Annotated in this window: 47 protein-coding genes; 13 read left to right on the top strand and 34 right to left on the bottom strand. The window is 52.8% G+C overall.

Features of this window, described 5'->3' with window-relative positions:
- A partial coding sequence (locus PKO01S_RS20660) for a glycoside hydrolase family 9 protein (protein ID WP_127533337.1) occupies positions 1-2,419 on the bottom strand: 2,419 nt, incomplete at its 3' end.
- Positions 2,420-2,904: 485 nt separating this feature from the next.
- Here PKO01S_RS20660 and PKO01S_RS20655 point away from each other — a divergent pair.
- Both PKO01S_RS20655 and PKO01S_RS20650 read left to right on the top strand, forming a co-directional pair.
- Positions 2,905-3,129: a helix-turn-helix domain-containing protein gene (locus tag PKO01S_RS20655; protein WP_006040330.1), complete on the top strand. Its 225-nt coding sequence runs from the start codon at positions 2,905-2,907 to the stop codon at positions 3,127-3,129.
- A 275-nt stretch (positions 3,130-3,404) separates the two neighbouring features.
- A complete protein-coding gene (locus tag PKO01S_RS20650; RefSeq protein ID WP_127533336.1) occupies positions 3,405-4,430 on the top strand; it encodes a S1C family serine protease in 1,026 nt (341 codons plus the stop codon).
- A gap of 68 nt (positions 4,431-4,498) precedes the next feature.
- Here PKO01S_RS20650 and PKO01S_RS20645 read toward each other — a convergent pair whose 3' ends face one another.
- Positions 4,499-5,353, bottom strand: a complete 855-nt coding sequence (locus PKO01S_RS20645) for a YhcN/YlaJ family sporulation lipoprotein (RefSeq protein WP_127533335.1) — start codon at positions 5,351-5,353, stop codon at positions 4,499-4,501.
- Between the two features lie 306 nt (positions 5,354-5,659).
- Here PKO01S_RS20645 and PKO01S_RS20640 point away from each other — a divergent pair, with 306 nt between their 5' ends.
- The gene (locus PKO01S_RS20640) at positions 5,660-6,670 is read left to right on the top strand and encodes a hypothetical protein (protein ID WP_127533334.1); all 1,011 of its coding nucleotides are present in this window, start codon (positions 5,660-5,662) and stop codon (positions 6,668-6,670) included.
- A gap of 430 nt (positions 6,671-7,100) precedes the next feature.
- Here PKO01S_RS20640 and PKO01S_RS20635 read toward each other — a convergent pair whose 3' ends face one another.
- Positions 7,101-8,018, bottom strand: coding sequence for an AraC family transcriptional regulator (locus tag PKO01S_RS20635; RefSeq protein ID WP_127533333.1), 918 nt, complete (start codon positions 8,016-8,018; stop codon positions 7,101-7,103).
- A gap of 150 nt (positions 8,019-8,168) precedes the next feature.
- Between PKO01S_RS20635 and PKO01S_RS20630 the strand changes: the two genes are divergently transcribed.
- Positions 8,169-8,567, top strand: a complete 399-nt coding sequence (locus PKO01S_RS20630; protein WP_127533332.1) for an acyl-CoA thioesterase — start codon at positions 8,169-8,171, stop codon at positions 8,565-8,567.
- Positions 8,568-8,577: 10 nt separating this feature from the next.
- On the opposite strand, the gene PKO01S_RS20625 is transcribed toward PKO01S_RS20630, so the two are convergent.
- The 3 genes from PKO01S_RS20625 to PKO01S_RS20615 form a co-directional block, all read right to left on the bottom strand.
- A complete protein-coding gene (locus tag PKO01S_RS20625; RefSeq protein WP_127533331.1) occupies positions 8,578-10,875 on the bottom strand; it encodes a glycoside hydrolase family 95 protein in 2,298 nt (765 codons plus the stop codon).
- On the bottom strand, positions 10,872-12,290 hold the full coding sequence (locus PKO01S_RS20620; RefSeq protein WP_246070664.1) for an AraC family transcriptional regulator: 1,419 nt from the start codon (positions 12,288-12,290) through the stop codon (positions 10,872-10,874). The genes PKO01S_RS20625 and PKO01S_RS20620 overlap by 4 nt, the downstream gene beginning before the upstream one ends.
- 138 nt (positions 12,291-12,428) lie before the next feature.
- The gene (locus PKO01S_RS20615; RefSeq protein WP_127533329.1) at positions 12,429-13,844 is read right to left on the bottom strand and encodes a family 43 glycosylhydrolase; all 1,416 of its coding nucleotides are present in this window, start codon (positions 13,842-13,844) and stop codon (positions 12,429-12,431) included.
- A 189-nt stretch (positions 13,845-14,033) separates the two neighbouring features.
- On the opposite strand from PKO01S_RS20615, the gene PKO01S_RS20610 reads away from it, so the two are divergent.
- Positions 14,034-14,966, top strand: a complete 933-nt coding sequence (locus tag PKO01S_RS20610) for an alpha/beta hydrolase (protein WP_127533328.1) — start codon at positions 14,034-14,036, stop codon at positions 14,964-14,966.
- Positions 14,967-15,017: 51 nt separating this feature from the next.
- Positions 15,018-15,443, top strand: coding sequence for a DUF3237 family protein (locus PKO01S_RS20605; protein WP_127533327.1), 426 nt, complete (start codon positions 15,018-15,020; stop codon positions 15,441-15,443).
- Between the two features lie 63 nt (positions 15,444-15,506).
- On the opposite strand, the gene PKO01S_RS20600 is transcribed toward PKO01S_RS20605, so the two are convergent.
- A complete protein-coding gene (locus PKO01S_RS20600) occupies positions 15,507-17,525 on the bottom strand; it encodes a family 43 glycosylhydrolase (RefSeq protein WP_218031494.1) in 2,019 nt (672 codons plus the stop codon).
- 498 nt (positions 17,526-18,023) lie between these two features.
- Between PKO01S_RS20600 and PKO01S_RS29815 the strand changes: the two genes are divergently transcribed.
- Positions 18,024-19,748 carry an extracellular catalytic domain type 1 short-chain-length polyhydroxyalkanoate depolymerase gene (locus PKO01S_RS29815; RefSeq protein ID WP_407669681.1) on the top strand — a complete coding sequence of 575 codons (1,725 nt, stop codon included), beginning with the start codon at positions 18,024-18,026 and terminating at the stop codon, positions 19,746-19,748.
- An 88-nt stretch (positions 19,749-19,836) separates the two neighbouring features.
- Here PKO01S_RS29815 and PKO01S_RS20590 read toward each other — a convergent pair whose 3' ends face one another.
- A complete protein-coding gene (locus tag PKO01S_RS20590; RefSeq protein ID WP_127533326.1) occupies positions 19,837-20,295 on the bottom strand; it encodes a DinB family protein in 459 nt (152 codons plus the stop codon).
- A gap of 28 nt (positions 20,296-20,323) precedes the next feature.
- Positions 20,324-21,295: a YbhB/YbcL family Raf kinase inhibitor-like protein gene (locus PKO01S_RS20585; protein ID WP_127533325.1), complete on the bottom strand. Its 972-nt coding sequence runs from the start codon at positions 21,293-21,295 to the stop codon at positions 20,324-20,326.
- A gap of 141 nt (positions 21,296-21,436) precedes the next feature.
- Here PKO01S_RS20585 and PKO01S_RS20580 point away from each other — a divergent pair, with 141 nt between their 5' ends.
- Positions 21,437-22,237: a PaaX family transcriptional regulator C-terminal domain-containing protein gene (locus PKO01S_RS20580; protein ID WP_127533324.1), complete on the top strand. Its 801-nt coding sequence runs from the start codon at positions 21,437-21,439 to the stop codon at positions 22,235-22,237.
- A 173-nt stretch (positions 22,238-22,410) separates the two neighbouring features.
- Here the strand turns inward: PKO01S_RS20580 and PKO01S_RS20575 are convergent, their stop codons facing one another.
- From PKO01S_RS20575 to PKO01S_RS20560, 4 genes are all read right to left on the bottom strand, one after another.
- Entirely contained in the window at positions 22,411-24,093 is a 1,683-nt protein-coding gene (locus PKO01S_RS20575) for a carbohydrate-binding protein (RefSeq protein ID WP_127533323.1), read from the bottom strand.
- 297 nt (positions 24,094-24,390) lie between these two features.
- The gene (locus tag PKO01S_RS20570; protein ID WP_127533322.1) at positions 24,391-25,371 is read right to left on the bottom strand and encodes an aldo/keto reductase; all 981 of its coding nucleotides are present in this window, start codon (positions 25,369-25,371) and stop codon (positions 24,391-24,393) included.
- Positions 25,372-25,584: 213 nt separating this feature from the next.
- Positions 25,585-26,067 carry an NUDIX hydrolase gene (locus PKO01S_RS20565; protein WP_127533321.1) on the bottom strand — a complete coding sequence of 161 codons (483 nt, stop codon included), beginning with the start codon at positions 26,065-26,067 and terminating at the stop codon, positions 25,585-25,587.
- A 461-nt stretch (positions 26,068-26,528) separates the two neighbouring features.
- Entirely contained in the window at positions 26,529-26,906 is a 378-nt protein-coding gene (locus PKO01S_RS20560; RefSeq protein ID WP_127533320.1) for a hypothetical protein, read from the bottom strand.
- A 506-nt stretch (positions 26,907-27,412) separates the two neighbouring features.
- Here PKO01S_RS20560 and PKO01S_RS20555 point away from each other — a divergent pair.
- Positions 27,413-27,595, top strand: a complete 183-nt coding sequence (locus PKO01S_RS20555; protein ID WP_127533319.1) for a hypothetical protein — start codon at positions 27,413-27,415, stop codon at positions 27,593-27,595.
- A 117-nt stretch (positions 27,596-27,712) separates the two neighbouring features.
- On the opposite strand, the gene PKO01S_RS20550 is transcribed toward PKO01S_RS20555, so the two are convergent.
- Positions 27,713-29,866: a KAP family P-loop NTPase fold protein gene (locus tag PKO01S_RS20550; RefSeq protein ID WP_127533318.1), complete on the bottom strand. Its 2,154-nt coding sequence runs from the start codon at positions 29,864-29,866 to the stop codon at positions 27,713-27,715.
- Between the two features lie 401 nt (positions 29,867-30,267).
- Between PKO01S_RS20550 and PKO01S_RS20545 the strand changes: the two genes are divergently transcribed.
- Positions 30,268-31,290, top strand: coding sequence for a ketoacyl-ACP synthase III (locus PKO01S_RS20545; protein WP_127533317.1), 1,023 nt, complete (start codon positions 30,268-30,270; stop codon positions 31,288-31,290).
- 84 nt (positions 31,291-31,374) lie between these two features.
- Here the strand turns inward: PKO01S_RS20545 and PKO01S_RS20540 are convergent, their stop codons facing one another.
- Entirely contained in the window at positions 31,375-32,331 is a 957-nt protein-coding gene (locus tag PKO01S_RS20540) for an endo-1,4-beta-xylanase (RefSeq protein WP_127533316.1), read from the bottom strand.
- Positions 32,332-32,668: 337 nt separating this feature from the next.
- Between PKO01S_RS20540 and PKO01S_RS20535 the strand changes: the two genes are divergently transcribed.
- The 3 genes from PKO01S_RS20535 to PKO01S_RS20525 all read left to right on the top strand — a co-directional run bounded on the left by PKO01S_RS20535 (position 32,669) and on the right by PKO01S_RS20525 (position 35,780).
- Positions 32,669-33,763 (top strand): glycosyltransferase family 4 protein, encoded by a 1,095-nt coding sequence (locus PKO01S_RS20535; protein ID WP_127533315.1) that lies wholly within the window; start codon positions 32,669-32,671, stop codon positions 33,761-33,763.
- A 152-nt stretch (positions 33,764-33,915) separates the two neighbouring features.
- Positions 33,916-34,647: a glycosyltransferase gene (locus PKO01S_RS20530; protein WP_127533314.1), complete on the top strand. Its 732-nt coding sequence runs from the start codon at positions 33,916-33,918 to the stop codon at positions 34,645-34,647.
- 53 nt (positions 34,648-34,700) lie between these two features.
- Complete coding sequence (locus PKO01S_RS20525) at positions 34,701-35,780, top strand: glycosyltransferase family 4 protein (protein ID WP_127533313.1); 1,080 nt, start codon at positions 34,701-34,703, stop codon at positions 35,778-35,780.
- Between the two features lie 165 nt (positions 35,781-35,945).
- Here the strand turns inward: PKO01S_RS20525 and PKO01S_RS20520 are convergent, their stop codons facing one another.
- From PKO01S_RS20520 to PKO01S_RS20430, 19 genes are all read right to left on the bottom strand, one after another.
- Positions 35,946-36,671, bottom strand: coding sequence for a glycosyltransferase family 2 protein (locus PKO01S_RS20520; RefSeq protein WP_127533312.1), 726 nt, complete (start codon positions 36,669-36,671; stop codon positions 35,946-35,948).
- A 3-nt stretch (positions 36,672-36,674) separates the two neighbouring features.
- Positions 36,675-37,628, bottom strand: coding sequence for an NAD-dependent epimerase/dehydratase family protein (locus PKO01S_RS20515; protein WP_127533311.1), 954 nt, complete (start codon positions 37,626-37,628; stop codon positions 36,675-36,677).
- Positions 37,610-38,440, bottom strand: a complete 831-nt coding sequence (locus tag PKO01S_RS20510; RefSeq protein ID WP_127533310.1) for a dTDP-4-dehydrorhamnose reductase family protein — start codon at positions 38,438-38,440, stop codon at positions 37,610-37,612. The genes PKO01S_RS20515 and PKO01S_RS20510 overlap by 19 nt, the downstream gene beginning before the upstream one ends.
- Positions 38,437-39,420 (bottom strand): polysaccharide biosynthesis protein, encoded by a 984-nt coding sequence (locus tag PKO01S_RS20505; protein ID WP_127533309.1) that lies wholly within the window; start codon positions 39,418-39,420, stop codon positions 38,437-38,439. Before PKO01S_RS20505 ends, PKO01S_RS20510 begins: the two co-directional genes overlap by 4 nt.
- A complete protein-coding gene (gene wecB, locus PKO01S_RS20500; RefSeq protein WP_127533308.1) occupies positions 39,413-40,504 on the bottom strand; it encodes a non-hydrolyzing UDP-N-acetylglucosamine 2-epimerase in 1,092 nt (363 codons plus the stop codon). Before wecB ends, PKO01S_RS20505 begins: the two co-directional genes overlap by 8 nt.
- A gap of 46 nt (positions 40,505-40,550) precedes the next feature.
- A complete protein-coding gene (locus PKO01S_RS20495; protein ID WP_127533307.1) occupies positions 40,551-42,134 on the bottom strand; it encodes a glycosyltransferase family 4 protein in 1,584 nt (527 codons plus the stop codon).
- A gap of 177 nt (positions 42,135-42,311) precedes the next feature.
- A complete protein-coding gene (locus PKO01S_RS20490) occupies positions 42,312-43,397 on the bottom strand; it encodes a CgeB family protein (protein ID WP_246070661.1) in 1,086 nt (361 codons plus the stop codon).
- 49 nt (positions 43,398-43,446) lie between these two features.
- Positions 43,447-44,604, bottom strand: coding sequence for a CgeB family protein (locus tag PKO01S_RS20485; RefSeq protein ID WP_127533305.1), 1,158 nt, complete (start codon positions 44,602-44,604; stop codon positions 43,447-43,449).
- A gap of 191 nt (positions 44,605-44,795) precedes the next feature.
- Positions 44,796-45,083: a hypothetical protein gene (locus PKO01S_RS20480; protein WP_127533304.1), complete on the bottom strand. Its 288-nt coding sequence runs from the start codon at positions 45,081-45,083 to the stop codon at positions 44,796-44,798.
- Positions 45,058-45,378 (bottom strand): hypothetical protein, encoded by a 321-nt coding sequence (locus PKO01S_RS20475; RefSeq protein WP_174818599.1) that lies wholly within the window; start codon positions 45,376-45,378, stop codon positions 45,058-45,060. Before PKO01S_RS20475 ends, PKO01S_RS20480 begins: the two co-directional genes overlap by 26 nt.
- A complete protein-coding gene (locus tag PKO01S_RS20470; protein ID WP_246070660.1) occupies positions 45,375-45,740 on the bottom strand; it encodes a restriction endonuclease subunit S in 366 nt (121 codons plus the stop codon). Before PKO01S_RS20470 ends, PKO01S_RS20475 begins: the two co-directional genes overlap by 4 nt.
- Position 45,741: 1 nt before the next feature.
- Positions 45,742-46,026 (bottom strand): nucleoside-diphosphate sugar epimerase, encoded by a 285-nt coding sequence (locus tag PKO01S_RS20465; RefSeq protein WP_127533303.1) that lies wholly within the window; start codon positions 46,024-46,026, stop codon positions 45,742-45,744.
- Positions 46,027-46,105: 79 nt separating this feature from the next.
- Entirely contained in the window at positions 46,106-47,485 is a 1,380-nt protein-coding gene (locus PKO01S_RS20460) for a glycosyltransferase family 2 protein (protein WP_246070659.1), read from the bottom strand.
- A 29-nt stretch (positions 47,486-47,514) separates the two neighbouring features.
- Positions 47,515-48,717: a GT-D fold domain-containing protein gene (locus PKO01S_RS20455; protein WP_127533301.1), complete on the bottom strand. Its 1,203-nt coding sequence runs from the start codon at positions 48,715-48,717 to the stop codon at positions 47,515-47,517.
- A gap of 4 nt (positions 48,718-48,721) precedes the next feature.
- Positions 48,722-49,486 carry a sugar phosphate nucleotidyltransferase gene (locus PKO01S_RS20450; RefSeq protein WP_127533300.1) on the bottom strand — a complete coding sequence of 255 codons (765 nt, stop codon included), beginning with the start codon at positions 49,484-49,486 and terminating at the stop codon, positions 48,722-48,724.
- A gap of 44 nt (positions 49,487-49,530) precedes the next feature.
- The gene (locus tag PKO01S_RS20445) at positions 49,531-50,289 is read right to left on the bottom strand and encodes a glycosyltransferase family 2 protein (RefSeq protein WP_127533299.1); all 759 of its coding nucleotides are present in this window, start codon (positions 50,287-50,289) and stop codon (positions 49,531-49,533) included.
- Complete coding sequence (locus PKO01S_RS20440; RefSeq protein ID WP_246070658.1) at positions 50,286-51,098, bottom strand: glycosyltransferase family 2 protein; 813 nt, start codon at positions 51,096-51,098, stop codon at positions 50,286-50,288. The genes PKO01S_RS20445 and PKO01S_RS20440 overlap by 4 nt, the downstream gene beginning before the upstream one ends.
- Positions 51,099-51,105: 7 nt before the next feature.
- Positions 51,106-52,071 carry a glycosyltransferase family 2 protein gene (locus PKO01S_RS20435; RefSeq protein WP_307719844.1) on the bottom strand — a complete coding sequence of 322 codons (966 nt, stop codon included), beginning with the start codon at positions 52,069-52,071 and terminating at the stop codon, positions 51,106-51,108.
- A 578-nt stretch (positions 52,072-52,649) separates the two neighbouring features.
- Positions 52,650-53,949 (bottom strand): WIAG-tail domain (locus tag PKO01S_RS20430; RefSeq protein WP_127533297.1); only part of this gene is annotated, 1,300 nt, incomplete at its 5' end.

The raw sequence follows: 53,949 nt of genomic DNA, 5'->3' as shown, positions 1-53,949 counted from the left end.
CTACGCCCGTCGCTACGCTTGTGTAAGGACCGCCGCTCGTCGTTGCGCGCTTCACGTTATACGAAGCCGCACCGGCGGATGCCGTCCAACTCAGCGTTACTAACGCGCTTCCCGAAGTGGCCGTCAAAGCCGTCGGCGCTGCCGGAACGGAAATAACCGCTTGCGGCGTTGCCGATACTTGTGCCGAGTTCGGCGACTCGCCCACGAGGTTCACAGCCGAGACGACATAGTAATACGTCGTGCCGTTGGTCAATCCCGTGTTCGTGTACGTCGTTCCCGAAAGACCTGTAGCTACCGTCGTGTAAGGACCGCCGCTAACCGTTGCGCGCTTCACCGTATAGGTTGTCGCGCGTGCTGCCGGGCTCCAGTTCAGCGTTACTAACGCGCTTCCCGCAGAGGCCGTCAAACCTGCTGGCGCATCCGGTGCGGTCGGAATCGGAGAAATGCCTCCTGACGGCTCTGCCCCAAACACTCGGACGCCTGCGTCATAGACCGGCATAAGCGTCGTCTTCGCAACGGTCGTCGTCACGAGTCCGCCGTACGAATAGTCGTTCGTCGGATCCCAAGCGCCTTGCGGACCTGTAATGCGGAACTGCACTTCCTTCTTGTAATGCGGCTGTCCGCCCGGATAAATCTTCGTTCCGGTGAAATCGACGTTCACATAGTAGATGTGATTCGCCGCATCGTAAGCGATCGGATTCGATACGGTTGCCCCTTGGTTGTAATTCGTCAGCACCGTAAGGTTAGCCGCCGTGTATCCCGCGCTGTACACTTCGCTCAAATCCATGAAGTATTTGAACGACAGCTTATCGCCCATCCGCGCCGGCCATCCGGAACGGTTGTTGAGCAATGCTTTAATTTCCGTGAAATTGCTTCCGGCTTGGTTGATCGCCGCCTCTACGAACATTTCGTCCGTCTTCGTCTCGCTTGGAGGGAAGTTCGCTGCCGGCGATTGTCCTGCGCCATACAACAGATTCATCTTCGCAAGCGAAGCGGTGAATCCGGCGTTGTAGTCGGTCGCAACCTCGTTCATCGTGTAGTCCTGAACGCTGTCCGTGTAGCCGTCTGTCTGGTTCGGCCCGCCGACCAGCGCTCCATAGAGCACATGGCGGTGACTCGTCGGCTCCAGCATATTGTCGGACCAGGACCCTTGCGCCGTACGATGATGCGGATGCTGCGGCGGGTTCACGCCGAAACCGATCTCGTAGCTCCGGTTATTCGGATTATCGCCGAGCGCGTAATTGATCTGCCGCGTCGCGAAATCCCGGTACCGGGTCTTCTTCGTCTGATCCGATACGAAGTCGGAGTAGACAAAAGCCAGGAATGCCGCATTGGACGCATAACGCAGCGAGCCCCACGAATCAAGCCATGCAAGGCCGCCAGGCGTATACGTCACGCGATTGCCGTTGACGCCGACCGTCCAGAAGTCGAGATTCTTCTCCGTCGCCGTAACGAACGTCGAAGCTTCAGGCCTTCCAAGCTGGGTCAAAATGCGGGCAAGCAGCAGTTGCGATCCGTACGTTTTGTCGTCCCATCCAACCGTCCACTTGTATCCCCATTCACCGGCTTGGTCTCTGCCCCAGCCATTCGTGGATTGAATGGCTTTGTCCAAGTACGTTGCATCATTCGTTGCCAGGTAGAGCCAGAGTGCGCCCCACGTCAGCTCATCCGCATAACCGCTCCACGAGTTATAGTACGATTGTGCGTCTTTGATGCAATCGGAGTACTTGCCGCGGTACGTGTCTGCGAAGTTGTACAGTTGCTTCGCGTGCGTCAGCAGCTTCGCCGAGTAAGCAGCATCCGAGCCTGCGAATACGATGGAAGATGCAGCCATTGCTGCCGCCGTCTCGCCTGCCAGATCGGAGCCTGGGCAGGTCGCCGTAATTTTGTACGACTTGCGCTCCATCTGCATCACTTCGGCCGGTCCCCACCACGCATGATCGACGCTGCCTGTACCGACTTGCCCGTACAGCTCGTTAGGCGCCGTATGCGCTTTCACGAAGTAGTCATTGACCCATCTCAAATTGTCCAAAATGGCATTCAATTGGCCGGACTGCACGTAACCGTCGCGGTACTCGTATACCGACCATGCAAGCATTGTCGCGGAGAATGCCATTGGCAGTCCGAACTTGACATGGTCGCCCGCATCATACCAGCCGCCCGTCAGGTCTACGCCGTTGTCAGCCCCGTCGGTAAGACCGGAGTCGCCGCGCCATTCCACTCGATTAGTCGAGGGCAGGTCACCGGATCTCTGCGCCTCATAGAAATAAACTGCTTTTTGTAACGCTTCGGCATAGTTGAAGTTGCCTGCTGCGCTCGCTGTAGGAACCGAGACGCCCAGCGGCGCTCCTCCTAGGACGAGTCCTGCCGCCAGCGTGTACGCTAGAAGTTTGGCAACCCATTTCTGCGTACGTCTCATTGCCTTTATCCATCTCCTTCATCACATTTGTTTTGTCGTTAACCGGGTGTCGCCCACCTTCCTCCTCTCTTTCGACGGGTTAGCTGCCAGTTAGGGCGGTAATTCCAATTATAAACATCGATAGAAGTCGGACTAGCAAATATCATGACTTCTTAATTGTCACTTTGATGACCTTCATCCCCCAAAGATTTGACAATCACAAAAAAGTGCCGAACGCTCGTTGAGCGTTCGACACCGATAGAGTTTGTCCGACCTAAAACGCATTTAATTCATACAATGCCCAGCCTGCGTGCATTTGCAGCTCCCGCCATCCGTCACGAAGGTACAGATGCTAGAGTCGATTCCTCGCTGAAAAACGCGCCAAATCAGCGTGCCCATTTTACCCGGTACACCGCACCATCCGTCCTTCTATTTCATAAGATAAGTTGACTGTATCCCTTAACCTTGTTAAACCATACAAACCCGAGCAAGGAGGGGTGACAAACTTGAAGGGCAGCGACCACAAGAGCAAATTTTTGTTGACACATCGCGAACGTGAGGTATTCGAGCTGCTGGTACAGGATAAAACAACGCGTGATATTGCACAGCAACTGTTCATCAGCGAGAAGACCGTACGCAATCATATCTCTAATGTGATGCAAAAGCTGAATGTCAAAGGTCGTTCACAAGCGGTTGTCGAGCTGATCAAGCTTGGGGAATTACAGATCTAATCATCGTTCATCTTATAGATCCTGATTCGTTATAGAATCAACCTTCATGCCATGAATCCTTTGCGGAAGCACGGTGCGAAGGTTTTTTTATTGTTCAGACCAGGGGCGGGACCATTCGCTTCGCTTCATCCTATTCTGGATTCCGCCGTTTTATTCTTCTTTTAGTTTCATTTAAGACTCGGTTAAGGTTGCGCCTTCATCATGAGGATATCGATATCGAGCTCAAATCGAACAATGATTATCCGCCGTCATGGGGATGAGGGAGGAATAATACTATGATGAACAATAATTCGAACAGACCTGGTTCTGGCCAACATACCGAATGGATCGAAACGCATCAAGACGAGCAAGGCACTTATGTAACCCGCTTCGGCAGAGGTTTCGATGATGCGAAGAACCATACGGCGGCCTCTACACGCTGGCGCCCGCTGCTCCCGCTCGCGGCAGCTTTTCTGGCAGGCGTCCTGACCATCGGCGGCTTTATGTATGCAGCGGATCAGAACAATTGGCTGGGCGGCTCACAATCCGGACAAGCAGCTGCTTCAATGGGACAGGGAGCAGGAATTACGACCGCCTCGGCATCAGCTTCCGAATCTGGATCCGCCGGGTCAGGAGACGTCGCATCGATATACGCATCGGCAAGCCCGGCTGTCGTCAAAATCGATACATTCGTGCAGCAGCAGCAAAGCTACCGCACGCGCGGCGGCATCTGGTTCGAGCCTAGCGGCAGCGGGCAAGGCGGCCTTACCGCTATGGGTACGGGAACCGGGTTCATTTTCCAGAAGGACGGCTACATTATGACGAATCAGCATGTCGTAGCGGATGCGGATGAAATCCAAGTGACCTTGCAAGGCGACAGCGAGCCGTATAAGGCGACAGTCGTCGGGCAGCGCGAAGATTTGGACGTCGCGATTCTGAAGATCGAGCCCCGAAGCGGTTCAACCGGCTTACCAACCGTCAAGCTGGGCGACTCTGATAAGCTGAACATCGGCGACATGGTCGTCGCGATCGGCAACCCGTACGGTCTTGAACAGACGCTGACGGTCGGCGTGCTGAGCGCCAAAGAGCGCCCAATCCAGATTCAAGACGGCGATACGACGCGCAGCTACGAGCATTTGCTGCAAACCGACGCCTCTATTAACCCCGGCAACTCCGGCGGCCCGCTCTTGAACTCGGCAGGCGAAGTCATCGGCATGAACTCGGCAGGCGAGTCCGAAGCGCAAGGCATCGGCTTCGCGATTCCTACTACGACGATGAAGAGCGTGATTGAAGAGGTGTTGGGCCGCGGGGCGAACATTTAAGGCGCTCGAACCTATCACGAAGGGTATCAAAAACACAAGCCCCCGCGGCATCGCGGGGGCTTCATTCATTACCGGTTCACATTCACTTTCGCCGGGAACAGCCGTTCCACCATCGCATTAAATTCGGCGATAAATCCTTGGATCGGATGTCCAGCTTGTACCTCGTTCCAATAACCGCTCATGCGGTCGACGAAGTCAGGGTTAGCCGAAATGTACACATGGTCGACGCTTGGCGCCATCTTCTTCACTTCGGCAGCAATTCGGCTTTTCACGCTTTCGGTCAACTGAATGTCGACATTGGCGTCCGCCCCGCTGCGGGCGCGGTAGGTTCCGTCGTACATGTTGTCTGCGCGATTGTACATATTATTGTTATCGTTATAAGTTCCATACCGCGGTGCTGGCGTCATCCCGCTTGTGCCGGTTACGCCGCCAATCCCTGTTACGCCGATGCCGTTCATCCCGCTCGGTCCATTATAAGCTCCATAATGATTGCTCTTGCCCATGACACGGTAACCATTGCCAACGCTTGATGGCGTGACGGCACTCGAACCGCCAGCGCTGACGCCATCCCGAAGCGATACTGCAACGTAAGCGTTATTGTTCGTCAGCATCACGTTTGCGGTTCTGATTTCCTTCATAGCTGTCAATCGGTCAGCAATGTTCTTGCTCATCTCAAGCCGGTAATTGTCATGGCTGCCGATGATGTTATTGCTGTTCAGCCGGCGGCCGTTAACGCGATTCATCTCGTTCATCTGATCGTTGGCGAACCTTTTATCCCAGATCCGATTGCCGTTCATGTCATAACGAACGCTGTTCGAACGGACCGGCGCCCGGTTGCCGAGATCGCCTTGATTCGCTGCACATCCCGCCAACACCGCGCCAATCACTGCCGATGCGGCGATTACTTTGAACTTTCGATGCATGATGGTCCTCCATTCGGCTGGTGGATTATTATAAAACAATAACCGTTAATATCGTGCGCCGAATGGACTAACCCTATGCCAGCAATAAGTTGGGCGCGAAGCCAAGTCAACGGCTCCGACACCGCATCGTTCATTACCTCAATCCTCATTGGCATTGCCAATTGATGAGAATTCATATAGGTGATAACATATGGAAGTTGCCTATATATCCGATTGAGGTGCGGAGGCTCCAGCTCAAGTTCTAGTTCTAAAAGCAGCTCCGGAAGCACTTCTTCACCCGCAACGACGCAAGGCCAGTATTACGGTGTGACATCCATTGTAAATCTTTATCGCGGAAGCAATCTTGCAGGAACCGCCGATACAAGCAAATTGGTCTACGTGAAAGGCTATTACCGCCAAGACGGCACCTATGTGAGACCTCATTACCGTACATATGCGAACAACTATTTAAACGATAATTTTTCCGCTCAAAATTTATCAACCTTATTGCCAAGCCCGCCAAGTACTAAATATCCAGCTTATCAGTATGGCAGCTCGACAAAGCCAATTGAAAAGTACTTGATGTATAACGTTGATGACGTTCTGCTGACGAGCACGCAATTATCCGCCTTACATCATTATGCCGCAGAATTGGATGCTTATGATCATGACCCTTCATTGAAAAATTCGGCAAAAGATACAGGCTACGATTTTTATTTCGATATTTATAAAGACGGCATCATTGCGAATCAAATGGTCAAATTCGACTTGAATGCGAATAAAACACTCGAAGAATACTTGCTGGATGTCTTTCTCACGAGCCAGACGAATCTTTACCGTACCTACACGAAAGAGATCGAGCTGATAATTCCGATCTATGCGTACTATTTGAAAGAGGCACAGAAAGACACTGCCAAGACCGATCAAGCGAAAGCGGTCGGAGCTCAATTCTATAAGCTGTGGAGAAACACAGGGCAATCGGTCGACAAACAGATTGAGATGGACTTGCTCCAACATTTTGACCGGGTTGACGAGCAGTCCCTAACCTCCCATTCCACCTTGGAGCTGAGCGGTTACGACCACTATAACGACATCGAAGACTACCTGCGTGCAATCGGCAATTTCTATCAGCTGCCCATTAGCAAATACGATATGGACATTGTTGAATACGCTGTATCTTTGCAAATGCTGTACGAGAGCAACGGGTTGCTTATCGATATCAAGTTTGCTTATGAAGATGGAATCGAGTTCTACACCAAGAAGGGAATGATGCCGGCACAAGCCGATTCCCAGACCAGAAGAGATATCTTATCGTTATATAACGATTTGGAAAAGTAACGCTTCTGCAACCTCGTATGAGGTTGCTTTTTTCGTTATCGTATCCGCCCCCAACTCTGCCCCTGAATACGAAAGAGGCCGTCCCCAAAGTCATGAGATGAGATGACTTTGGGGACGGCCCCGTATAGAACAAACTGGCTGGCATCGCAAGCAAATGTTTTTATGATCCCGGTCGCAGCACAAACAAAATGGCGGACGACTCGTCTTCATTGCATAATATGCAACGAAGAGATCAAACCGAGACTTAAATGACGCTTTCATTGTATTTGATACAATGAATCTCCCGACTCAACTGCCAATTGGTCACCATTCAGCCGTTATCCCTGATTTCCCATTGTACGTTGTACAACGATTTCTTACTATTCGGACCAAACGCCCCTTCTTAATTGCACAAATTACAATGAAGGGCAATGAGACCGTTCAAGTTACTTTACGATTCAGCTTTAATTACAGGCAGCAAATAATCTAAAATGATTCTCTGCCCTTTTTCTAACGGAGTGCAGTATCGATCGTAGGTGTAGACATCACACCAATAAAAGTTGTCGAAATCAATTTTGTAGCCGGTTTTCTCGACCGCTTCGCAGCAAATAAAATAAGCACTTTCAATAATATCGTTAAGGTTATCGGATTCGATCCATATTTTCGCCACTTTGCCTGAAGGCAAATGTTCGGCATGCATATGATCTGGAACAGGCGCATCCAATTCCACCAACTTGCCGATGACGTATTGAAAGTGATCGTTCGAAACAAATTTGCTCATATGCCCAAGCCCAATATAATCATCCAGATCTTTGCATATCCATTGATCCATTGCTTGAATTTTGTCCAGAACGCCTTCCTTAAAGGCGGCTCCCCAGCACTCTTCTCCTGACTTTTGAAACGAAGTCGTTTTCATCATCCCTACGACTTTACGGGCTCCGATTTCTGCATACTCGATTTTTTTAAGCTCAGCCATCACTCGTTTCCCTCCTACAATACGAATGTTTGTAAAGGAGGTGCGAGGATAATCCTGAAGCTGCTGTCCAACCTTTCGAGCGCTGGACGGCGAAACCTTATGGTGTTCCTTGAATGCTCTTGTAAAAGCGGCATGAGAATTAAACCCGTATCTCATCGCGATGTCTATAATCCTCTCGCTGCTATTTCGGATCGCATAGCCTGCCAACGTCAATCGCCGCTTCCTCAAATATTCGCTAACCGATATCCCGGCAATGTATACAAAAATACGCTGAAATAATGGAGCAGGACAGCCGGCAAGCCTAGCAATGACCTTATAGTCAATTTCATCGGAGCCGTCCATTATACTCTCTAAATAATCCACTACACGTTCAAATGCATGTAAATTATCCATCACGTGCACCTCCTCTCGTATTCGAATTATAGGAACTTGCAGGCTAGTCCACTTTACAAGAACTGTACAGTTTTTGTAAAGGAGCCGCTTTCTTGTTTACCTGACGCTCATGCTATAATTGGGGCTAAATGAAAGGGGCGCTCTCCCAACATGCAAATGAAACTGGAACTTATCGTTCGTCCTACCGAAATCGATGTGAACGGCCATGTGAATAACGCGAAATATTTGGAGTATCTCGAATGGGGCCGCGATGAGTGGTACGAAGCGAATGCGCTGTCTTATGACGTGTTGAAGGAACACGGCGTCCAGACGGTAACGGTCAACATCAATATCAACTACCGCAAGGAATGCCGGCAAGGGGACCGGTTGACCGTCACGACGGAGCCGCAGTCGATCGGAAGAAGCAGCTATGTGCTGCTGCAGCGAATCGTGAACGATCAAGGCGAGCTTTGCGCTGATGCGCAAGTCACGAGCGTTACGATGGACGTCGAAACGCGAAGAAGCAGACCCGTGCCGGATCCGCTTCGCGCTTTGTTCGAATTGCCATAAGATAAGACTGTCAAGCCAGAACAATATGATAGATCGCGCCTGCTTCCGTATGGAACCGGTAAAGTTCCTCTCCGGCCATTTCGAACATGACGGACTTCCCATCTTTCAATATCGACACTCGTTCCCCGGTGCGAATGACGCATGAACCGCTGACGGCGGACGCAATCCCGGCTTTCGTCAATCGGCCGTCTTTCCATTCCAGATCGACCGTATATCCGCCCCTGGCGCGCAGTCCCTTGACGGAACCCGTTGCCCAAGCCGCCGGCAGTGCCGGGAGCAGAGATAACGCACCCGCGTGGCTCTGCAGCAGCATCTCGGCAATGGCGGCTGTACCGCCGAAATTGCCATCGATCTGGAACGGCGGATGGTTATCCAGGAAGTTCGGCAAGGTCGAGTGCGTTAGAAGTGCGGTGAGATTGGAGACCGCCTCCTCCGCGTCCTCCAAACGCGCCCAGAAGTTAATAATCCACGCCCGGCTCCAGCCCGTATGACCGCCGCCGTTCGCAAGCCGCCGCTCCAGCGTGCGCCGGGCCGCCGCCGCCAACTCCGGCGTACCGTTTGGCGTAATCTGGCTGCCTGGGTGCAGAGCGAACAGATGAGAGATATGGCGGTGGCCCGGCTCCGCTTCCTCATAGTCCTCGTACCATTCCTGCAGTTGGCCATACCGGCCTACTTTCGGCTGCGGCAGCTTCGATAGTACAGGCCGGAGCTCCTCTCCCAGCGCCTCGCTCTCTGGGATGCCAAGCACCGACTCCGCTTCCAGCACCGCCCCGAACAGCTCGCGGATAATTTGGGTGTCCATCGACGGTCCAGCGCACAACACGCCCGATTCCCCGCTAGGCAAAATATAGGTGTTTTCAGGCGACACCGACGGACAGGTGACCAGCTCGCCGCCCGGCGACTCGACTACATAGTCCACCAAGAAAAGCGCCGCCTCGCGCAAGGTCGAATACGCCCGTTCGAGAAACGCCTCGTTCATCGTGAAGCGGTAGTGTTCCCACAGATGAAGAGCAAGCCACGCGGCGCCCAGCGGCCAATAGGTTGCGGGCAAGTAAGTGTCCTGAGGGGCCGTGTCCGCCCAAATGTCGGTGTTGTGGTGCGCAGTGAAGCCTCTGCAACCGTACATGATGGATGCCGTATGCCTGCCCGGCTCGCGCATCCGCTCCAACAGCTCAAAGAGCGCCTCATGACACTCGGGAAGACCGCATGATTCCGCTGGCCAGTAATTCATTTGCGCATTAATGTTGATCGTGTATTTGCTGTCCCACGGCGGCAGGAAATGCTCATTCCAAATGCCTTGCAAATTCGCCGGCAGCGAGCCGGGACGACTGGAAGCAATCAGCAGATAGCGGCCGAACTGAAAATATAGCGCGTACAGTCCAGGATCCGTTTCGCCGCTTCGCACCCGCTCCATGCGCTGCGCCAGGCTCAGGTGCTCCAGTTCGGCATCCGCCGAACCGAGCGTCAGCGATACACGGCCGAACAGCGTGCGGTAATCGTCGACATGGCGATTGTACAACTCGGCATAGCCTAAGCCGACGGCGGCTTCCGCCCTCTTCAAGGCGTCACTGAACGGATTGTCGACTCTGAATGTCGTGGCTGCGGTTAGGACGAGCGTCACACTGTCGGCGTTCTCCACTAAGAGGTGTTCGCCTATCGCTTTCACCGTACCGCCTTCTGCAGACGCCTTCACAACCGTCGCATACTGGCTGCCGCCTTCGCCCCCGCAGTTGCCGCTCATCCAGATCGTGTCTTCCCCCGTCCGGCCGGACCGATCGGCGTACCGCCAGCGTCCGCGATCCAGACGCGCGGTAAAGCTAATGGCGCCCGGACGGTCTGCGGTCATCCTTAAGACGATCGCCTGGTCGGGATAGCTAGCGAGCAGCTCGCGCTTGTACGAAACGCCTCCGAGCTCGAAGTCAACCGTTACGGTGCCGTTGTCCATATGGAGCGCCCGGGCATAGTTCTCCGGCGTGCCGTCTGGAAGATCGAAATCAAGCATTAGGTGGCCGAGCGGCAGGTAATGACGCTGAGTTTCCGGAAGGCCGGACAATGACAGCAAGGCAAGACGCTCCGCTTCCTTCAGCTTCCCTTCGAATATCAGCCTTCGAATTTCCGGCAAATTAGCCTGCGCATCCGGATTGTTGCGGTCTCTCGGCCCGCCGTACCAGACGGAGTCCTCGTTCAATTGCAGCCGTTCGCTCCGCGGCTCTCCGTACACCATTGCGCCCAGCCGGCCGTTGCCGATCGGCAACGCCTCATTCCATTCTTTCGCCGGCCCATCAAAAAGCAGCTTATTGTTGGTCATCTCATTCTCTCCTTCGGCGTTCTGTCGCTCTTAGTAGTTGGTCCTCTCGAATGCTCTCGATATTCGAACGGGCTAATTCCTTCGAGAGATTTGAAGAGCCGGCTGAAATAGGATTGGTCCGAATATCCTACTTCATTGCAGATTTGATAAATTTTTAATTGCGTTTCTTTTAAAAGCCGCTTCGCACGCTCCATCCGAATGCGAGTCAGGTGCTGAGTGAAGGTCAAGCCTGTCTCCGTTGTATATAAAGCGCTTAAATAGTTAGGAGTAATATTAAGCGACTCCGCCAGCAAGCCCAGAGAAAAGTCCTTGTTCGCGTATTCCGTCTCAAGGCGATCCATCGCAAGCCGAATAATGCGATTCACGAACTCCACCGTTCTGTCGCCTGTGCCTGTCATATTCAGGGGGGCAGCGGAGAAAGACCTTACACTCTGCTCGTACATGGAACCGACTTCACGCAAGTCCGAGGATATGCCTCCGAAGCTTAAATAGAGATTCGGATCCAGTTTCTGCTGCAGACGCTTCTCTGCTTCCAGCATTTTCTGCTCGACTGGCGGTACTGAGATTTGATTGGAGAACACAACAACGGTCATCTGTAATTGATCTATAATGACCACCGTGCCCAAGGGGGACAAAACTTCCTCCAACAACAGTTTCGCGGACGACCTGTCCTCCTTCTCCCAATAAAGGGTGTCTCTCCTAGCGAGCGAAAAGACGCTGATCCAGCGATAGGGAGGCAGCAACATTTCATATATCTTCGGTGCATCAGCACCAAGCGGCTCATAGAACATATCCTGTATGCGCTTCTCCAGCAGCGTCTGCTCCCTCATCTTGACTGCGCCTAGCATCGTTCTCCGCTGCGCATCATTAAACTCCCTGTTCTTGAATTCATGATCGCTGATCAGCATCTCGCTCAGTGCAGCGATCAGTCTTAGGACAGTGGCTTGCGTCTGAACACGGCGTTGCCACGAGGAAAGCGCTGTCGGAATGGAAGCTGCTTCGATAAGGTCGTCAAGCAGCGGCCTGATTCGCAGCGTCATATCGGAGTCCTTGGCATGCAGAATGTCGGTTAAATGATATAAGGGCTCTACGATGAAATGATCGTCGATATGCAAATGAAGGCAGAAATAAGTCATGCCGTCGGCCCCTTCCGACCTGCTGGTATGCCGCCAGCCTGGCGGTATAAACAGCAAATCCCCCGGACCTTGCACGTATTCCCTTTCGCCCACCTGCGTCACTTGGTTGCCTTCTAGTACCAAATTAATTTCTAAGAGCGGATGCTCGTGTTCTGGAAAAGACCAGCCTTGTTGCACGTTGCGCCAATGGATTCCATAAATCTGGAAAGAAAAATGAAGATCGGACATCGCATGCAATTCGACACATCGTTCTCTCCCAGGATCCAACGACTCAACCATACTCACAATCTGCCTCCTAAAAATCATCTATTGGGAACAAAAAAAGAGATCTCCAAAGGACCTCCGAATACTCAGAAGAATACTCCGTCCCGTTAATTATAGCAGAGCCTTTAACGGAAAGGAGTATTCACATGTTAACTATTCCAATGTAAAAGAAGCCAAGCTGGCATTGCCCATGCCCGTATAGGTGAAATACAAGGCTTGGATGCCGTCCGGAACGACGATATCTGCAGCATATTCTGTCCATACGTTAGTGAAGTCAACCGGTATCTTGCCGAGGACCGGTCCATTCCACGACGTCTTTACTTCAAAGTCGCCGCGGCAATACCCGCGCACCTTGATTTTGACTTTTCGAATCCCGTCGCATTGGAAGTATTTGAACCCTGCCGTAGCAGAATCTCTCATATTCGCAATGTAGCCGATCTCTTCATCTCCGTCTCTTCCATCTTGGGTGATTTTCGGAAACCGGCCGTCCATCCATGCCCCGTGAGTGCCTGAATATTTCTCTTCGTCGGCGCAGAATAGATGGCATGCCGCATGCGCAGGGTACTCTCCGCGTCCGACAAGCGCTCCTCCATTGGCCCCGCACGAAGTCATCTCGACTTGCGGTATCGTGCCGTCTTCCCGAATCGTTATCGGCTCGATGCAGCCCTGCCGGCTAAAGCTTGTTCCGTTGGTATGCCTGTGATAGAAGATGTACCAATCCCCATTGATCTCGACCATGCCGCCGTGATTGTTGCCGCCATAATACATAGGCTTGTCCGCCGGTTTATACGTATCGATATGCATGTCGTTGTTGCTTATGATGACTCCTTGGTAGACAAAGCCTTTGGTCGGATGTTGGCTGGTCGCATAGCACAATTCATGCATGACGATCGAGGAATAGACGAAATAGTAGGTGTCGCCTTTCTTCCGTATGGAAGGCGCCTCGAAAAACTCATGTCCTTCGAACCCGGTCCCTTTGCTGTACGGTTCGCTAGGCGCAACAAAAACCGGCTCTTCCACCATCGTGAGCATATCCGGGCCGATAACCGTAGCCATAGCCCCTTTTCTGGACTTATCGCCAGGCGCGCAGAAGCCGGTGTACAGATAGGTTGTGTCCCCTTCCGTCAACACCCCGGGATCGAATTGATGCTGGTCCCCTTCTCTTTCCCCCAGCCGTGCACCATTGGAATCATGCACATAGCCATAAAATTCGTACTTGCCAGCCGGAGTATCGCACACCGCTACTGACACAACGGAGACCTTGTCCAGAACATAGTACAAATAATAGCGTCCGTCCGGACCAACGGTGACATCCGGCGCATACAGACACATGTTGCCTTCGGGATTGAGCGGATCATCCGTTTTCTTATAAATGACGCCTTCATACCGCCAGTCAGCCAAATCACCCACCGGTGCCGACCAGCACACATAATCATTCAAGCAGAAGACATGACCATTAAACCGGTCATGAGAGCCGTAAACATAAACTCTATCATTAAATACGTGCGGTTCCCCGTCAGGGATGTATTCCCAAGAAGGAAGATAAGGGTTCAATGCTTGCTTTTTCATTTATGTATTTGCACTCCCTACGTCAGTTATAGCATAGTTATACCACCGCCATTCCGGGAAAGAAAATGCGAGGGATCTATTATTTTTTGAACATACCTACGATTATTTTGCTTACAGGCAGGCAGTTGTCCAAAACTGTCGTAAAATGAATAATATATCTATATCGTACATATGGAGTGTGGATACCGAATGGATAAGAAAGCAGCGGCTATTGCAGCCAATGAAGCACCGGAAGGAACCCAGATTATCTATGGCGAGTTCGCGGAGAGAGGAACCTATTACTCTTGCTCGTATCGCCCTGATGTCGTTTATGCCCAATATGGCGACTTGGAACGACGGCTTCAAATCATTGTTCCGCAGCGAGCGGGTTATAAATTCCCTCTAGTCGTGTTCGTTCAAGGCTCAGCTTGGAGACAACAGGATCTTTATGCCGCCATACCGAATCTCTGCCATATTGCAGCAAAGGGATATGTTGTAGCAAGCGTCGAGATTAGAGACACGGACATCGCAAGATTTCCGGCAGCTGTCGAGGATGTGAAATGCGCCATCCGGTTTATGCGCAAGAATGCAGAGGAATATGGAGTCGACCCGAACCGAGTTGCCGTATGGGGAGATTCATCTGGCGGGCACCTTGCCCTGATGACGGGGCTTACAATAGGTGAATACGATAATGGCCTATACAGCGAAGAGACGGACGAAGTCAGTGCGGTAATCGATTATTATGGCGTCTCGGACCTGCTTACGTTAGGAAAGTATAACGATATTCTAGATCATGATGCCGCTGATTCTCCAGAAGGTTTGCTAGTCGGCGGAAGAGTGCCTGATCATGTGGAATTGGCGAAGAAGGCCAGTCCAATCCATCAGAATTTGGATAAAAGGCTTCCGCCGTTCCTCATCATCCATGGAGACAGCGATGGCATTGTCCACGTGAACCAAAGCATAGAGATGTATAAAGCGCTTAGAGAACATGGACAAAGAGCATTTTTCTACAAAGTCACAGGTGCAGATCATGGGATAGGCGTGTGGAATCCGCAGGTACTTGAAATTACGGAACGGTTCTTATCTGCTAACCTGCATCGGCCCCATATCGATAAACCGCCGTTTCAGCATGCAGTTGAATAGCGATTAACAACTAGCAAGCATTTTATCCGGTATATGATGAGGTGTAGAGGCATGGAATGGGAAGAAGTGTTCACTGTTCATGTTAAGATTGAGAAGACGACCGAACTGCAACAGGATGACGGAGACACCGTGGTCATGATTTCTTTCACAGGCCATGTGACGGGCAAGTACTTCCGCGGAGAGGTGCTTGACGGAGGGATCGATACGCAAATTATCGGGAAATCCGGTGAGCGGCATACGTTATCGGCGCGATACATGCTTCAGGGAGAGGATTATGAAGGTAACGTCTGTCGAATCTATATCGAGAATAATGGCGATGCCAATAAAAAGTGGAAGGACGCTTTGTTCCGCACCTACCCTAAGATGATTACGAACAGCAAAGCGTTGTCTTTTCTGAATCAAGATATACTCGTAGGGGAAGGACTGCCGACGGAGTCGGGAGTCGATATCAAGATCTATAGATGGGTTAACGGATAAAACAACCAGCGGCAGTAAGGGTACCTGCAATTCGGCCCTAGACTTCCGCTGGTTGTTTTCGTTCTATTGCGCCCAGACTTCGATTTTATCGATGTTCGGCCCCTCCGTCCCCGTAGTAACCAAGCTTAGTGTATTGCTCCCGCTGTTCATCGGCACCTGAATCGTCTTCTCGCTCCAGGTCGTCCAGCTGCCGCTTGCTTCGAAGCCCATGTTGCTGATCGCTTTCGTTCCATTCACGTACACGTCCAGATTTCGGGTCCCTGAAGCCAGCGCATACCGGAGCTTCACGTTCTTCGTACCCGATATGGCACAATTGATGCTGTTCCATTGCACGGCTGCACCCGACTGGGCGTTGAAATTGACGTAGCCCGCGCTGGAATATCCGCCATTTAATGTCTCCGTTATGGAGCTGGTCAAGGTTGTCCCCGTCTCCGCTTCATACGTGGTCACGCTTCCTGCGCTCCCCCCGCTGCCGCCTTTCGATGTATAGAATCGGAACCAGTTCACATCGACATATCCGCCGGACGCTGCCGTGGTGAAGTTGAAAATTCCGAATTTGTCGCCTTGGAAGAACCCAAGGTCAAACGGCATGTTCAGTTGCCCGCCCAAGGGGGTAAAGTTCGCATTATCCGTACTGTACGAGAATGCGGCTTTGTTGGCGATCAGGTCTGCGTTAGCCCTTAAGTAGACGGTATTGCCGCTCAGAACCGGGCCGTTCGTTATCGTGCCCGCTCCATCCTCCTTGGCATTGATGGAAGCAACGATTCGCTTAACGCCTCCGGATTTCACAACCCCAATCCAGCCGTAGGGGATATTGAGCAAACTAAGTCCCGCGCTGTCCCCATCCTGCATATTCGCCGTATCCAGTTCGATCGTCCCTTGGGAATCCGGCCCTTCCACCCGCTGTGTCAACGTATTGGTTGCCCGCCACAGGTTATTGGCATTCTTAGCGCGAAGCCTCAAGTAACCCGGACGCTCGGTCAATGACCATAGGCCGTTATCGGGGTAATGATTCCACTGCCACTGCACACCTAATGTCGATGATCCGAACTCATCGGTATTCGGTATCGTCTTGATCGGGTAGGTTGCGCCGACATTCGGTTTTCTGTACGTAATCGGAACGCTGCCCATCGGATAATTAATGCCGCCTATCGTAACGTTTTTAACCGTCGCCGGATCACCGATGATCGGCCAGTCGTTCTGCCACTGCATAGGAATCAGAATGTCTCTGCGGCCTAACCCGGCGCCGTCTTGGAAGGCGTAAAACCACCATTCGCCGGTCGGCGTATCGATCGCTCCCCCTTGATGAATCTGAGCCCCGCCAGGAATCGAAGGTCCGTTCAAGAGGATCCTCGTCTCGTAAGGTCCATAAATGTTCTTCGACCTCAGGACGTAGGTATAGGACTCTGGAGGCGTCGAGTTACGGAAAATATAATAGTACCCATTCCGCTTCATAACATGTGTGCCTTCAACCAAGTAACTGCCGGTTGCCCCTTCAATGCGCGTCGTCACGGTGCTGCTTGCGACCGACTTGTAATCGGCGCTTAGCTTCGTCACTTTCACGTCATTCGCCTCAGAGATAATGTAACCTGTACCGTCGTCGTCGATGAACAGCCCCGGATCATGAAAGCCTTGATTAAACACGGTCTTCGTATATGGACCTGCCGGATTCGTGGCCGTAAATAGGAGAAACTTGCCTTGCGCCTGATAGAAACCAACATAGTAAGTGCCGTTGCGATACGCGATGGTTGGCGCCCAGCTTCCATGCCCGTAGTCCTCGAACGTGTTGGTCAGCGTATACGATTTCCCCGTACCGCTAAGGTCAGCCGTAACGTAGCCAATGATTTCCCAGTTCACGAGATCCTTCGAGTGCATGATAGGAACGGATGGAAACGATACGAAGGTGGAGCTGACCATATAGAAATCGCTCCCAACCCGGATAGCTGTTATATCAGGGTAATCCGCATTTAGTATCGGGTTCGTGAACGTCCCGTCGCCATTGTCCGATTGCCAGGCGAATGCAGGAACGTTAAACGAGAGAAACATGCCGAGTGCCAGTAAAAAAGACCAGATTTTTCTCACCATAAAACCTCCTTGTAATTAGTCTGAAAATATAACCAGATCAGGACTTCAATTCCGTAATTTCAATGCAATAGATATCTCATTCTCCTCCTTTTAAAGACTGTTTCTCAAGTTGTCATTCCAATCGGATTGTACGTCGCTATGACCTTCTCCAATGCTCCCTCCTTTTGACTAAGGCCTTGAAATACTGAGGTTACAATCCAATATTAAAGCGCATTCATTTCCAGTTAAATAGAAATAATTATACGTTTGTTTCACTTTTTTGTCCGTTCCTATGAGAACCAACGGAAGTCAGGCTTCAAGCATCGAGCATCACAAGCAGGAATCAAGGTGTAAGATTTTCGCAGTAGATTCTATATATTGTGGAGTTCAGTTTTCTCGCCGTAAATAATAGCATAAAAATTGTATACTCTTACATCTGGTAGAAAAGAAAGGAGGGCCGTATTTCAACAAAATAGAGCAAAAACATTCAACTTATTCGTTTGGAGGAGAGATATTATGATGCTAGTAAGATCAAGAATGGTAAGCTTGTTCAGCGCATTGCTGCTGCTGGTCTGTTTCCTTCTGCCCCCGGCGTTCATTCAGACAGCCAAGGCGTCCCCTGCGGGTGTGACACCGGGTACGCTGTCACGGATCACGACATTCGGCAACAACCCCGGCGGCTTAAACATGTATGTGTACGAACCGCGCAACCTGGCTGCGAACCCTGCACTGCTCGTAGCTTTGCACACTTGCGGAGGCAATGCTTCCGGCTTCTACTCCGGTTATGCACGCGACTATGTTACGGCTGCAGAGCAATATGGTTACGTCATCATCTTCCCGGAAAGCGCGCGCAGTCAATTCGGCAACTGCTTCGACGTGTGGAGCCCACAATCGCAAACTCGCGGCGGCGGCACCGATCCAGTCAGCATCATGTCGATGGTGACATGGGCTAAAGCAAACTACAATATTGACAACAGCCGCGTAGTTGCGATGGGCGCCTCCTCCGGCGCGATGATGACTAACGGCCTGCTTGCCTTGTATCCAGATGTCTTTGCCGCCGGCAGTGCGTTCATGGGTGTGCCGGCCACCTGCCTTGCTACTGGATCAGCCACCGTCTACTTGAACGACCAGTGTGCAGGCGGACATATAACGAAGACTGCCCAGCAATGGGGCGACGCGGCGCGCGCGATGTACCCCGGCTACACCGGCAGCTATCCGCGCATGCAGCTCTGGCACGGTACGAACGACTCCGTTGTTAACTACAATAACTTCCTCGAAGAAATTAAGCAGTGGACCAACCTGCGTGGCGTCTCTGCAACACCGGTGTTGACCGATAGCCCGCAATCGACTTGGACCCGCACCCGCTACGGGAACTCCTCTGTCCAACCGCCAGTCGAAGCGATCAGCGTGCAAGGCGCTGACCACAATATTCCCCAGCCCGGAATGGTCGCTTATTCGATCGCTTTCCTTGGCTTGAACAACAGCGGCAGCACGACGACGGCACCGGCCGTACCAGCAAGTTTAACTGCAACTGCAGGCAATGCTAGCGTAACGTTAAGCTGGCCTGCTTCTTCGGGCGCAACAAGCTACACCGTGAAGAGAGCTGCGACGAGCGGCGGTCCTTATACGAACCTGGCTGCAGGACTAACCGCAACCAGCTACACGAACACAGGCCTTACCAATGGCACGACGTATTATTACGTTGTCAGTGCATCGAACGCTGCGGGCGAGAGCGCGAACTCCGCGCAGGCGAGCGCGACGCCGACAAGCGGGAGCAACGGAGGCGGAACCGGCACGCTCGTGGCGCAATACAAGCTTAACAATGCCAACGCAACGGATAACCAAATCTACGCGACCTTCAATATTAAGAACACCGGAACATCCGCCGTCAGCCTAAGCGGAGTGAAGCTGCGCTACTATTTTACGAAAGACGGCAGTGCCGCCCTGAACTTCTATAAAGACTACGCCCAAATCGGAACGGCTAACGTGAATGGTACGATCGTTAGCGCGACCGGCACGAATGCCGATACGTATGTGGAACTATCGTTCAGCGCTGCGGCAGGCTCAATCGCAGCAGGTGGCCAGACCGGCGACATTCAAATCCGCATAGCGAAATCCGACTGGTCGAACTTTAACGAAAGCAACGACTATTCGTTCGACGGGACGAAGACGGCGTTTGCCGATTGGAACAAAGTGACGTTGTATCAAGGCGGTACCCTTGTATGGGGGATTGAGCCTTAATCCTATACAGGAAACATACAAGAAAGCCGGAGCGCGCACATCTGCGTCTCCGGCTTTTGGTCGATAAAATAATTCTGCCCGTTCTTAATTATGAACGCTCTCTTACATAGGTGATGTAATCAACATTGACCGGTTCACTGCCTGCGGTTCGCAGAATGGTATTGATTTGACCGCGGTGATATTGGCCATGCAGCGCTACATGCGTTAAGATGTCACGAACAGAGGTGGAGAACAACGTCCCGGATTGATTCTTATATGCGATAATATGATCCAAGTCTCCTTTTTCCTCAATCGCAGCGAGATATGCCAAGAAGTTTTTATGGTTTTCATCGACCCATCGGTTACATTCAGTTAGATCTGCGTCTGGCCATGTTGCGATATGGGAGCTGTCTCTCCCCGACAATCGAGTAAACCAAACCTGCTCAGCATGCAAAATATGGGCAAAAAGACGCACTGCCTGTTCGTTATGGTCTTGCGTACGCAAATGCACGACAATTCGTTCGTTTGCCCAATGCAGTTGTTTGAACAGATTGCGGATCGTTTGCATTTCTATTCACCTCCAATTCTTCACATGGCTAGTGCCGGAAAAATCCGTCGTTTACCGCATAACCGAGAGAATGCTGGAGCAGCAGCGGCTCCAACTGATCGAAGTAGGTCGGCGGCTGCTCCGGAATTTCCAGCTTGTCGGTATCCAAAGCATAGACGACCAGCCGGTATAGATGGTCGCCAGAATAGCGCGGCGGCTCCATTCCGAAATAAGCGTTCAGTTCGACGGAACCGTCCGTAAAGTGCTCGGCGCTCCCTTCAGGCAGGCCGGAAACCGTAACGGGAATGTTTAGTACACTCCAATGGACGAAGCTGTCGGCAATCGGATTTACATCGTACATGACGACGGCGAACGACTTGGTGCCCTTCGGCGCCCCTTCCCAGCTTATCGGGAGACTGATATTTTTACCGCCGGTAATGCCGCCGTGCGCATATTTAGTGGGAATGTCCCCGTAAGCGGGGAACGCATCCGACCAGACGCGGAATCCCGGCACCTCCGGCAGTGGAGCGGCCGTAAGCACCCGGTTCGCCGAATCCCAGCGCAGCTCCAATCCAAGTGCGGCCTCGATCACTCTTGCGGGCGCCAGCACCGTGCCGTCCGCCATCACCGCACCGGAATCGAGCTGAACTGCTCCTCCGTTCACGACCGCCTTCGTATCCCCCACCTTTTGCTCAATGGAGAACTCCCCTTGTTTCTTAGCGTGCCAGGAATGGTCAACCGCATCCCATGTAACGTTCGCGCCCGCCGCTTCGAAAACAGCCCGCACCGGAACGAACCAACGCGAGTTGATCATCTCTCCTTTCGTCTCCAACACCTTGCCATTCACGTTCACGGTGAACGGACTATTCCACTCTATGAAGCTTGCGACATTGTGCATCACATCTCTCTGTTCCACTGCGGCCGAAGTCTTATCTGCAGCGGAAGCCGCAGTCGCACTCAACACCATTGCCAACACCGTAATCAGCATCATTTTATATCCGGTTAAGGTTCTCCATCTCATGGATCATCAACTCTCCTTCTAGCAAAATATGAGTTATAATAAATTTAGCGGCACCGCGTTTATAACTAAATATTTGATTGTCGACACAATTTATGTTACAACCATATTGTGGCTGCTGTCAATCATTGGGAGCGTGAAAATTTGATTTCGGTCGAGAAACAGATGCTCTTCTTGTTATCCAAAGCCGACAATCTGGAGACACAGGAGCTCATCCGTATTTACGCGAAGAGGGGTTATTCGGCGGCTTACATCCGCAACATGCTGTCACGGCTGAAGAAGGACCGCTATGTCGATTCGCCGTCTCGCTCTACATACCGGATTACCGACGCCGGAAGGGCCTTCGTCCACTCGATTAACCGTAAACCGCAGCTCTATGGCGAACAATGGGACGGCCAGTGGCATCTGGTGCTGACGGCGTTTCCCGAAGCGGAACGGAAACGCCGCGAACAGGTTCGCGCCGCTCTGCTTCAAACCGGTTTCGGGCATATGTACAGCGGTGTATACCTGTCGCCTTGGGCCTATCGCGAGGAGCTGGCCGAGCTGTTTCGACTGCACGAAGCAGAGCCGTACACGACGGTATTCTCAGGACGTCTCGAGGGGGGGCCTCTTAGCCCCGAGCAGGCGGTGAAAATCTGGGCGTTGCCGGAAATCGCCGAGAAATACGAGGAGAAGCGGAGGTGGTTCCATGATCAATTCGAGCCATCGCTCGCTGAGGCGCTGGGCACCAACCGAGAAATGACCGATGCGTTAGACGTGTTTGTTCTGTATCTGGCTCTCGGTGAGCAGATCAGCGAACTCTACTTAATCGATCCGATGCTCCCGTTCGAGCTGCTGCCGCACGACTGGATCGGTCGCGAGGTGCTGCAGCAGTTGACCCATTGCGCGGACCAAGTGGCTGCGGCGATCCCGCGCGATTCGGACTACGCCCGGTTCGTGAGGTGAGGCAGCTTTGCATGTGTCTTACACGCTTTACTATTCCGGGCGGCGGTGCGCTTCGCGATACAAAAAATACACCGTTAACCCGCTCAAGGGTCAACGGTGTATTTTTGTTGGGGCATAGATCCGAACTTCTTTGATGTCCAAAATGATGGTTACTGCTGCACCGACACGTTAATTTACTGTGCCGACACGACGATACTATCGACATTCGGTCCTTCCGTCCCGGTCGTTAAAACTTGAAGCGCATTGGTTCCGCTGTTCATCGGTACCTGGATCGTCTTTTCTCCCCAGGCCGTCCAACTGCCTGTCGCGGAAAAAGCGGCGTTACTAATCACTTTCGTCCCATTGACGTAGACGTCCAGATTTCTAGTCCCTGATGCCAGTGCGTACCGGAATTTAATATTCTTCGTTCCCGTCACGCTGCAGTAGATGCTGTTCCACTGAATAGCTGCACCCGATGAAGCATTGAAATTGACATATCCAGTACCGTTATAGCCTGCATTCGTCGTTTCAACGGCAGCGTTCGTCAAAGCTGTGCCCGCTTCCGCTTCATAGGTAGTACTGCTGCCGGTACTGCCTGTGCTGCTGCTAATATCGCTTACGAAGGTCGTTACACTTTGGGCTGGAAGTTGAGCCGTGAATGCACCGCCCGACACATTGATGGATGTTCCCGCTGCCACATTTCTGCTTCCGTCCGTTACCCATGCCGATACCTTCGAAGCCGTTCCATTTTGCAGAACGAATCTTTGGTTCGCAGCAGATGCACCCCGATTAATTGCAACGATAACGACCTTGTTATCGCCTTTATAAGCAGACACGAAAACATTGGTATCCGGGTTTTTCGTTGCATCGACCCTTACATATCCGGGACGAACGAATTTCGAGAATTGGGCCATTGAATAACCGCGTTTGCTGATCGTGCCATCTTCTTTCATCGGACCATATTGCCTGCGGATATACCACCACACGTAGGTTTGGAAATCGCCTTCAACCATCGCATTGTGCATATGGTAGGCTACATCTAGCGCCTCAGGCCAGCGATCCGCCGAGTTATCATCACTATTCGGATAATACACTTCCGTCATCCAGAGCTCCTTGCCTCCGCCTTTCTGCTTGAAGAGCGGGTATGCGAAATCACTGAACTTCGTACCGTAAGTATGCGCGCCAAGGATATCCATATTAGCCAAGGCCTGCGGATCGTTAAGGATGGGGTCAGACATGTTTTTCAGGTAGGAAAATGACTCCGGAGCTATTACCTTGCAGTTGATAGAACCTGCATTTTCTTTCATGAAACGAAGCATCTCCTGCGGCGTCCACCATGTCCAAGTGTGTGCATAATCAGGCTCATTCTGAACCGAAATCGCATACAGATTTACGCCATTATTTTTCATATAAGATACAAAATCATTTAGATGCTGAGCATAATTGTCGTACATATCGTATCGAAGCCGCTTAGCCGTCGTATCGCCATTGCGATTGAACGTCTCCGTCATGTTAGCAGGCGGATTCCAAGGCGAAGCGAACACGATTGCGCCGTGCTCAATTGCGTACTTAGCGGTTGGCACTTCTTTATACCAATTGTTGCGGTTCTCGTCGACATAGATCCTCAAGACGGTGAAACCCAACTGATTAACACCATTCCCGAAAACGTTTTCTCTTTGCGCAGCAGTCAAATCGCCCGCCCAAGCCGGATGGTTGATACCGCCGAAGCCGCGAATCAATTGCTTCTCTGCCGATAGATTAACCGTAACATCACTTGCAGCCGAGACCTCTGTAGGGTGCGGCACGGTTACCAGGAGCGACAACGCAGTAACGCATGCCAGCAACAAACAAATCGACTTTCTTACACCTGTTATCATTACTTCATCTCCCTTTTTGTTTATCTCCGCTTTACAAGAGCTTACAAAACAGAGCTTAGTCTCTCATTCTCCTCCTTATAAGGTCTGTTTCTCATTCGGATCATGCATCGCTAAGACGTTTTTCAGTTCTCCCTCCCTTCACCTTCGTCTTGGAATACCAGTGTTACAATTAGATACTAAAACGCATTCATTTCCAATTAAATAGATTTTTTTTTACTTTTGTTTCACTTTTTTGTCCGATTGTACGAGAAAGAGCAAGCCATACGAACTCCGCATCGCGGACGCTGACCCATACTCTTATCCACGAACAGTCTTACCGTTTCTAAATTGCATATTGGGGAAAGAAGCGCCTGCGATCTCATGTTCCGGTATCGCCTCTTCAATCTCCCTGACATCAGCTTCAGTCAGATGAATATCAAGTGACTGCAAAGCATCTTGAAGATGTACCGGCGATACGGTACCTATGAGCGGTTTGATTTCTTCACCTTTGGATAATATCCAGGCGAGCGCCAGTTGAGATAACGTCATTTGTTTTTTTACGGCAATCTCACCGAGTTTCTTGGCCAGAGCAACATTTTTCTCTATATTCCCTTCAAAAAATAACGGGATGTAGCCGCCTTTGCTTTTATGGATCCGCTCCTCTGTCCAGTTACCGGCAAGAAGTCCATGAGCCACCGCACCAAAAGCAACAACACCGATCCCCAATTCCCTTGCAGTCGGCAAAATCTCTTTTTCGATGCTACGGTTAAAAAGGGAGTACTCGGACTCCACCAAGCTGATCGGATACGTCGCATGCGCTCTTCTCAACGTCTCTGCATCGACCTGACTGACTCCAATTTCCCTGACATAGCCGGCCTTAACCAGTTCTGAAATGGCACCTATCGTTTCTTCGACAGGGATACCCAGATCGATTCTTGCGGGCTGATAAAGGTCAATATAGTCGAGATTGAGTCGTTTGAGCGAATAAGCAAGATAGTTCTTCACATGATTGGGGGAGACATCCAATCCGTAAAGGGAGCCGTCAAGCGTGTTTAATGCTCCAAACTTTAGCGATATATAATAGTCTTCCCTTTTGTATCCCTTCAGCGCATCGGCGATGACCATCTCGCTTCGGCCTGCACCATAAAAATCCGCCGTGTTGAGATGATTTATTCCACTCTCGAAAGCGGCATGAATGGCGGCAATGCCAGCACTTTTGGCAGCCTCATTGACATTTGACATATGGCCGCAGCCAAGACCGATTCTTGATAGCTCCAGACCGTTTCGTTGCTCCTTCATTATGACAACCTCCTGAATTTTATTTCACTAAATATGTAGCCATCTACACATTTGTTTAAAAAAGAGAACCATGACAAATTCCGTGATCAATTCTTCCGATTTCGAGAAGGCATCGCTTCTCCCGTTAATAAATTGTTTGGCTTTGGCCGTGACATTAAATTGTGTAGATGTCTACACTATATGTTCGGTTTTTCGTTTTGTCAATGATAAGCTTCAGATGTATCGTTGTGTTGTCGAAGAGGTTACCTCATAGTTCAATTCTGTAATATGTTTCACTGCCCAACCTTGATGTTCATGGAATAAGCAATTAATCGCTTCAGTTGGTTCAATCCATCGCAAATAATGCCCTTCTTCTGTTGGATTACCTGATTGTTCACCCCTATCACATTGATAAAAGTGACCTTCATTAAGATAATATTTGAACTCGTTAGAGGAGTAAAAATATCTCCGAGCACATCCAATATAACGGCCTACTTTAACCTGCATCCCCATCTCTTCTTGAGCTTCCCGTATTAAACACTCCTCATGAGTTTCATTGTTTTCTATTCCTCCGCCCGGAAGAAAATACTTGCCGTCAGCTGTTTGAATAACAGCGATTTTATCTTTCTCTTTGTTAAACATCAAACAATAAGCGGCAGGTCTCAATATGTATTCATTGCCTTCTTCTTTTAGGCCAAAGGTAATGATGGATGACACAAAATTATTCCCCCTTAACCTCCATTTTTCGTAGAACAACACTTGGAGTTATCAATCATTGCTCAAACCACTCGTTCTTGTCTTGGTCCATGACCTCTCATTGTATAAGTTCATTAATCTTGAAAATGCCTTTCTGATAGCTTATTCGCGAGTATTTGAATCAACTATTGCTTACCTGTTAAGAGATGGTTCTATTGACGAAACTTTGCGTAGCAAAGCGATCATACTGACGACGAACATAACCGCATTATCTGCAACGTTGATCTATTTACCAACATTAACCCAATTAACTTTTCCTCCATCTAAGTCCATGCCTAAATCTCTGGTATTGAGTAGTAATGGAGTGGAGTATAAAAGGTTATCTTTAAGTTTAACGTCAGCGTCGTAGTATTCTAGTATTTCCTCCACATCTTTAAGACAGGCTTCTTTATCTCCACCAAGCAACCAAACATTCTTACTTTCTAATTTTTAAACTCAGAAACCATATCACCAATTAATTCGATGGCTCTATTGTCCCTAAGTTTATGAACAACACTTTCAGAAGGTGTTTTCCATACCCAACCATTCTCAATTACTTCATAATTCTCATAATCATCTCTCGAATATATGTAATTGATGTTGCAACTGATTTTCTGAACAACAACGTCTGCGATTGCTTCCATCCAATCAGGAATATGAGCAGCGCTATTTTCAACATCAACAATAACAATAATTCTTTCCCATGTTTTTCTCGTTTTTTGTATATACTTCTTAATTTCTTCAATATATTCCAAACTGTATCCATTTGCAAATTGTTGCTGAACGTCACAAATTACAAGAGTCCTATTATTCTTTTTCATTTTCCACCTCCTGTTAGCATTCCCAATATTTTACCACTAAAGCACCGTCGGAGGGAAAAAATTCGGAAACTGAACGTCATTCATCACCTTGTCATTACGACGAATCATGGAGGCTTTACCTTTGTGGTGGCAGATTCCTTCCCATTAAGCGCAGCCGGCGACGGCGGCCGTCACGAGGAGCTGTAGTTGGTTCTGCTGGTGTTCCGGAGGAAGCCGGGCTTCCAAATCGGTACGGCCGGAGATGGCTGCCGACTTATAAAACGAGCCCCTAGAAAATGTACTTGTTTTTTGTTTAAACCACTTATCTGAAAAAGCGCTTCTTGTTAAAATTAATAGAAAAGGTGGTGTGACAAATGTCAGAAATGGATTATTGCACATGCAAGGAAATTAAAGGAGTCCATTCGGTTCAGACGGATCGGGGATATTGGGACACATGTAACGGCTGCAATAAACCACTGGAAGAGGGATTTCACTACGATGACGAACCTGATCTGTATTAGAATAGCATGAACCGGATTTCCCGCGGCGAGGCCGGCGACGGCGGCCAGCACGAACAGCTACAGTACGTGCTCCCTGTGCTTGGGACGAAGCCGCGGTTCCTGTTCGGCGCGGCCGGCTTGAGCTGCTCCTGCTTCTCTCCAAAAGCGCCGGGCAGCTGGGGCGTCGACCAGCTGCTTCGCAGGCTTTAGTCTAATACTATTTTTATCCCTGACAATTTTCATTACCGAAAACCACGTAAAATCAACAGCTCCGGTCAAATACTTTATTGTCTTCTTTCAGTATTAGGCGGGAATTGATTGAGAAGATCATTCACATTGATTGACTTCGTTCATAACCTGATGATGAATATATGCAAATTGCATAGCAGTCTTTTGATTATCAGGCGCGCCATTAAATTTTTCATACACAGGTTCCGATAATAAGTCTCCATACTCTCTCTTCAAAGCCAAGAAAATAGCATCAACATCAATAACGCGCTGTAATTTCATATATTGGTCTCGGTTGAACTCACCTATCCTCTCTTGGCCGGACCCAACTGAATAATATCGTGGCAAATACCGGAATAATAGATGTGACACATTATGAACGTCTTCTTCGAACGTTGATTGTAAATATTCATTTGTCCCTTCCCAGTCTCCGAATTTCACCCAAGTCTCTAATAAGTTTACTGGATTTTCTTCTTGCATATAAAGAATTCCATCCGAAGCACGCTGCTTGATTCTCGTAACTACAACAAGCCCAAGATAATATTCTTCTTCAACCGTAAAGAGCGCTTCGTTATTTGTTATATTATCATCTCTTACTGACAGCATCTTATGGAAACATAAGGTTGTGTATTCAAGAGATTTAATTTCATTTAGTATTACTTTTGCTGCATCTAACCGAGTCTCTCCTGGGTCTATCGTTTTCAATAAACTAATGATGAGTGCAATAGATCGAGAACGCGATGTTAAAAAAGAAAAAACTGCTGTTTCATCCGGGAATAAATGTTCGGTATGAGCAATGGCTTTAGCTAACATTATGCCGGCTTCTGGAGTAAGTTTTTCTTTGAATTGTTGAAGTTTTTCGATAAATCGGCTCGGCTGCATTCCTTCTATTAAATCCAGAAGTTGTTGTACGGCTTCTTCTAGGGATATATCGTTTAAGGCATTAAAGAAAGAGGCTAATATTAAATCGGATATATCGTTCTTAGGGATAGCATATAAAAAGTATCGTGGGAAATATTGTCCAGTACCAATTCGTTTCTCGTTTAATCCGTCAGAAGGTCCACGATTATTGAGCCATCTCTTATTACTCTCTAGAAACGCATCCACTTTAGGGAATAGCTCAGTAAGTAATGACTCTGCACACTTTTGGTCAGTTGAAGATAGACCATTGAATCCTTGTCCTATTAACTCCTTCTGCTTCGCCACATCTCCCCTCATCCGATTCATTCGATGATTATCAACATATAAACCAGGGTTTGTTCGGATGTGATCATAGAGCTGAGGATAAAAGATACGGATACCCTCAACTAACATTAGATCAACTGGATTTACCTCGTCCTTTAAAATTGGCAGAGCAAACATGAGAGCATTACCATAACGTTTTGCAATTCTAGGGGTAAGCAGTCGGTTTTGAAGTCCCTCCACAAAACTACGAACAAACGACTCTACTTCATTTTGAGTCAATTCAATACCAGCGATACTTAGCGCCTCATCAACCCCTTCAAAACAATACGATCGAAGCGTATCTTGATCGGCTAGCGGTAGATGTAATGGCACTTGAACGATTTTCTCGAGAAAGTGTCTTCCGGCCTCTATACCTCCTTCTCCGTACTTTTCGCTCAACGCGGCGGCGACCATTTCCTCATCAAAAGCAAGAACATAGGTGGTGTGAGCAAAGTCACCTGTTAACTTTACCAGTTTAAATACGGTTTGAATCTCTGATTTGTCCAGACGATCAATATCATCCATAAAGATTACGACTCGCTTTTGTTGTTCCTTTAGTAGATTTTCGAGTCTAGAACGATAGTCATTTATATCCGCTGCGTTCATTGCCTTGCCAATTCCGGTGACGGTATCACCCATGGCCCAAGGAGATGCCAGAAGAGAACCATACTTTTCTAACCAACCACCGATTTTTTCTTTATATGTCGTTATAGATTGTTCCAGTGATTCTGCAAGGATATTAAAGAAGTTTTGTACCAGTTGTGTTTCTGTTCCAAATAGCCAAGGATTGAAGCGAATTACGATGACATGATCATGATCATCTAATTCTCGGTGTATTAGGTTTACTACAGAAGTTTTACCGTCACCCCACGCTCCATAAATTCCAATAACAATGCTGCCGGGATCACGACGAGAAGCGATTGTGCGTGCAACTCTCTGAGCAAATGGCCATCGCTGGAACCGATCTAGTTTCGGATCTTGAATAGGTGCGTCGGTAGTAAATGTTCGATTATCTTGATTGGGGGCCATACCATCGTCCTTTCTAATCGTGACTTGTCTTAGATATCATTTTACAGAAAAATGAATTGATCCATAACCCATATTCAACCTATAAACTCAAACGAGCCATATGTTTGCAGTTCATATACCCTCGGTAGTACAACGGATAACTTATGTTATCTAAAAGATATGCATTGAACTACAGCGTGTCGCTGTCCAGCAGATGCCTCTTTGTACCAGGGATTCTTCAATATATTTTTTTCACCACCGCGGAGTTGCAGTTCGTGCTCCTGGTTCTCCGGAGGAAACAAATTCTAACACCACACAACGACGAAGAGACGCGTTCTCACCTTGACATCCCCCTCCCCAAATGTTTAGTATTAGGTATTAGTATCTGGTACTAATAATTTATGTGATTAAGGGTGATCGTCATGCCAACAAACTCTTCCAACTCCGGCCTTCGTTCGAATGCCGTCCTTACTGCCATCGGCTCCTATGTTCCCGACTCCGTGCTGACGAATGCGGATCTGGAACGTATGGTCGATACGAATGACGAATGGATCATTCGCCGTACCGGCATCGCCGAGAGACGGGTAACCGCGCCAGAGCAATACTGCAGCGACCTGTGCATCGAAGCGACAGCCGATCTTCAACGCAGATATAACGTGAAACTAGACGACGTCGACTATATTATTGTTGCAACTACAACAGCGGATATGCCGTTTCCTTCCGTATCGGCACGCCTTCAAGAAGCATTCGGCATCGAAGCGTGCGGAGCGATCGATCTGCAGGCGGCATGCGCGGGCTTTACGGCAGCGCTGCAAACGGCGAACGGTCTTCTCTACTCCGGCGCGGCACGCAAAGTGCTTGTTGTCGGAGCCGATACGATGACCAAAATTACCGATTACACCGACCGTACGACGTGCATTCTGTTCGGCGACGGCGCGGGCGCCCTCCTGCTCGAAGCGGATGACAGCCGTGATGGCGACTTGCTCGCCTCTCATTCGGTTACGACAGGTTCAGGCGGACATCAAGTGTATATGACCGGCTTATCCCAGTCGATCGGCGAGCACCAGCTGTCGAACCCGGGCAAAATCGTGCAGAACGGCCGCGAAGTGTACAAATGGGCGGTCAGCACCGTGCCGGACGGGATCGAACGAATTTTGAGCAAAACAGACTACACGGTTGCCGACATCGATTGGTTCGTGCCGCACAGCGCGAACATGCGCATTATCGAATCGATCTGCGAACGGAGCGGCATTCCGGTCGACCGGACGCTCGTATCGCTCGTGCAATACGGCAACACTTCCTCCGCTACCATTCCGCTGGCGCTCGATCTTGCTGTGAAGGACGGCCGGCTCAGCCAAGGGCAGCTCGTTCTTATGTACGGCTTCGGCGCCGGACTTACGCAAGCGGGCGTGCTCATGCGCTGGGGACTGCCTAGCGCAGAATAATTTCAACTCTCTGCTAAATAGAACAAGAAAGCCGCAGAACAGTCGAATGACTGCCTGCGGCTTCTTCATTTTCGCCTAATCGTCTTAATGTGTCGCCATATACGTCTTCAGCCATTGCATAGCCGGCCGCTCCGTACCGTTCGAGTTCACCAGATGCGTATTGGCTTTCCACGTCTGGCCTTGGATATAGCCCCACAATGTAATGCCTTTGACGTTCGGATTCTCCCACAATACCGGGAATTTCTCTTTGTAACGCGCCAACTGCGTCGCATCGTCGCCCGTCATATCGAGTTCGGATACGTAAATCGGCAGTCCTGTTGCCGACAGCGTACTCAGCACGCTGTTCATCGTCGACACGGATACGGTATCCATGTTGAATTGGTGGCACTGGATGCCGATGCCGTCAACCAAACCTCTGCTCTTCAGCAGATTAATGATCTTGACGTAGTTGGCCGCTGCCGTCGGGTCGCTAATGATGCCGTATTCATTAATGAGCAGCTTGGAGTTCGGGAACGCTTTGCGCGCTTCTTGGAACGACCAGATGACCCAGTCCCAACCGGTCGAGCCGTCGCCGCCGATGGCGTTGCGGAACGAAGGCTTCGCATGAAGCGGTTCATTCACCACATCGACGAATGCAGAGTTTTTATAACGCGCGCCCGCCGCCGCAATCCACTGTTGAACCTCTGCCTTCTGGTCCGCAGCGGACAGACCGCCGATCCAGCCCGGCTCTTGGCTGCCCCATACAAGCGTATGGAACTTGAACTGGAAGCCTTTGCTCTGCGCATAATTATAAGCCGTGTCGGCTTGCGACCAGTTCATCGTGTTGCGAGTGCCTTCGACGGCCCCCCATTTGGTCGAATTCTCGGGCGTCACTTGATTCCAATAGGTTGCAAAATTCGATGGCACGCTGCTGGCAATGATGTTGCCGAGAAACTTGCTGCGGGCAAGTCCGGCATCGGCGGTGGCTGCCACCAAGAACGACAGAATCGATACGGCTGCGACCAGCACCGTAATTTTTTTAAAGCGTGTTACGTTGAACATAATCAAACATTCCTCCAATTCAATTAGATTCGTTCCTTTGAACAACAAATGAATATCGGTTTACGAATTCCCTCCTCCCACGAATTGAATGCGCTTGCAAAAAGAATCATAACGCGTTCCTTTTTCGGATTCACTGTAGAAACTATGGTTTCTACTCCAAAAAATAAATGCAATATTTGCATAAATATCCGTTCATATCAAGCCGATCCACTCCCGCATCGCTTCCGCTCTTCGCCCTCTCGGGCCTGGCTGAACGCGAATATTTTAGTTAGTAAGCGCTGCATAGCGCCTTATGTTCAGCCCAATTCTTTCACAACGGGAAGGCAGGTGAACGTTATTGAAATTGTTGTTCACTTACTTCGTGCCCAGCGGGGGCATCGAGACGTTGAACCGTCACCGGGCGCGCGTGCTGCGGAGAATCGGGATCGAGAGCCACCTGCTCTATCTCTGGCAAGGCGCCGGCGAACAAAATTTGATTCACGGCGATATTCCTTACCTCGTTACGAACGATGACCGCCAAATCGCGGAGCTGCTGGCAACGCACCGATATGACGCCGTTATTGCCTCTTGCGATCATATGATGCTGGAGCGGATACGAGGAAACGGATATTCGGGACCGATTCTGTACGATGCGCAAGGGCTCGGCAGCCGGGAGGCGGCTGCTTCGACGCTGCTGAAAGCCGCCCCCTTCATTCGCAGATATGCCCGGGCCATCATCAGTCCCCAGACCAGCCACTTGATGGAGCTGTTCAACTGCAGCTATCCCGATCTTCCCCGGTTTTATTTGCACAATCCGTTCGACATTGACCGCTTTCATTACCGGACTACGGCCGAGACGAACCTTGGCGGAGCACCGGTTGCCGCTTGGATCGGCCGGCTGGAGCGCAACAAAAACTGGGAGCTCTATCTGCGCATCTGCGATCAGCTTGCCCGCCGAATCCCGAACTTGCAGCTATGGATGTTCCTCGACGCGACGATCGGCGATCGAGAAGATGCCGCTAGATTCCTTGCATTGGCTGATCAGTTGCAGCTAACGTCCCGAATCCTGACGCTTTCGAACGTGCCGCATGCGCATATGCCGGGATATTTGTCCGCGATCGGCGACAGCGGCGGATTGTTATTATCGACCTCCGGAACGGAAGGGTTCGGCTATGCCGTTGCGGAAGCGATGAGCTGCCGCTGTCCGGTCGTTGCAACCGATTCCGACGGCGTACGGATTATGATCGAGGATGGTCGTACCGGTCTGTTTTTCCGGTCAGGTACGGTCACGGAAGGGGTCTCTCAGTCGCTGCGTCTGCTTGAAGACCGCTCATTCGCTTCTTATTTGAGAGACGAAGCTTACCGGCGTCTGACGACTGAATTTCATCCCGACCGTTATTGTGCGGACATGGCCAACATTTTAAGGGCGCTCGGCATTATGACTCCCTATTGATCCTTTCGTTAATCCGCATGCCTCAATCCGCAACCGCTTGCATCTCTCTCACTCTCCAAAATAGATAGATGCCGCATACCATTCGACGTGTCCACCCCGCTCTTACTCTCGTATAGTAAAGAACAAGAAGAGAAAGGACGGGGTGTTTCCCTATGCGGCCGGCTGTCAGCATGCCTAAAGTGTCGATTATTATCCCTTTTTATAACGACCCTTATATTGATGAGGCAGTAATGAGTGCGATCGGACAAACATACAAGAACGTTGAAGTGATTGTCGTCGATGACGGCTCCACCCGCCATCAAGAGAAGCTTACTCCCTATTTGAACCGGATCCATTATGTTGGCAAAGCGAACGGCGGCACGGCTAGCGCGCTTAACTACGGCATGACTCTGGCAACGGGCAAATACGTCACGTGGCTTAGCTCCGACGACCGTTTCAAAGGAGATAAGGTGGCGAAGCAGGTCGCCTATATGGAAAGGACGCTAGCCCAGATCAGCCATACTGACTACGATCTGATGAATGAATTCGGCGCCGTCTACGAAACGCAGGTCGCTCCGAAATTCCATTCCGCCAAAGCGTTTATTTCCTCTTTGCTGGACGGCTGCATGATTAACGGCTGTACGGTCATGATGACGAAGCAGCTGTTCGTCAACATGGGAGGCTTCAACGACCGTCTTCCCTACACGCATGATTACGAAATGTGGATTCGGGTCGTTCTTGCCGGAGTCGACTTTCATTTCGTTAATGAATCGCTAACGATCTACCGCCGGCATCCCGGCATGGGAACGGTTCGGCACTTCCAGACCGTGCTCGCGGAAGCTAACGCTGTAACGAATCTCTATCGTCATGCGCTGAACGCCTTAATCGCCCGCCTCCCCGGCTGACCGTTTCTTGCTGCTGCATTTGTCTGCCCGCTTGCGAAGGAGGAGGTTACATCATGGAGGTTCTATTCGTCTTCGCCATTCCGAGCGGAGGCATGAATACGCTGAACCGGGAACGCATTCGTGCGCTCACGGCTTCCGGCATCCCCTGCCGGCTGCTCTACTTCGCGCATGGGAGCGGCATGCATGCCGGCCCTATGCCTTGTCCCGTTCACTACAGCTACTCGGCCGAAGAAATGAAACAGCTGCTGCTGCAACATCCTCCCTCGCTCATCGTGATGACTTCCTGGTATGCAGAATTATACCTGCTCCGCTCCATCGGATATAAAGGCCCATTAGTATTCGAGATTCAAGGACTCGGTCCGCTTCAGGAAGCGCGCAAGGCAATGTCGGACGCCTTTCCGTTCATTCAGCCGCACGCGAATGCTGTCTTATATCCTGGCACGCCGCTCGTCGCGGCGCTTGCAAGCGTCATGCTGCCTCATAAAACGATGTTCTCTTTCCCGAATCCGATCGATACGGCGCAGTTCCGGTATATAGCGGGCAAAGGAAATGCAGCGAAGTCAATGCCGCTCCTGTGGATCGGCCGCATCCATCCGAACAAAGGGTGGCTCGAATATTTGCACATCGCCCGGCTGCTTGCGGAGCGCGGCGAGAATCCGGATCTGTGGATGTTCGAGGACCCGCAGTTGTCGACGGCAGAGGAACGTGAAGCTTTCGCGCAAACCGCTGTCGCCCTTGGACTGGCCGATCGGATCAAGCTTCTTCCGAACGTGCCAAGACCGCAGATGGCCGAATATTTATCTGCTGCTGCAGATTCCGGCGGCATGCTGCTGATGACTTCATTGTCGGAAGGCGCTCCATACGCCGTTCTGGAAGCGATGAGCTGCCGCTGTCCGGTATTGACCGGTGATAACGACGGCGTAAGGACGATGATCGACGACGGAGTGCACGGCATCTACTACGAGTTCGGAGACGTTGCAGGAGCGGCCGACTCGGCGCAGCGGCTGCGGCATGATTCGAGGCTTCGACGCTCGGTCGTTGCCAAGGCCGAGCAACGTGTGCAGACCGAATTTACTCCAGCACGTTATGTCGCCTCCTTCAAGCAGATGATGCGGGCGCTCGGCGTTCTGTAACAGCGGCGCCTGACTAGCCGCGCCGGAGCTTGTCCGCACCGGATAGGAGCGGAGCCCGCCCGATTCATTGCGGGTGCAGGCAGAAAGCGACGTCTGCTGTTCGCAGCCGACTGCCCGCATCCGCATAGAGTCCAGCGATGAGCAGCGCGAATAGCGAACGCACTGCTATTGGGCGCCGAGCTGGCGCAAATAGAGGCTCCAGCGGTTCCGATAGCTGCTGAATAACGCTTGCGTCTCGCGTTCGATCCGTTCTTTGTTGCGCATCGTTCCCATGTCCTCATGCCACCGGTATGCAGTCAGCGGCTCAGGCGTCAGATGGAACGGGAAACCGGCCAGCATGACACGGTACCAATAATCGAGATCATGCGTAAACGTCTGCTGCTCATTGAACGGTCCGATCCAGTTGAACAACGATTTGCGCATCATGACCGTACAGCCGTTGACGGGATTGCAGCTTGTGAAAGCACGCATCAGATCATGGGCGGAGGCAGGCGGCGTGATGCCGAACTGCGTGTAGCGTCCTTTGCCGTCGATGCAGTCGAAGCCGGTATGACCGATCCAAGCATCTGCGCTGCGCATGGCTGCAAGCTGCTTCTTCACCTTATCCGGGTAGAAGAAATCGTCCGAGCTGAGCCAAGCCACATATTCGCCGCTTGCATGCCGAAAACCGTGATTCAAGGCGCTTGCCGTTCCTCCATTGGACTTGCCTAAATAGCAGATTCGCCCCTCGTAAGGTTTAAGCAGTTCGGCATGCTGGGTCGAACCGTCGTCGACGACAATCACCTCTATATTAAGATACGTCTGCGACAATGCGCTCTCGACCGCTTCCTTTACATACGGATCGTTATAGAACGGAATAATGATCGACACTTTCGGGTGATCGTCACGCATCGTCTACTCGTCTCCTTGACTCAAATATTTCGATCTTGCATCGTTCAGCGTATCCGCAATAGACTGCTCCAGCGGAATGCGAGGCGCCCAGCCGAGCGCACGGACTCCGCCCGCATCGACCGGCTCCGGCGACGGCGCCTCAGAATCGCCTATGTCGAAGGAGAGCGGACTGCTCGCTTCCGCTTCGAACCGCTGAGCCAACTGCTCGATCGTAACGAACCGGCCCGAGGCAACGGGGTACAACTGCCCGGACACGCCGCCTTGCAGCAGCGTTTCATAAGCCGCCATCGCATCGCGCACATCCAGATAGTCCCGGCGCTCATGCCGGGACGACAACCGGAAGACGGGAACCGGTTGGCCGGCTTCCGCAGCCTTCTCCGCCGCGGCCGTATAACGGGCAAGCAACGCGCATAGTCCTTGAGACCGTCCCGGTCCGATAAGATTGGACGGCTCTGCAACGACGACATCGAGTCCGTATAGAGACGGCCAGCATTGGGCGATCAACACTTGCATCGTTTTGCTTAAGCTGTACGGATGCGGCGGATTCGGAGCAGAACCGTCAGACGGAGGTTGGAACCGTAGCATCGAGCCTGCAATCAGGATACGGCAGGGCCGGTCTGCGCTGCGCACCGCTTCCAACAGATGAACGGTGCCCATTGCGTTCGTCATCAAGTAACCTGCCGGATCCCGCCAAGAACGGTCCGAGGCGTTCAAGCCGGCGAGGTGGACGATCAGATCCGGCTTGGACTCGGCAACCGCTCTGCGGGCATCTTCCGCGTCTGTCCAGTCACAGCGGATCAAGGAACTTGACGGCGGCTCCGCATGAACGGTATGGCGGGAGACGGCAGCGATAACGTCGTACCCCGCGTTCCGGAAGTGCGTCACCGCATGCTCGCCGCTGAATCCTCCCGCCCCCGTTATGAGCAGCTTGGCGCTGCTCATGACGTCCGCATCCATTCTGCGAGTTCCTCCAGCATCAGGCGGTAAGGCAGCGGCACATACGTCCAATCTTCTCTCGTCGACACGAGCGAACGGTCGTTCACAGGCTCTGCCGAAGGCACTATTATGGCATCTTCATTCCCGATAACCGATTGGAACAGCTGAAGCAGCTCAAGCTTGCTGACGGTCTCCGGCGCAGCCAGCTGAACAAGACCGCCGATATCCGGACGTTCAAGTGCGTAGTGAACCGCCTTAGCCAGCTCCAGCGTCGTTACGCCGTTCCAATAGACTGCCGAGTAACCTTGTACCGTTCCCCGCTGTGCGAGAAACCATTGCAATAAGCCGATGCCGTTAGCGTTCCGGTCGGGTCCGACGATTGACGTTCGGATCGTCAGATGCCGGGCGTCCGTCACTTCGCCGATCGCTTTCGTCCGGCCGTAAACGCTCGGATTATCCGGAATGTCGCGCTCGGTGTAACGGCCTTTGACGCCGGAGAATACGCAATCGGAGCTAATATGGATAAGCCGCGCGCCAGCCTCTTCAGCCGCATGCCGGAGCCAATGCGGCAGCCAAGCGTTCACCCGGTATGCGGCAAGCGGATGCCGCTCGGCATCCGCATTCAATATGCCGACAGCATTCACGATAGCATCAGGCCTGCGCTGCGCGATGACCGACGCCACCTGCTCGAAATCGGCCGCATCGAGCGGTAAGCCGCCGGCATCATCCGGCCGGCGGGTCGTATATTCAACCTGAAAGCCGGGTACCGTCCGGAAATAACGAACGAGCATATGTCCGGCCATCCCATTGCCGCCGATGACGAGCAGCTTCATGCGAGGAACCCCCCGCGCACGAGCATCTGCCGTATATGTTCTTGATCCATCACGTTCTGGCTGGAGCTGAAGCTGTCGAACTCAACAGACGGATAGCTGGCGTAATGCTGCTTCAGCCCCGGAATATCGAGCGGCGGCAGGATGACCAAATACTCGTCGTCATAGACGACCGTGCTCTTGCTCTCGAACTCCGTCAGCAATATCTCATGCAGCTTCTCACCCGGGCGTATGCCTGTCTCCAGCACATCCGCCTGGCGTCCGAGCGAATCCATCAGCACTTGCGCCAGATCGACGATTCGGCAGGTCGGCATCGTCATGACGAATATTTCGCCCCCGATGCTTTCAGCTGAAGCTTTGAACAGCAGCTTAATGGCGTCCTGCAGCGTCAGGAAGAACCGCGTCATCCGAAGATCCGTAATGCCGACCTGGCGCTTCGTCTGAATCTGGTGCATAAACAGGTGAACGACGCTGCCGTTCGTTCCCAGCACGTTGCCGCCGCGGACACAGACGAATTTCGTCTCGGAGCGCAGCAGGTTCGCGTATACGATCAGCTTCTCGCCAATCGCCTTCGTCATGCCGTAGAAGTTGGACGGATTGGCCGCCTTATCGGTGGAAATATAAATGACCCGCTTTACTTTATTCGCGATTGCCGCCTCGATTACGTTCTGCGTGCCGATGACGTTCGTCTTCAGCGCTTCATACGGTTGATCCTCGCATACCGGCACATGCTTCAGCGCAGCCAGATGGAATACGTAATCGACATGCTCGCAAGCACGGATCAGCGCTTCCTTATCACGAATGTCGCCAATACAGAACGTCAGTCTCGCATCCTCGAAAAACCGGCTCATCGCCACCTGACTGGACTCGTTGCGGGAGAATACGATGATCTGCTGCGGGTTTTGCGGGAGCAACTGGCGAATGAGCTCGTATCCCCATGACCCGGTCCCGCCCGTCACCAGAATACGCATGTTGTTAAACATTCCATTTCCCTCCAAGCACAAATTTCACCACAATATCCGATACATGCTCCGCCTTATAACCGTCCGGGAAGCTCCAATCCGATGGAAGGCTCATCATGACAGCCGCTGCTCCCGCAATATGGTCCGGCCTCAAGCCGCACACCGTGTTGCTGCCGCAATCGACCGTCTCCGGCCGCTCCGTCGTATCCCGAATCGTAACGGTCGGAACGCCGAACAGACAGCACTCCTCCTGCACGGTCCCGCTGTCGGTAATCGCAAGCCGGGCATGCTTCTCCAGCTTTACGAAGTCGATAAATCCGAACGGCTCATGCAGCTCGACGAGCGGATGAACGGTTTGAAGCAACTCGGCGGCGAGCTTGGATCTTGTTCTCGGGTGAACGCTGCAGATGATCCGCATGCCGGTATGCTCCGCTACCCGGTTCAAGCCTTCGATAATCGACGACAGCCTCGCAGGATCATCCACGTTCTCGGCGCGGTGAGCCGTGACGAGAACATACTGTTGTTCCGCGAGCTCCAGCCGATCGAGAACGCCGCTTGCATCGATTCGAGACTTATAGAATTGAAGCACCTCATGGATCGGATTTCCGGTCTGAACGATCCGGGAAGCCGGGAAGCCTTCGCGAAGCAAGTTGCTTTTGCTATAGGAGGTATAGGGCATATTGATCGTGGAAACCGCATCGATAACGCGTCTGTTCTTCTCTTCCGGCACCTTTAAATCGTAGCATCGGTTGCCCGCTTCCATATGAACGACCGGAATGCCCATCCGCTCCGCCACGATCGCGCACAGCGCACTGTTCGTATCCCCGAGCAGCAGTACGACGTCCGGCTTCTCCTGCAGCAGCACTTGTTCAATCTCGCCGAATATCGCGGATAGCTGGGCCCCCAGCGTCTGCTTGCCGGACGAGAGCGTATAATCCGGCTGTCTGACATTCATCTCGTCGAAAAAAATACCGCTTAACGATGGCGAGAAGTTTTGCCCCGTATGAACGAGCACATGCTTCTCCGCCAATCGATCCAGCTTCGCAATAATTAGGCTGAGCCGGATAATTTCCGGTCTTGTGCCCAATATCGTCATGACCCGCACGGCGCAACCTCCTCTCCTTGATTGTTGCCTTGAGCGCATTCGTTACTTATCGCTTCGCGCGTCTCCTGCTCTTGCGAGCGTTGTTGCTTCTGCGCGTACTGCTGCGCCGGCGGCCAGCCGGCTTGCTCCGTTTCCTGCTGCCGGTGCCTGCCTGCCGTCTGCGCTCTTTGCCGCTTCGTTTCCGGTCCTTGTGAAGCCCCCTCGTTGCTTTTGGTGCGGCTGGCGGAAGAGCCGGAGAAGGCAGCACAACCGGCTGCTCCAGTGTGCCGATCAGCTCGCCAAGCGGAAGTGCGCGAATGGTAGCATCGTCTACCGTGACTACATCTTTGAACGAGTAGCCCGCTTCCAGAAAAAACTTCTCGGATACGAATGGCCGCAGCTTACCGTCCTCCAGCAAATAAACGACAGGGGTGCTCCCTCTCACCAAATGAGGTTTGACAACAGCGTCTACTTTCATCGCATTCAGCAAATGCACCAGCTTGCTCCGGTATGCGGCGATGCCATATGCCCGTTCTACGGCAGCACGGTTGCGTATCCCGACCTCTGCCATTTCCGATCCGCTGCGCAGCAGGCCGTCTACCCGGCTGACCAATCCCGGCACATCGCCGACGGCGGCGCTGTAAACGGCGTTGCCGGTCGACTGCATCACTTCCGCCAATCCGCCCGAGGCAAAAGCGACGACCGGCTTGCCGAACACAAGCCCTTCGAGTGCCGTCAATCCGAACCCTTCGGCTGTCATACTCGGCACGACCAAGATGTCGAGCGCGGGGTAGATCGTCTCAATCCGGTTCTCGAATCGTATCCAGCGGAACCGGTCCATAATGCCGCTGCGCCGGGCCAGATCCATGCCGGAGTCGAACAGCGGCCGGTCAACCGGATTGCCGACGACCAGAAACAGGGCGTCCGGATGACGGCCCGCAATCTCGACCGCCATTTCGATGAAAGGCATATACCCCTTATTCGTATAGATCGACGAAGCGATAAATCCGATCAGCCGATGCTGCGTTTTGACGGCAAGGCCGCTTCTGCGCAGCTCGCGGTTAGACTGCCATGTATCCGGAGCCAGGTCCTCGAAATGCCATGACGGCGGGAGAAGCAGCATTTTGCTCCCCATCTGCGGGTAGAACGTTCGGATCGGCTGCAGCGTCGATTCCGATATGCCGACGATCCAGTCCGAGTACTTCTGGATGAGGGTGACGGCATCGGCTGTGCAGGGGGTCGACCGGATCGTCTCCATAACCGACCAGACCACCGGTATGCCCAGCTCCTTCGCGGCGATTGCCGGCATCGGATGAACGACCGTATTGACGAGCACGGCGTCCGGCCGCTGGCTGGCCAGCAGATGGACAAGTGCGGCATAGTCCGCTTTGCTGCGGAATTGGTGAAGCTCCTCCAGCAAGTGCGGCTGCGCCAAATATAGCGGCACCGAGATCGGTATCGGCTGTACGGCAACCGGGATTCCTCTTGCAGCCGCAGTCGCGGATAAATAACCATCATTCGGGACGACCAGCGTACATTGAAAATACGGTTCAAGCTCGCGAAGCATGAACAGCAGAAGCTTCTCCGCACCTGTGACGTACGTCTGGCTGCATATATGCGAGAACACGAACAGCCGAGGCTTGGAACGCAAGCAGACCTCACCTCCTTGGTTGGCTCCTTCATAGTTGAACCAGAACACGCTTATCCTAGTTGCTACAATATATTGACAAGACGTTCGGCACGGCACGACAGATGAACCTGCACCAAATGCACAAAAATCGGCGGTCCGGACTCCGCGCTCGCCGCACAGCTTCCGCCCGCCGTATCGTTAGCCGAACAAAATGGCCAGCATCGTCTCCAGACGTTTCGCATACGTATGATCGCGCAGCGTCCGGAATAACCCGCGCAGCGCAATTTGTCTCCGTTCCTGTTCATGAGTCAAGTAGTATTCGATCTTGTCGATCATTTCCTGCGGCGAGGAGTAGGTGACAATTTCGACGTCAGGTGTGTAATAAAGCGGCAAGTCCTCCCGGATGTCCGTCAGCTGCAGTGTAGCGCATGCGGCAATCTCGAACGTCCTTGGATTAGGCGATACAGCCGGGATCAACGCGCTGTTGTTGTTGAACGATTCGTCATCGTGCGCCCGGTGCATGTTGATGACTATTTTGGCGCCGTTATACACGTTCGCCGTCTCCTCAGGAGTCATCCATCTCCCTAACGCGATCTTGGGACCCAGTTTCTGAAAATTGCGCAGACGCTCCCACCATATGCCGCTAATGCGCGTATCCTTGGTAGCCAAGTAATCCGTCATTTGATCGAAGAAGGCGACCCGCTTCCAGTAAGCCGAGCCTACGAAGCTGATTTCTTTCCGTTCGGTTCTAGGAGGATTGCGCGGCCGGAATACGGACGGGTAGACGCCGAGCGGCAAATAATGAACCTGTTGGCATCCTAGCGACAGGTAGAAATCGACGCACACTCTTTCCAGCGTGAATATGACATCGTAATGCGGGGCCAGCCGCGAAGTAATGTCGGTGTAATACGGATCATCGGTAAACCAGACGACGGTGCGGATGCCTAATTGGCGAATCGCATCGATTTGGTCTGTTTCGAATTCCAGCCCGTCCAGCACAATGACGACGTCGGGTCTGAGTCTGGCCGCCACTTCCGCAACGGGCTGCTGCGCATTCGTAATGCTAAGCCTTGCCGTTAGCGTCCGGAGCGTCTCGGCTACCGCTTCGTCAAGCGGCGAATACGGATAGCCTTTGCCTGTCGCAACGAACAGAACATGAACAGGCCTGACGTTGATTTCATGCGTGACGGACTGCAGCAGCGACTCGCATTGCCCGAACCAATAGCCGTGATCCCAGCCGGCCCTGAAGCCGTCCTGCTGTCCTTGCAGGTAAGCATCCTGCACTTCGATCACCTTCTTTCTTCGGAAACCGGATGTGTACGCCGCTAGCCCGCTACAGCCTGTATTGAAGCAACTGCATAAACTGATCGATGCGCGACGAATAAGTATGGTCTCTCAGCGTTCTGGCCAGTCCGCGAATCGCAACCGCGCGGCGCGCATCTTCATGTTCGAGATAGAACTTAATTTTGTCGCCAAGCTCTCTTGCATCCTGGAACGTGTCGAGCTCGAAGCCCGGACGGTAATAGGCGGCTAAGTCTGCCCGCACATCCGTTAACTGCAGCGTACCGCAAGCGGCAATCTCGTACGTGCGCGGGTTAATAGACAGCCCGGGATACTGAAACATATTTTTGTTATCGGATCCCGCATCAGTCGTCCGATGCAAATTAATAACGATTCTTGCGCCGTTGTAGTAAGCGACGGATTCCTCGACTGGAAGCCAGCCGTGCCGGATAAATCGGCTCAACTGGTCGTACTGCGTCAACCGGTTCCACAACCCTCCAGCGATAAACACTTTCAAGCCGGCCAATTGCGGGGCGATGGCGTCGAACATTTCAACCCGGTTCCAGAACGCCTGGCCGATAAAACAAACGTCCGAATCGTATTGCGTCCCTACCCGAAGCGGCTTGAACAGTGCGGGATGAACGGCAAGGGGCAAATAATGCACATCCGTGCAACCGAATTCCCGGTACAACGGAATGGTGCTCATCTCATGGGTCAGCACCGTATCATAGCGCGGCGCGACGATAACGGTGTCTGCCGTTACATAGGGGTCATCGGCGAACCAAATGATCGTACGAATCCCCGCTGCGCGAATCGTATCGACCTGGGTCAGATGATCGTCCGGAAACACATGCAAGCCGTTCAGCACGAGCACGAAGTCCGGGCGAATCAGCAGTGCCTGCTCCGCCATACGGCCCGCTTCGACGACATGCAGCTCTTGAACCGCCTCCTGCAGGGCATGGATAATACCGTCGTCGATCGCTTGAAAGCCTTGCGGCACGTAGATGACCCGCAAATTGTTTCTGGTCGCGACATGCGTGCCGATACAGCGCATGACCGCTTCGCACGCACCGTCCCTCCACCCTACGCGAAAACCGGTCTCGTAGCCGGCAGCAGCAACGGCGGCAGCATCATCATGGACGTACGCTGTCTGCTGCAAGGAACTGACCGAAACTGCGGCTGCGGAGCTTTCCCGTCTATTGCGGCTCATATCCGTTCACCTCATCTCCACAATATGCTCTCCATGTCGAACGCACACGGGTATGCGCCGTCCGCCGATCAAAATTGGCGAATGTCCATACCGCCGGTCAGTTGCGCAACGGCATGCCGAATAGCCCAGTGACCGGTCTCCCGGAGACGAATCCGAAAGACGTTCACTAGGCAATAGGGCGTAATACCGCTCTATATTTGTTGTTCATAGGCAAGCTGATGGCCGTCCTCGAACCCTTTGGCGAAGCCGGCATTATACCCTTCATTATAGGCTTTGTCGAAGCCTTGGTTATATGGTTCGCGATATACGGCAGGCCGCTGCGGCTTTCTTCGGCTGACCCTCCGCTTGGACGCTGCTTTGCTTGACCTTCGCGATGCAGCCGGTTTCCTAGAGCGCCCTTTGACCGTGCGTCTGCTTCGGCCTTTCGCCCCCGCCGTTCTCCGGGTTGTACGCTTACTGCTGCCCCTCGTCGCTTTCACGTATTTTCCTCCTTGACCTTACGTTCAAAGCTAGCCGCTTCCGGTTGAGCCACGGTCTCGCAGGCCGGCCTCGGCGAAGCTCGCCTAGCCGAATGCCGGTTACCGATTCGGCCAGCGTCTGCTGCAGACGGCTCAAATGCTCCACATTGCGCCGCAGCGAAGCGGCTAACGGATCCGAATGGGAGGAGACGTCTGCTATCGACTCTAGAATGCGTGCAAGAGCATGCTGGCTCTTGGCGATTGAAGCAATCAAGTCGAGCTTCACGGAGCGCGCCTTGTCTCTCTCGCTGTTCACAATTGACCTCCCGTGCTGCCTCCGAACATCATGCTGCCTTCGTCGCTATTTTCCAGACCATGCTCCAGCGCCACTTTCATAATCGCATTCATCCCGCGGCCGAGCTTCGTCAGCCCGTCGATGACTTCTACAATCTGATCGTGCATACGGACGGATTCCGTCAGTTGCTGATGCTGCTCGGAATAGGCATCGGACGACACATGATTGCAGATCCAGTTCCGTACTTTCTCCGCCTCAACCGCTTTGGCTTCCAGAATCATCGACACGTTCCACTGCAGTTTGGCCGCAGTATCCAACATCTGTTTAAAGGCTTGCTCGCGGCTTGCCATACCGCCCTCGCCCTCCTCTGCTTCAGATCGCAAGTCATTCGTCTTCTTCTTCCATTTCCATGATGACGTGATACAACTGTTCCGCCATCATTTCCTGTAATTCCGCGATGCTATTGAGATATGCGATTACACTTCGCGTGACGCCGCTCGCTTGATCGATAAGCCCGGTGAATCCGCCCAGCTCAGGATCTTCATCCGGCAGCGCATGGATCATCTGTGCCGTGCGGACGACGACATGCCGTTCCGCTTCCAGCACCCGGGCCAATTGCCGATTCGTGTGAGAGACGTGCTCGACCAGCGCGTCAATCGGATCTTCCATGCCGCAGCCCCTCTCATGCCCTTACTTTTATCAACATATGCTCCGGAAACGACAGGGTGACGAGTAGCGGGGCTTGCCGCTATAACGTTTGATGCAGCGTAACCGGCAGGATGACAGGCAATCCGTCCGGCAATTCCTGCAGCGCCGACTCGCTCAGACGAATCGCCCGTTGCTTCGTGTAGCCCCACCGCTCGGCAGCAGCTGCCGACACGATCAACCGCTTCTTGCCGTCTTCGACGGCGTATTTGTTGCCGTCATTGCCTTCTGCCACATAATAACGCGCTCCGTGCATCAGGTAAGAGGGTTGAAGCTGCGGGTCGTCGTTTGAAACCTCCTCGCCGATCGGATAGCGGCGAAGATCGAACTGGGATATCCGGACAACCGGAAGACGCGGCGTGCCTCCAAGCGGACGGCGCTTGCCTTGGTCGAGCCAGAATACGGTATCACCGACTCCTTTTACGAACGCCCGCTGCGGATAAAAGTCGGTCTGCCCGAACAAGCTGCTTCCGGATTCCCCGGACTGCTCCTTGCGGGCGCGCCACTCGTTGACGCGATGGACCAGCTCGTGCGGATTGCCCCATTTGTCCATATAGTACTGCATATTATGATGGTTGACTTCGTTCAGCCGGTCGCCCAGCGCCTTAATGCTGACACTGCCGAAGTGATGGATGAACGCATCCTGCGCAATGACAAGCGCGTAGCCCTGCAGCCGAACTCGAATATTATAATCGTCATCCTCATAATTGCCGATCTCGTAGCCCTCGTCCAAATAACCCGTTCGCTCCAGCAGCTCCCGCCGGAACAGCAGGCAGAAGCCTGTCAGCCTGTCGGTTCTAATCCATTTGGCCGGATTCGATACGTTATTCAGCTTCGCAAAATCGTACATGTCTTCAATTTCCGTATACGGGACTTCAATCTTCTGATCACCGCTAATATAGTTCGTCACGGGTCCGACTAATCCGATCCGTTCGTCGCTGTGCAAGCAGGCGAGCATATTATCAAGCCAGTTCTCCGTCACGAGCGTATCGTTGTTCAGCAGTACGAGCGTCGTCCCTTTCGCCATCATCAGCCCGGCATTGACCGCCCCGGCGAAGCCTCGGTTCTGATCCAGAATGCGGCACCGGATCTGCGCTCCGATCTCCTGCAGGTACGATCCGGTCTCATCCGTCGAACCGTTATCGACAACGATGATCTCGTAGGGAAGATCGGTATGGTCGACGATGCTCTCGATACACGATTTTAAGTACACTCCCTGATTATAAGTCGGAATAATGATGCTGGTGCCGTCAAACAGTGTATCGAAGCTCTCCGCCCCCGAACGTTTGCCTTCCTCGTAGCCCGCGCGAAACCCGTTATCGAACCGCGAGCCTTCATTGTCGGACGTATGCCGGACTTCTCTCGGCGCCGCGCGCCTCGTTCTTCGCCCTGAGCGTCTGAGCTGCCGCAATGTGCTTCTCATGCTCTTCATCCTCTTTCGTATCGGTATCGTTAGAGTCTCAACTGATGGGTGACGATGCCGTCGGCCATATGTCCAAAATCAAGCGCGGCTTTGCCAAGCTCGCTCGCAATTCTGCATGCAATAACGACGGCTGGAATACCGGCGGCAACAAGAGCAAGATCGAACGATACGGTCCACGCTTCCTGCATGACCCGTTCGATATCCGCAAAGCCGCGGACCGGCGCAATAATACCTGCCACCGTATAGCCTGCCGCTTGCAGCAATTCCGCTAACGCCGGCGACGAATTGCCGATGAGCAGCAGCTTCTTCCCTTGCAGCAGCGGCTGAAGCAGATGTTCTTGATACAAGCTGTAATTAATCGTCGAGCTCGTCAGCCTGAGCGATCGAACGTCAAGGTGATGGCCTCTGAATGCCGGGTACAGCAGCGGTTGAAAATGTTTGCGGCGGGACAACGGAACACCGACGATGGTTGCGCGGCGAACCGCATCTGCAAGCAGATCGCGAGCGGCAATATCCGGTGGATCAACGCCCGCATAAGGCAAGAAAGGCGCCTCGTGAACCGTGTACTCGGCCGGGTATACAATATCTTGCGACAGCGTCATCAACTCGCCGTCTCCAATCCGGACGACGGAGCAAGGCGTTCCCGCTTGAACCGCGGCTTCCAGCTCTGCATAAACCTCCGCCGTATCCAAAAGCCTCGTACCGAGCGGCAACAGCCTCTCCACGCCCATTGCAATAACTTCGCGGAGACTAACCTCCGGCAGCAGCACGTTATACGGCACCGCTTGCTCCAGAAGCTGCTCGCCCCCTTCGTAAACGGCAACCTCTATTGGATCAACCGGCTGCCCGGCCAGCCGGTCATAACGCGGCTCTCCCTTCATCTCCTGCTTAACCGCCGTTCTGTCCGGCGGCTCAGTGCTAGGCGGCATGCTCTGAAGCGGAAGCGGCAAGCCCCTCTGCCTGATGGAGTAACGGCGCCTTGCACGCCTTCGTCTGGCGGAATGCTGGCCGGCAGACGCTCTCCTCTTGGCCTGCTTTAACGAACCGCCTGCAGATGCCGGTCGCCGGAGTGGCCGTCTTGAGCGTTGTCCGCGCTCCGCACCGCCGTGGACAGAAGCTTGGCCGGGCGGGAGCCCCGGCTCTCTCTTCCCTCCCGTTGAAGCAGCCGCACGCTCTAGCAAAAGCCGGTTCGTAAATAAAGTCGGCTTTGTTGTTCGTGTTCGGCGAACCATGTGATCACCTCGGCTCTCCCGTATCGGACCCTTCGCTCATCTTCCCATCGGACGGCATCAGCATTCGGCCTGAAGCCTCATGCAGCGAATCGAATGTGCCGGCGTCGGCCCACCAGCCGCCAAGCACCGCATAGGACAAATTCCCTTGCCGCGCGTAAGCGTTGTTCAGATCGGTAATCTCCAGCTCGCCCCTGCCGGAAGGCGTCAATTGACCAATCATGCCGAATGCCGATGAATCGTAGAAATAGATGCCTGTCACGCTGTAATTCGTGGCCGGCTGCTCCGGCTTTTCCGTAATGACACGGATCGTCTTGCCGTCATCACCGAAAGTCGGAACACCATAGCGGCGGGCGTCCTCCACCTGCTTAAGCAGAACCATCGCGCCTTGCTCCTGCTCTTCGAATTGGCGAACGAAACCCGTAAGCGAATCCTCGAACAGATTGTCTCCGAGCAGCAGAACGAACTTCTCCGACTCGTTGATGAACGGACGGGCCAGATCAAGCGCCTGCGCGATGCCGCCCGCCTCTTCTTGAATGCGGTACGTCATCGCAACGCCGAACTCCGATCCGCTGCCGAGATAAGTAATAAACAGTCCTGCGGAAGAACGGCCTGTAATGAGCATAATTTCGGTTATGCCTGCTTCTTGCAATTTGGCAATCGAATAATGAATCATCGGGTAACGGCCAACGGGCAGCATATGCTTATTGAACAATCCGGTAAGCGGCCGCAGTCTCGTACCCGTGCCGCCAGCCAATATAACAGCCTTCAAAACAATACCCCTTCCTGCTTGGAACAGGCATAAAAGCCCGTCCGTCATGTGCCGATAAATGTGCCGGGATCGATACCCCACTTGTCGATAAAAAGCTGGCGGTTCCGCTCAATGAGCCGCTCGACCTCTTCGCTGTCCGTACGCCGGAAGCTCGCGCTCCCTTCGTGATAGACGAGTGCGTCCTTACACATCACCAAGCTGTAGCCGCTCATTCGAATACGCAAGCAGTAGTCGTCATCCTCGTAGTGGCCAGGTGAGAACCGTTCGTCCAGCTCGCCTACCTTCTCATACACTTCCCGCTTGAACAGCATGCATAGCCCGACAATCCGCATGACGCGCATCCTCTTGCCCGCATCCGGGCGGTTCACATCGCTTGCGATTCGCATAAACTGCTCCAAACTGTCGAACCGGTAGTCCGCTTGCTGCAGCCCGCTCGCATAGTTCGTAATCGGTCCGGTTAAGCCGATTCCTTGCTCCTGCTCCAGTCCGGCGGCGAGATTCGTGAGCCAATTCGGCGTCGCCACAATATCGTTGTTGAGCAACATCAGCCGCTCGCCTGCAGCAACCCGAAGCCCTTTGTTGCAAGCAGTCGGGAACCCGGTGTTGCCTCCAAGCGACACAAACGATATGCGCCGTTCGGCGCACCATTCACAGGTACCGTCCGCCGATCCGTTATCGACGACGATGAGCTCATACGGCGTCTCCCGATCATCGGTATGCTCACGGATCGAATCGATGAGGCGCCGAAGCAGCCCCAGTCCGTTATACGTTGGAATAATGATGCTCGTCAGCTTGCGGCTCATAGCTGACGGCTCCTTGCGATAGCCTCTCTGCGCCGGCTGGTGTCTGCTTTCGACAGCCGGGCTCCGCCCTTGTCCATGACATGCTTAAGCGCTTCGACATGATCGCCGACGATGAGCCTCGCCACCTCGTTATCGCGTCCGACATTGTCATTCCTCATCCGATTCGCTGTTACCACGTTAACGGAACCTGCAGTACGCACAATGAGCCCGTCGGCAATCGCTGCTGCTTGCGCTTTCGGCGGTACGGCGAGCAGCGCCGAACCGATTCGCTCGATTGCTCTTCTCGACAACGCATGCGGGACCGATGTGAGCGAACTCGCATGCAAATCCGGTCTTCCAAGCGACAAATTCAAGAACGCTTTCAACCTCGTCACATCATCCCAGTCGCGGAACAGCGGCAAGTAAGGCGAAATATCGTTTAATGCTACGTCCGTTCCTCTTGCAACGGCGGCGATAAACGGCTTCAGCTTCTCGGCTGCAATCCGAAAATCCCCATCCACGAACAACACGATATCCGACGTGCACATTCTCGCCCCGACCGCTCTGCCGACATCGTGGCCGATCTTATCTGCATAATGCACAATCGTCACCCCGGGAAACGATCGGGCCTCGCGGAAACTGCCGTCCGTGCAACCGTTCAGCACAACGACGATTTCTTCAAGCGAAAGCTTCGCAAGTTCCTCCAAGACGAGCGGCAGCGTTCGTTCTTCGTTGTAGGCCATGACGACAGCAGCAGCCCTGCAGCCGGCCGGAAGCACCAATCCGGGCTGCTTTGCGTCGCTGCTTCGAGCCTTGCGTCTGCTCTGCATTCGTCCATCACCTCGCATAGTGCCTTTTCCTATACCGGTCTTCGAATCCGCACCGTGTGCCCCTTCGGTTAATCATCCAATCCAGCGCCTCAAGATGGTCGCCGACGATAATATTCTCCAGCGGTTTGACACGCTCACGCGCAATGCGCGGGGGATTCAATTTGCCGACGTTGATGCGCCTTACTGGCACGACTCGCAATCCCGATTGAACGGCTTTGGCATGGGCAAGCGGCGGAACGGCAAGCGCCTCTGCCCCGATCGTTTCAACCGCGAAGCGGCTTAGCGCGTGCGGAATGGCGGTTAACGAAGTGCCTTCAAGATCAGGACGCTCCAGCAGCACGTTCAGCGCATGCTTCGCCAGTACAACGCTGTGCACATCCGGCTTGGCCGTTGGTCCAGAATAATCGTTCAAGGCAACATCGATGCCGTCTCTTATTACGGCTTGCACGAACGGCCGCAGCTGCCCGGCCGGTATGACCATATCGCCGTCGATAAATAACAGAACTTCGCCGCGCGCGGCTTGCGCGCCTATTGCACGTCCGACATCGTGGCCTAGCGGTGCGCCATACTCCATGACGCGCGCCCCGGCTTGGCTGGCGATACGGGCGGAGCCGTCCTTCGAGCCATTCGCGACAACGATCACTTCAACCGAAGGATGTACCGCGAACGCTTCACGAATGACGCGCCGGATCGTCCTCCGTTCATTCATGACGGGGATAATGACCGATACGAGCGGAACGGAATCCGGACGCTTAACACGCACTTCACTTCCCGCGGGTCTGCTGGGTGCAGGTCTCGCACTCTTGAACCGGCCTGCTGCCGGCAAAGCCGCAGACGTACGCTTGCTCCTTCTGATGTTCGCCTGCCCGCTGCGAGGATTGAGCCGTCTTCGCATGCCTTGCGACGTTGGGCGAGCCTGCCGTTTCCTTCCGGACGTGGCGAACCGGGAACGTACGAATGCAACACGATCCATACGATCACCTCCTCACGAATGGTTGAAGGATCGGCTTAACGAATAAGCGGCTGGTGTTTTATTTGCTATCTTATGTTTGTCAACTTGCTTCGCAACGGCGTATGTACGTCAAGGCATTCGCGGTTGCTTCTCGTCCCTCGGGCCATGCAAGATGATTGTCCGGGGCTAGCTCTACTCCATTTTCATTCTCCTTCTCAGCGGCCGCACAGAAGTAGAATGAATATCCATCTCTTCGCTGACAACCGTAGATACTCTATAGAGCTTCACGGCTATTTTTATTGCACTTTGTACAATGAGATCTGCCCGTTAGTTGCGAAACGAAAGATCTCGTTGCATAACGCACAATGGAAAATTCGCGGAATGCGCTAAATGGAGGCCATTTGGCCGTCAAGCCATTATTTTCGTTGTATCCCGTACAATGCGACGCTATTGCAGCTTATCCGCTAAATCGTTTCATTGTACTGCATGCAATGAAGATAAAGAGCCGTTCGTATTTTCCATCCCGATTAAAGAAAACGGGGCTCTCCCGAAAGTCATGAAATGACTTTCGGGAGAGCCCCTTGCGTTCATTGAGAATTTTATCCGAATGATTTCGCTCCAATCGCAATCCAGTTAATGAATCCGACCGGCTCCGTGCTGAATCGAATCCGGGCAACGGAGATGACAGCGAAATCTTCCGACTTGCCTTTCAGAATCGCGATGCAAGCCGGGTGGTCGGTCATCGCAACGAGCGAATAAAGCGAATCTGAGAACGGTTCGTCGAACGGAATAATGACATCGCATGTTTCCTCCTGCCCTTTGAAAGCAAAAGCGGCAAGACCGAACTGCTGCAGAGGTACTGTGCTGCCGGATGGTGCGCACACCGGCGTGACAGCCAGCTGCCCAATTCCGACTGCACCCGGCGCCAGCTCCCGTGAACCGATGGAGCCGGCGGCAAGATGGGCGGATTCCACCGCACCTTGTGCCAGATGACGCGGCTGAATAGCGCCTGCTCCAATAGTTGGCTTGCTGATCATGCCTAGCACATCAGGCGACAGCTTACCGGCGCTGATGCTGCCGTCTGCAACGGCCTCTCTTGTGACCGCTCCCGTGCTAAGATGCTGAGGACCGATGCTGGCATCTGCCAACTGATTGCTGCCGACCGCCCCCGAGATCAGATGCTCCGGCAGCACGCTGCCGTATGCGATATGGGTCGACCGGACAGCAAGGTCCGCCAGTTGCTCTGGTCCGACCGAACCGCTGGCCAGCTTCGCTTCCGTTACCGAACCGTCGATCAACTGGTCAATGCCGACCGTCCCGGCCGCCAGTTTCCCTGCCGAAATGGAGCCTGCGGCCAGCTTCTCCGACGTTACGCTGCCGTCTGCCAGCTTCGCTTCCGTTACCGATCCGTCGATCAACTGGTCGGTGCCGACCGAATAGAATGCCAGCTTACCTGCCGTGACTGAACCTTCGGCCAGTTTATCGGACGTTACGATTCCGTCTGCCAGCTTCGCTTCCGTCACCGAGCCTTCGATCAACTGGTCGGTGCCGACCGTCTCGGCTGCCAGTTTCCCTGCCGAAATGGAGCCTTCGGCCAGCTTCTCGGACGTCACACTTCCGTCCGCCAGCTTCGCTTCCGTTACCGAGCTGTCGATCAACTGATCGCTGCCGACCGTTTCTGCCGCCAGTTTCCCTGCCGAGATGGAGCCTTCGGCCAGCTTCTCGGACGTCACGCTGCCGTCTGCCAGCTTCGTCTCCGTTACCGAGCCATCGATCAACTGATCGCTGCCGACCGTTTCTGCCGCCAGTTTCCCTGCCGTGACAGAGCCTGCGGCCAGTTTCTCGGACGTCACGCTGCCGTCCGACAGCTTCGCTTCCGTCACCGAGCCTTCGATCAAT

Source organism: Paenibacillus kobensis NBRC 15729, assembly GCF_004000825.1.
GTDB classification, from domain to species: Bacteria; Bacillota; Bacilli; order Paenibacillales; family Paenibacillaceae; genus Paenibacillus_T; species Paenibacillus_T kobensis.
Note: the sequence above shows the minus strand (reverse complement) of the source record. Positions and strands in the feature narration are given on the sequence as shown.

What these genes read in the sequence shown, in the direction of transcription:
- PKO01S_RS20650 (WP_127533336.1), top strand. Translation starts at nt 3,405, where the DNA reads ATGATGAACAATAATTCGAACAGACCTGGTTCTGGCCAACATACCGAA.
- PKO01S_RS20645 (WP_127533335.1), bottom strand. Translation starts at nt 5,353, where the DNA reads ATGCATCGAAAGTTCAAAGTAATCGCCGCATCGGCAGTGATTGGCGCG.
- PKO01S_RS20635 (WP_127533333.1), bottom strand. Translation starts at nt 8,018, where the DNA reads ATGGATAATTTACATGCATTTGAACGTGTAGTGGATTATTTAGAGAGT.
- PKO01S_RS20630 (WP_127533332.1), top strand. Translation starts at nt 8,169, where the DNA reads ATGCAAATGAAACTGGAACTTATCGTTCGTCCTACCGAAATCGATGTG.
- PKO01S_RS20625 (WP_127533331.1), bottom strand. Translation starts at nt 10,875, where the DNA reads ATGACCAACAATAAGCTGCTTTTTGATGGGCCGGCGAAAGAATGGAAT.
- PKO01S_RS20620 (WP_246070664.1), bottom strand. Translation starts at nt 12,290, where the DNA reads ATGGTTGAGTCGTTGGATCCTGGGAGAGAACGATGTGTCGAATTGCAT.
- PKO01S_RS20615 (WP_127533329.1), bottom strand. Translation starts at nt 13,844, where the DNA reads ATGAAAAAGCAAGCATTGAACCCTTATCTTCCTTCTTGGGAATACATC.
- PKO01S_RS20610 (WP_127533328.1), top strand. Translation starts at nt 14,034, where the DNA reads ATGGATAAGAAAGCAGCGGCTATTGCAGCCAATGAAGCACCGGAAGGA.
- PKO01S_RS20605 (WP_127533327.1), top strand. Translation starts at nt 15,018, where the DNA reads ATGGAATGGGAAGAAGTGTTCACTGTTCATGTTAAGATTGAGAAGACG.
- PKO01S_RS29815 (WP_407669681.1), top strand. Translation starts at nt 18,024, where the DNA reads ATGATGCTAGTAAGATCAAGAATGGTAAGCTTGTTCAGCGCATTGCTG.
- PKO01S_RS20590 (WP_127533326.1), bottom strand. Translation starts at nt 20,295, where the DNA reads ATGCAAACGATCCGCAATCTGTTCAAACAACTGCATTGGGCAAACGAA.
- PKO01S_RS20585 (WP_127533325.1), bottom strand. Translation starts at nt 21,295, where the DNA reads ATGAGATGGAGAACCTTAACCGGATATAAAATGATGCTGATTACGGTG.
- PKO01S_RS20575 (WP_127533323.1), bottom strand. Translation starts at nt 24,093, where the DNA reads ATGATAACAGGTGTAAGAAAGTCGATTTGTTTGTTGCTGGCATGCGTT.
- PKO01S_RS20570 (WP_127533322.1), bottom strand. Translation starts at nt 25,371, where the DNA reads ATGAAGGAGCAACGAAACGGTCTGGAGCTATCAAGAATCGGTCTTGGC.
- PKO01S_RS20560 (WP_127533320.1), bottom strand. Translation starts at nt 26,906, where the DNA reads ATGAAAAAGAATAATAGGACTCTTGTAATTTGTGACGTTCAGCAACAA.
- PKO01S_RS20555 (WP_127533319.1), top strand. Translation starts at nt 27,413, where the DNA reads ATGAACCGGATTTCCCGCGGCGAGGCCGGCGACGGCGGCCAGCACGAA.
- PKO01S_RS20550 (WP_127533318.1), bottom strand. Translation starts at nt 29,866, where the DNA reads ATGGCCCCCAATCAAGATAATCGAACATTTACTACCGACGCACCTATT.
- PKO01S_RS20545 (WP_127533317.1), top strand. Translation starts at nt 30,268, where the DNA reads ATGCCAACAAACTCTTCCAACTCCGGCCTTCGTTCGAATGCCGTCCTT.
- PKO01S_RS20540 (WP_127533316.1), bottom strand. Translation starts at nt 32,331, where the DNA reads ATGTTCAACGTAACACGCTTTAAAAAAATTACGGTGCTGGTCGCAGCC.
- PKO01S_RS20530 (WP_127533314.1), top strand. Translation starts at nt 33,916, where the DNA reads ATGCGGCCGGCTGTCAGCATGCCTAAAGTGTCGATTATTATCCCTTTT.
- PKO01S_RS20525 (WP_127533313.1), top strand. Translation starts at nt 34,701, where the DNA reads ATGGAGGTTCTATTCGTCTTCGCCATTCCGAGCGGAGGCATGAATACG.
- PKO01S_RS20520 (WP_127533312.1), bottom strand. Translation starts at nt 36,671, where the DNA reads ATGCGTGACGATCACCCGAAAGTGTCGATCATTATTCCGTTCTATAAC.
- PKO01S_RS20515 (WP_127533311.1), bottom strand. Translation starts at nt 37,628, where the DNA reads ATGGATGCGGACGTCATGAGCAGCGCCAAGCTGCTCATAACGGGGGCG.
- PKO01S_RS20510 (WP_127533310.1), bottom strand. Translation starts at nt 38,440, where the DNA reads ATGAAGCTGCTCGTCATCGGCGGCAATGGGATGGCCGGACATATGCTC.
- PKO01S_RS20505 (WP_127533309.1), bottom strand. Translation starts at nt 39,420, where the DNA reads ATGTTTAACAACATGCGTATTCTGGTGACGGGCGGGACCGGGTCATGG.
- PKO01S_RS20485 (WP_127533305.1), bottom strand. Translation starts at nt 44,604, where the DNA reads ATGAGCCGCAATAGACGGGAAAGCTCCGCAGCCGCAGTTTCGGTCAGT.
- PKO01S_RS20465 (WP_127533303.1), bottom strand. Translation starts at nt 46,026, where the DNA reads ATGGAAGATCCGATTGACGCGCTGGTCGAGCACGTCTCTCACACGAAT.
- PKO01S_RS20460 (WP_246070659.1), bottom strand. Translation starts at nt 47,485, where the DNA reads ATGAGAAGCACATTGCGGCAGCTCAGACGCTCAGGGCGAAGAACGAGG.
- PKO01S_RS20455 (WP_127533301.1), bottom strand. Translation starts at nt 48,717, where the DNA reads ATGGTTCGCCGAACACGAACAACAAAGCCGACTTTATTTACGAACCGG.
- PKO01S_RS20445 (WP_127533299.1), bottom strand. Translation starts at nt 50,289, where the DNA reads ATGAGCCGCAAGCTGACGAGCATCATTATTCCAACGTATAACGGACTG.
- PKO01S_RS20440 (WP_246070658.1), bottom strand. Translation starts at nt 51,098, where the DNA reads ATGCAGAGCAGACGCAAGGCTCGAAGCAGCGACGCAAAGCAGCCCGGA.
- PKO01S_RS20435 (WP_307719844.1), bottom strand. Translation starts at nt 52,071, where the DNA reads ATGGATCGTGTTGCATTCGTACGTTCCCGGTTCGCCACGTCCGGAAGG.